The following is a 55997-nucleotide window of genomic DNA, read 5'->3' as shown; positions in this document are numbered from 1 at the left end:
GAGAAGATCTGCGAGTTGATGCCCACCACCTCGCCGCGGGTGTTCAGCAGCGGGCCGCCGGAGTTGCCCTGGTTGATCGCCACGTCGGTCTGGATGAAAGGCACGTAGCGCTGGTCGGCGTAGGGATTGGCGCGGCCGGTGGCGCTGACGATGCCGGCGGTGACGGAGTGGTCCAGGCCGAACGGCGAACCGATCGCCACCACCCACTGGCCGGGCTTGAGCGTGTTGGAATCGCCGATGCGCACGGTCGGCAGGTTGCTCGCATTGACCTTCAGCAGCGCCACGTCGTACTGCTCGTCGCTCCCGACCACCTTGGCCTTCAGCTCGCGGCCGTCGGACAGCTTGACCGTGACATCGCTGGCGCCGTCCACCACGTGGTGGTTCGTCAGCACGTAGCCGTCCGGCGAGATGATGAAGCCCGAGCCCATCGCGCGGCCGACGATGTCGCCGTCGTTGCCGCCGCCACCGCGGCGCGGGCCCTGGCCCGGCCCCGGCATGCCGGGCATGTCGAAGAAGCGGCGGAAGAATTCGGGAATCTGGTCATCGTCCGGCATCTGCTGCGCGTCGCGGCCGGAGCGCTTCATCATGTCCGCGCGGGTGACCTTGGTGTCGATGTTCACCACGCCCTGGCCGACCTGCTCGACCAGGTGGGTGAAGTCCGGCAAGCCGGCCACCAGCTGCGGCGCGGGCGTGGCGCTGCGGGTGGCGATCGGGGCGCTGTCCTGCGCCGCCGGGGCGGCGGGCTGCTGGGCGCAAGCGGCCAGCGGCAGCGACAGGGCCAACAGGCCGAACATCTGGTAGCGGATACGGGGATTCATCTGGAACACGCTCCTGAAGAACAAGGTGGGTGCAGGTCGGGCAAAGCAGCGCCGGCCCGCCCGCGGAACGGGCGGCTGGCGGCAACACTACGAAAGCGGGGATGACGGCTCAGTGGCTGGGCAAGGGCGGCAGGCGCTCGGACTCTTCGGCCGGCAGCTGCGCCGGTTCGAACGGATAGAACGTCGCCGCCGGTTCGCTGCTGCCGAAGCTGGCGTTGAGCGCACTCTGGCTGCCAGCCAGCGCTGCGCGCGGCCAGGGCCTGGCCGCTACCGCCGCCTCGGGGTGTGCGAACGGATTGGCCACCGCCACCGCGGTGGCCGGCGCGTGCGCGGCCGGGGCGGCGTTGGCCACCTGCACCTGCGGGGCCGGGTCGCGACGCGCCGCGCTGGCCCGCGCGGCCTGCTGCACGCGCGTGGCAGAGGCCACGCTGCGGCCGCCGGCCTCGCGCCGCGCGGCGGCCAAGGCGGCGGCCGGTGCGGCGGCGGCCATGGTGCCGATGGCGTTGTCGCCGTCCGGATCGGCCGGCGTCGGCACCGGCGCGGCGGGAATCTGCGCGGTGCTGGCGAAGACCGGCGTGGGCGCCTCGGGCGCGGCCTGCGGCACGCGGTCGCGCGCCACGAACAAGGCCAGCGCGGCTACCGAGGCGGCGATGGCGCCACCGCCCCAACGCCAGGCGCGGGCGCGACCGGGCGCCGGTGCCGCCTGCGGCGCCGGCTCGGTGGCGACCGCCGCGCGCACGCGGGCGGCGAAATCGACCGGTGCCGGCGCGCTGGCCATGCCGCGCAGCACGTCGCCGCACAGCTGCCAGCGTTCCTGGCAGCCGGACAGCGCATCGTCATGCTGCAAGCGGCGCAGTACGAAACGCGCTTCGTCGGCCGGCAGCTCGCCGTCGATCAGCGCCGACAGCTGCTGCCGGTAGTGGACTTCGAACTTGTCGTGGGTAGGGGAAGACTGTGGGTTCATACACGATCACGCTGTCGATCACGGGTGGCGCTGTCGGTCTCCAGCAGAGGCCGCAGCTCGGCGTCGATGGCCTCGCGCGCCCGGAAGATGCGCGAGCGCACCGTTCCGATCGGGCAATCCATCTTCTGCGCGATTTCCTCGTAGCTCAGGCCCTCCACCTCGCGCAGGGTGATGGCCGCCCGGAGTTCTTCCGGCAAGGCTTGGACCGCCTTCATCACGGTTTGTTCCAGCTCCTGGCGCATCAGTTCACGCTCCGGGGTATCGGTGTCGCGCAGACGGGTGGCCCCGTCGAACTGCTCGGCATCGGCGACGTCGATGTCGTCGGTGGGCGGGCGGCGGTTGTGCGCGACCAGGTGGTTCTTGGCGGTGTTCACGGCGATGCGGTGCAACCAGGTATAGAACTGGGCGTCGCCGCGGAAGTTGCCCAGCGCGCGGTATGCGCGCAGGAACGTCTCCTGGGCCACGTCCTGGCATTCGCTCCAGTCGCTGATGTAGCGCCCGATCAGGGCGACGATGCGGTGCTGGTACTTGCGCACCAATACATCGAACGCCGCGCTCTCGCCGCGCTGCACGCGCCGGACCAGCTCCAGGTCCAGATCCTGTGGTGTTTCGACTTCGGCCATGTCGGGCCGCACTCCTGTCGCCCTTCATGTCCGGGCGTTATGACCAGCGCTGGTGGGAAAAGTTCAGGGGCGCCGCGCGACCGCCACGCCACAAGGTTAACGGGCGTTGCACTAGCCTGGCGACCACGGCCGGCCGGGCGAGCGTCACCCCATCCCCTGTCCTTGGGGATTTGACGTGAAGGAAACAACCTCTGGATGATAACGGCCCCTTCCATACACAAGCGGATGGTCCAACCCATGCTTTCAGGCTTCGATGGCCTCCGATTCAGTCACTGGCAGACCGAGATCCGCGATGACGGCATCGTGGTGCTCAGCCTCGACCGCGCCGACGCGCCGGTCAACGCCTTCTCGCAGGACGTGCTGCTGGAACTGGCCGACCTGATCGAGCGCATCGCGATCGATCCGCCGCGCGGGGTGGTGATCCGTTCGGCCAAGGCGAACGGCTTCATCGCCGGCGCCGACCTCAAGGAGTTCCAGGAATACGACCGCCGCGGCACGGTGAACGACGCGATCCGCCGCGGCCAGACCGTGTTCCAGAAGCTCGCCGAGCTGCCCTGCCCCACGGTGGCCGCGATCCACGGCTTCTGCATGGGCGGCGGCACCGAGATCGCGCTGGCCTGCCGCTACCGCGTGGCCTCCGACGATCCCTCCACCCGCATCGGCTTGCCGGAGACCAAGCTGGGCATCTTCCCCGGCTGGGGCGGCAGCGCGCGCCTGCCGCGGCTGATCGGCGCGCCGGCGGCGATGGACCTGATGCTCACCGGCCGCACCGTGTCGGCCAGCGCCGCTCGCGCGATGGGCCTGGTGGACAAGGTGGCCGCGCCGGCCGTGCTGGTGGATACCGCGGTCGGGCTGATCCTGTCCGGCACGGTGCGCCCGTTCAAGCAGCGCTTCACCGCCTGGGCGACCAACACCTGGCTCGCGCGCAAGCTGCTCGCCCCGCAGATGACCAAGCAGGTCGCGCGCAAGGCCCGCAAGGAGCACTACCCGGCGCCGTATGCGCTGATCAACGTGTGGCAGCGCGCCGGCGGCGCCGGCATCCAGGGCCGCCTGGACGCCGAGCGCAAGGCGGTGGTGAAGCTGGCCGGCACGCCGACCGCGCGCAACCTGATCCGCATCTTCTTCCTCACCGAACGGCTGAAGGGGCTGGGCGGGAAGGATCACGGCATCCGGCACGTGCACGTCGTCGGCGCGGGCGTGATGGGCGGCGACATTGCCGCCTGGTCGGCCTACAAGGGCTTCGAGGTCACCTTGCAGGACCGCGAGCAGCGCTTCATCGACGGCGCGCTGGCGCGCGGCAACGAGCTGTTCAACAAGCGGGTCAAGGACGCGGCCAAGCGCCCGGCGGTGGCCGCGCGGCTGAAGAGCGACCTGGCCGGCCACGGCGTGGCCCAGGCGGACCTGGTGATCGAGGCCATCATCGAGAAGCCGGAAGCCAAGCGCGAGCTCTACCAGCAGGTCGAGCCGCAGATGAAGGCCGACGCGCTGCTGACCACCAACACGTCTTCCATCCCGCTCACCGAGCTGCGCGAGCACATCCAGCGCCCGGCGCAGTTCGCCGGCCTGCACTACTTCAACCCGGTGGCGATGATGCCGCTGGTGGAGATCGTGCAGCACGACGCGATGGCCGAGGCAACGCGCAAGCGCCTGGCCGCTTTCTGCAAGGCGCTGGACAAGCTGCCCGTGCCGGTCGCCGGCACGCCGGGCTTCCTGGTCAACCGCGTGCTGTTCCCGTACATGCTCGAGGCGGCGACCGCGTATGCCGAGGGCATTCCGGGGCCGGTGATCGACAAGGCGGCGGTGAAGTTCGGCATGCCGATGGGGCCGATCGAGCTGATCGACACCGTGGGGCTGGACGTCGCCGCCGGCGTGGGCGAGGAACTGGCCCCGTTCCTGGGCCTGCCGATCCCCGCGGCGCTGAAGACCGTCGAGCCGGGCAAGCGCGGCAAGAAGGACGGCCAGGGCCTGTACAAGTGGGAGAACGGCAAGGCGGTGAAGCCGGAGGTGCCGAAGGACTACGAGGCGCCGGCGGACCTGGAGGATCGGCTGATCCTGCCGCTGCTCAACGAAGCGGTGGCGTGCCTGCACGACGGCGTGGTGAGCGATGCCGACCTGCTCGATGCCGGCGTGATCTTCGGCACCGGTTTCGCGCCGTTCCGCGGCGGCCCGATCCAGCACGTGCGCGCCACCGGCGCCGATGCGCTGGTGGAGCGCCTGAAGACGCTGCAATCGCGCTACGGCGACCGCTTCGCGCCGCGTCCGGGCTGGGACATGCCCGCGCTGCGCGAGCCGATGGTGTAAGCCTCGCCACCGCCAACATGAGAACGCCGCCTCCGGGCGGCGTTTTCTTTTGGGGCCGGCCACCGCCTTTCATCCGCCCACGCCCCGCTCAAGGATGCGGATGCCCGTGGTGCCCCTGCGCATCGGCGCCGTGCCGGTGCCCATCGTCGTGCGCATGTGCCGCAGGATCGTGCCCCGCATGCGCCGCATGCGCCTTGCCCGCGGCCGGATGCACCGCGCAGGCATCGCCGCAGTGATCGGCCTCGACCTGCAGGGTCACGTGGTCGATGTCGAACTTCGCGTGCAGCACCGCCGCCAGCGTGCGCCGCAGGCCGTCGCCGTCCACGCCGTCGGCCGCCACCACGTGCGCGGTCAAGGCCGGCGTGCTCGACGCCAATGCCCACACGTGCAGGTCGTGCACATCCACCACGCCGGGCTGGGCGCACAACGCCGCGCGCACCGCCGTCAGGTCCACGCCCTTGGGCACGCCTTCCAGCAGCACGTTGAACGCCTCGCGCAGCAACAGCCACGTGCGCGGCAGCACCCACAGGCCGATCAGCACCGCCAGCACCGGGTCGATCCATTGCCAGCCGGTAAAGCGGATCGCCAGCGCGCCGATGATCACCGCCACCGAGCCGAGCATGTCGCTCCACACTTCCAGGTACGCGCCCTTGACGTTGAGGCTCTCGCCCGCGCCCGCACGCAGCAGGCGCATCGCGATCAGGTTGACCACCAGCCCGAGCGCGGCGATCACCAGCATGCCGGTGTCGCCCACCGCCTGCGGTGCGCGGAAGCGCTGCACGGCCTCCCACAGGATGTAGGCGCCCACGCCGAACAGCAGCGCGCCATTGGCCAGCGCGCCGAGCGCTTCCAGGCGGGCGTAGCCGTAGGTGCGCTTAACATCGGGCGGGCGGCGGCTCAGGCGTACCGCGACCAGCGCGATCATCAGGCCCAGCGTGTCGGTCGCCATGTGCGCCGCGTCGGAAAGCAGCGCCAGGCTGCCGGTGACGAACGCACCGGCGATTTCGGCGACGAGGAAGCCGCCGGTCAGGGCGAGCGCCCACCACAGCGGCTTTTCGTGGCGGATCTCGCTGGGGGCGTGGTTGTGGTCGTGTCCCATCGCGCAGGTTCCTTGGACTGGCCGCCACGATAGGCGGCCAGTGCACGCGGAGACTATTACACGCAGGCGACGGGGGCATGCTTGAGGCTGCACGCATGCAAAGGGGTGCGGCACGGGCCGCGACGGAACGCAACGGCCTACCCTGTAGGAGCGGCTTCAGCCGCGACCCATCGCATCAGGCGGTCGCGGCTGAAGCCGCTCCTGCAAAACAGCATGCAGTCCGTCGGTGCCGCGGCGGGCCGCGCGGCACCGACGCGCCCGCGCCTCAGTTCTTCGAGACCAGCTTCACCACCGAGGAAAAATCCAGCTTGCCGTTGCCGGCGCGGCTGTTCATCGCATAGAGGTTGCGCGCCAGTTCGCCGAGCGGGATCGAGGCGCCCACGCCCATCGCCGCCTCCACCGCCAGCCCGAGGTCCTTGAGCATCAGGTCGTTGCCGAAACCACCAGTGTAGCCGCGCGACGCCGGCGCATTCTCCAGCACGCCCGGCCACGGGTTGCACACTTCGGTGGCCCAGCTGCGGCCGGTGCTCACCGCCATCATCTGCGACAGCACCTTGGCGTCCAGCCCATGCGCGGTGCCCAGGGCGATCGCCTCGCCCGTCACCGCCATGATCACGCCCAGCGCCATGTTGTTGCACAGCTTGGCGACCTGCCCGGCGCCGCTTTCGCCGACGTGGAAGATGTTCTTGCCCATCGCCTGCAGGAACGGGCGCGCGCGTTCCAGCGCCTCGGCGCCGCCGCCGACGATGAAGGTCAGCGTGCCGGCGGCCGCGCCGGCGGTGCCGCCGGAAACCGGTGCGTCCAGCATCTGCAAGCCGCGCGCGGCGGCGGCCTCGGCCACCTTGCGCGCGCTGGCCGGCGCAATCGTGCTGCAGTCGATCACCAGCGCACCGGCGGGGATCTTCTCCAGGATGCCGTGCTCGCCCAGGTACAGCCCTTCGACGTGACGGCTGGCCGGCAGCATCGAGATGACGACTTCGGCGTCGGCCAGCGTGTCGGCGGCGGAACTGGCGGCGTGGGCGCCGGCGGCGACGGCGGCCTCCAGCGCGGCGGGCACCAGGTCGAACACGCGCAGCGCGTGGCCGGCCTTGGCGAGGTTGGCGGCCATCGGCCCGCCCATGTTGCCCAGTCCGATGAAAGCGATCCGGCTCATTGCAATGTCTCCGTCAGGCGTGGCCCAGGTCGGCCAGCGGGTGCGCCGCGGCCGGCCAGGGGGATTGGAAGAAGGTTTCGGCCCAGCTCGCATCGGCATGTGCCAGCAGCGCCGGGTTCCAGTGCGGCTGGCGATCCTTGTCGATCAACAGCGCGCGGATGCCCTCGGCGAAATCGCCATGCGCGGCGGCATGCAGCGCCACCCCGTATTCGGTACGGAACGTATCGGCCAGCGTGCGGGTGCCGTCGTCGTGCTGCAGCGCCCAGGCCAATCGCGCCGAGCCGGGCGAACCGGCGGCCAGGGTGGCGCGCGCGGCCTGCAACCACGGATCCTCGCTCGACAACGCCTCGATCGCCCCGACCACGCGCTCCAGCGAGCCGGCGCTGACCAGGTGTTCGATCAACTCGGCGTGCATCTGCAACGGACCGGGCGACAACGGCTGGGCCAACCCCGCCAGGAACTCGCCCAGGCGCGCGCGATCCTGCGTCGCATCGCCCTGCCACGCGTGCGCAGCGAGCGCGTCGATCACCGCGTCGTACTGGGCATGCTCCAACTGGTAATCGGCCAATCCGGCGTAGATCGCGTCGCTGGCATTCAAGGGCGCGCCGGTCAGCGCGAGGAAGATGCCCGCCCCACCCGGCACGCGCCGCATCAGCCAGCTGCCGCCCACGTCCGGGAACAGCCCGACGGTAATTTCCGGCATGGCCAGCTTCGAGCGTTCGGTCACCACCCGGTGGCTGGCACCGGACATCAACCCGATGCCGCCGCCCATCACGATGCCGTGGCCCCAGCACAGGATCGGCTTGGGATAGGTGTGGATGAAGTAGTCGAGGCGGTATTCCTCCTCGAAGAACTGCGCGGCGTAGCGGTTGGCGGTGATGTCCGTCGCGCCGGACTGGCGGTACTCGACCATGCTGCGGTACAGGCCGTGCAGGTCGCCGCCGGCGCAGAACGCCTTGTCGCCGGCGCCGCGCAGCACCACGCAGGCCACCGCTTCGTCGGCGGCCCACGCGCGCAGCTGCGCGTCGAGCAGCCGCGTCATCTCCAGCGACAGGCCGTTGAGCGTCTTGGGTGCGTTGAGCGTGGCGATGCCGATGCGGTGGCCGCCCTGCCCTTCGCGGGTCTCGAAGAGAACCGGCGCTTGCGCGTTGTCGGCGATGTTCATGCGTTCTTCCACTGCGCCGCGCGCTTTTCCAGGAAGGCGTTGACGCCTTCGGCCTGGTCGGCGGTATCGAACAGGTCCACAAAGGCCTCGCGCTCGGCCACCAGCGCGGCGGCGTGGCTGCCATGGCGGGTGGACTGCACGAGTGCCTTGCACGCGGCCACGCTGCCCGGGCTCTGCTTGCCGGCCTGGTGCGCCCATTCCAGCGCGCGCGCCTTTGCTTCGCCCTTGGCCACCACTTCTTCGACCAGGCCGATGCGCAGCGCGGTATCGGCGTCCACGCGCTCTCCCAGCAGGATCATCCGCTTCGCCCAGCCTTCGCCCACCAGGCGCGGCAGGTTCTGCGTACCGCCGGCGCACGGCAGCAGGCCCACGGCGGCCTCGGGCAACGCCATCTGCGCCTGCGCCTCGGCGATGCGCAGGTCGCAGGCCAGCGCGCATTCCAGCCCGCCGCCCATCGCATAGCCGTTGATCGCCGCGATCGACACGCCGCGGAAGGCGCTCAGCGCCTCGAACGCCTCGCCAAAACGGCGCGCGGCCTCGCGTGCGGCGGCCTTGTCGCCGGAGGCGAACTGCTTGAGATCGGCGCCGGCGGAAAAGAACTTCTCGCCCTCGCCGGTGATCACCAGCGCATAGATGCCGCGGTCGGCGTCCAGCGCCTTCACCAGGTCGCGCAACGCGGCCAGGCTGTGCACGGTCCAGGTATTGGCCGGCGGGTTACTCAGGGTCACGACGGCGACATGGCCGTCGCGCTCGACCTTCAGGCCGGTGTGTTCGCGCTGCAGCCAGTCGCTCATCGCAGCTCCTCCTCGGTGCTCAGCAGGTGGCGGGCGATGATCATGCGCATCACCTCGTTGGTGCCTTCCAGGATGCGGTGCACGCGGCTGTCGCGCAGCAGGCGCTCGATCGGGTACTCGCGGATGTAGCCGTAGCCGCCGTGGATCTGCAGCGCCTCGTCGCAGATGGCAAAGCCCGCGTCGGTGGCGAAACGCTTGGCCATCGCGCACCACACGGTGGCATCGCGCGCGCCGGCATCGAGCTTGCGCGCGGCGGTGTGCACCATCTGGCGCGCGGCCACCAGTTGGGTCGCCATGTCGGCGAGCTTGAACTGCAGCGCCTGGAAATCGGCCAGTTTCTTGCCGAACTGGCGGCGCTCGCCCATGTAGCGGCGCGCCGCGTCCAACGCGCCCTGCGCGGCACCCAGCGAGCAGGCGGCGATGTTGATGCGGCCGCCGTCCAGCGCCTTCATCGCCAGCTTGAAGCCCTCGCCTTCCTTGCCGAGCAGGTGGCCGGCCGGAATGCGCACGCTCTCGAAGGTGATGCCGCGCGTGGGCTGGCTGTTCCAGCCCATCTTGTCCTCCTTGCGGCCGTAGCTGATGCCCTTCGCATCGGCCGGCACGGCGAAGGCGCTGATGCCGCGCGCGCCCTCCTCGCCGGTACGCGCCATCACCACCAGCACGTCGGTGGCACCGGCGCCGGAGATGAAGGCCTTGCTGCCGTCCAGCACGTAGTCGTCGCCGTCGCGCACGGCGCGGGTCTTCAGGTTGGCGGCGTCGGACCCGGCGCCCGGCTCGGTGAGGCAGTAGGAGGCCAGCTTCTCGCCGCTGGCCAGCAGCGGGCCCCAGTGCTGGCGCACCGGCTCCTGCGCGAAGCTGGCGATCAGCCAGGTCGCCATGTTGTGGATGGAGAAGAACGCCGAGGTCGAAGGATCGACCACCGCCATCTCCTCGAACACGATGGCTGAATCCAGGCGCTTCAGGCCCAGGCCGCCGCAGGCTTCGTCGGTATACAGGCCGCAGAAGCCCAGCTCGCCGCCCTTGGCCAGCGCCTCGCGTGGGAAGTGCCCCTCTTCGTCCCACTGGGCGGCATGCGGGGCCAGCTCCTTCAGCGCGAAATCGCGCGCGGCCTGGCGGAACGCTTCCTGCTCTTCGTTGAGGTCGGCCGTGTCGAACGGCATATTCATCGCGGCATTCATGGCGGTCACTTCAGGTTGATGGTGGTGTTGACGCCATGGCCGAGCGTGCTGTCGTCGAACCAGCGCGCGGTCACGGTCTTGGTCTGGGTGTAGAACATCACGACCTGCTTGCCGTAAGGGCCCAGGTCACCCAGCTTGGAGGCGCGCGAACCGGTGAAGGAGAACAGCGGCACCGGCACCGGGATCGGCACGTTGATGCCGACCTGGCCGACGTCGATCTCTTCCTGGAACTTGCGCGCGGCCGCGCCGGACTGCGTGAACACCGCCGTGCCGTTGCCGTTCGGATTGGCGTTGACCAGCGCGATGGCGTCGTCGAGCGTCTCCGCTTCCAGGATCACCAGCACCGGCCCGAAGATTTCCTCGTCGTAGATGCGCATGCCCGGCTTGACGCCGGAGAAGATCGTCGGGCCGACGAAGTTGCCCTTCTCGTAGCCGGCGACGTTCGGGTTGCGGCCGTCCAGTTCGAGCTTGGCACCCTGCTCGACGCCCGAGGCGATCAGGCCTTCGACGCGCTCGCGCGCCGCGCAGGAAATCAGCGGGCCGACATCGGTGCCGCTTTCCGTGCCACCGTTGACCTTCAGCGTTTTCGCCTTGGCCACCAGTTCGGGAATCCAGCTGCGCGCCTCGCCCACCAGCACCAGCGTGGAGGCGGCCATGCAGCGCTGGCCGGCGGCGCCGAACGCCGCGCCCGCCATCGCGTTGAGGGTCTGCTCCTTGTTCGCGTCCGGCAGCACGACGGCGTGGTTCTTGGCGCCCATCATGCACTGCACGCGCTTGCCGGCCAGCGAGGCGCGGTGGTAGACGTGCGTGCCGACCTTGGTCGAGCCCACGAACGAGACCGCCTTGATGTCCGGGTGGTCGCAGATCGCGTTGACCACGTCCGGCCCGCCATGCACGACGTTGAGCACGCCCTTCGGAATGCCAGCTTCCAGCGCCAGTTCCACCAGGCGCATGGTCACCATCGGGTCCTGCTCGGAGGGCTTGAGCACGAACGTGTTGCCGGTGGCGATGGCCATCGGGAACATCCACAGCGGAATCATCGCCGGGAAATTGAACGGGGTGATGCCGGCGCACACGCCCAGCGGCTGCATCAGCGTGTAGGTGTCCACGCCGGTGGCCACGTTGTTGGCCAGCTCGCCGAGCTGCAGGTTGCCGATGGCCGCGGCGTGCTCCACCACCTCCAGGCCACGGAACACGTCGCCCTCGGCGTCGGGCAGGGTCTTGCCCTGCTCGGCGGTGAGCAGCGCGGCCAACTCGCCCATGTTTTCGCGGATCAACTGCTGGTACTTCAGGAAGATGCGCGCGCGGGTGCCGATCGGGGTCTTGCGCCAGGTCTTGAAGGCCTCCTTGGCGGCCGCCACGGCGGCATCCACCTCGGCGCTGGTGCAGAACGGCACCTTCGCCAGCACGGCCTGGGTGGCGGGGTTGACCACGTCCTTCCACTCGGAAGAGGCCGACTCGACGAACTCACCGTCGATCAGCAGGCGGACGCGGGAAATGGACTCGCTCATGGGGCTCACACGGGCAGCGGAAGAATGCTTCGCATTGTTCGCAAAGCCGGGCGTGGATTCAGCCCATCCGGCGGTTAATCGCGCTAAGCTGCCGCCCGAATCTTGCGAATCCTGCGAATATGCCTGTCTCCCAACGCCAGCTGGGCCTGCGCCTGCAGCGCCTGCGCCAGCGCCACGGCCTGACCCAGGCCGAGCTGGCCAGGCGGCTCGGCTTGTCGCCGAGCTACCTGAACCAGATCGAGCGCAACCAGCGCCCGCTGACCCTGGCGGTGCAGCAGCGGCTGAAGGACGCGCTGGGCGAGCTGGCCGGGCTGTTCGACCGCGACGACCCCGCCGCGCTGGTCGACCCGCTGGAGGACACCATGCGCGCGCTCGGCCATACCGCCGTCAGCCCGGCCGAGCTGCGCGCCCTGGCCGGCAACCTGCCGCAGGTCGCCCATGCCCTGCTCGACCTGCACCGCGAGCACCGCCACCTGCAGGAGCGTGCCGCCGCACTGGAAATGCAGCTGGGCAGCGGCCATGGCGCCGCGCCGTTGCTCTCGCCGGGCGACCACGTGCGCGACCACTTCAACCGCGAGCGCAACTACATCCCCGAACTGGACGAGCGCGCCGAAGCGCTCTACGCCGAACACGGACTCACGCCGGACACCCTCGCCCCGCGCCTGCGCCAGCTGCTCGCCGACCGCCACGGGCTGCGCGTGCGGCTGGACGGCCAGGCCGGCGACAAGCGCCTGTACGACATGGCCACCCGCACGCTGTGGCTGCCGGGGTGGCTCAAGCCGGGGCAGCAGGCGTTCCAGATGGCTGCGCAGCTGGCGCTGCTGGAACACGGCACGCTGATCGACCTGCTGATCGCCCAGGCCGGCTTCGACGATGCCGAGCGCATGGCGCTGGCGCGCATCGGCTTCTCCAACTACTACGCCGGCGCGCTGGTCATGCCCTACGGCGAGTTCCTGCGCAGCGCCGAGGACAGCCACTACGACATCGAATGGCTGGCGCAGCGCTTCGCGGTCGGCTTCGAGGCGGTGTGCCATCGCCTGAGCACGCTGCAGCGGCGCAACGCGCCGGGGCTGCCGGTGTTCTTCATGCGCGTGGACCGCGCGGGCAATGTCTCCAAGCGGCATTCCTCCACCGATTTCCACTTCTCGCAGGTCGGCGGCACCTGCCCCTTGTGGATCGTGTACGAGGCGTTCAACCAGCCCGGGCGCATTCTCACCCAGGTCGCGCGCATGCCCGACGGGCGGCAGCATTTCTGGCTGGCGCGGCAGGTCAGCAGCGGGCCGCCGGGCTTCGGCCAGCCGCGCAAGACCTTCGCGCTGGCGCTGGGCTGCGACCTGCGCCACGCCGACCGGCTGGTGTACTCGCGCGGCCTGGACCTGCAGGGCGGCAGCGCGGTGCCGATCGGCCCGGGTTGCCTGACCTGCGAGCGCATGGATTGCCTACAGCGCGCCTTCCCGCCACTGCGCCGTTTGGGCCGCGGCTGAGACCGTCGCGGCGGGTCGGCAGGGGGCGCATCCACTACACTTGCCTGCTCGCTGGCCGCGCGCCGCGCCGTTCCCCGCAGCAGGTTCCATGAAGTCGGAAAAAGCCCAAGAACACACCCCGCTGATGAAGCAGTACTTCGCGGCCAAGGTCGACCATCCCGACCTGCTGCTGTTCTTCCGCATGGGCGACTTCTACGAGCTGTTCTACGACGACGCGCGCAAGGCCGCGCGGCTGCTGGACATCACCCTCACCCAGCGCGGCAGCTCGGGCGGCGCGCCGATCCCGATGGCCGGCGTTCCGGTGCACGCCTACGAGGGCTACCTGGCGAGGCTGGTGGCACTGGGCGAATCGGTCGCCATCTGCGAGCAGATCGGCGACCCGGCGCTGGCCAAGGGCCTGGTCGAACGCAAGGTGGTGCGCATCGTCACCCCGGGCACGGTCACCGACGAGGCGCTGCTGGACGAGCGCCGCGACACCCTGCTGATGGCGCTGGCGCGCAGCAAGGCCGGCTATGGCTTGGCCTGGGCAGACCTGGCCGGCGGCCGCTTCCTGGTCAACGAGGTGGACAGCGACGACGCGCTGGAAGCCGAACTCGCCCGCCTGGAACCGGCCGAGCTGCTGATCCCCGACGAGGAAGGCTGGCCGGAATTCCTGCGCCAGCGCACCGGCTTGCGCCGCCGTGCGCCGTGGCTGTTCGACAGCGACAGCGGCCGCCGCCAGCTGCTGGGCTTCTTCAAGCTGCACGACCTCACCGGCTTCGGCATCGAGGAGCGCCCGCGCGCCATTGCCGCCGCCGGCGCGTTGCTCGGCTACGTGGAGGAAACCCAAAAGCAGCGCCTGCCGCACCTGACCGCCATCGCGATGGAGAACGCCGGCGAGGCGATCGCGATGAACGCGGCCACGCGCCGCCACCTGGAACTGGACACGCGCGTGGATGGCGACACCCGCCACACGCTGCTCGGCGTACTGGACAGCACCGTCTCGCCGATGGGCGGACGCCTGCTGCGGCGCTGGCTGCACCGTCCGCTGCGGCTGCGCGAGGTGCTGGTGCAGCGCCACCACGCGGTGGGCACCTTGATCGACCGCGGCACCGATGCCGACCTGCGCGAACGCTTCCGCGCGCTCGGTGATATCGAGCGCATCCTTACCCGCGTGGCGCTGCGCTCGGCGCGCCCGCGCGACCTGTCCACGCTGCGCGACGGCCTGGGCATGCTGCCGGACATCGCCGCGCTGCTCTCGCCGCTGGATTCGCCCCGCCTGCAGGCGCTGGCCGCCGAACTGGGCGAACACGCGCAGGTCGCCCACCTGCTCGCCAGTGCGGTGGCGCCGCAGCCGCCGCTCAAGCTCAGCGACGGCGGCGTGATCGCCAGCGACTACGACGCCGAGCTGGACGAACTGCGCCGGCTGTCGACGAATGCCGACCAGTTCCTGATCGACCTGGAGCTGCGCGAGCGCGAGACCAGCGGCATCCCGACGCTGAAGGTCGGCTACAACCGCGTGCACGGCTATTACATCGAGGTCAGCAAGGGCCAGGCCGACAAGGCGCCGCTGCACTACAGCCGCCGCCAGACCCTGGCCAACGCCGAGCGCTACATCACCGAGGAACTGAAGTCCTTCGAGGACAAGGTGCTCTCGGCGCGCGAGCGCTCGCTCTCGCGCGAGAAGCTGTTGTACGAGGGCCTGCTCGATGCGCTGGGCGAGCACCTGGAACCGCTCAAGCGCTGCGCCGCCGCGCTGAGCGAGCTGGACGTGCTGGCCGCCTTCGCCGAGCGCGCGCAGGCGCTGGACTGGGCGCAGCCCGAGCTGGAGACCGCGCCGTGCCTGCGCATCGAGCGCGGCCGCCACCCGGTGGTGGAAGCGGTGCGCGAACAACCCTTCGAGCCCAACGACCTGGACCTGCATCCGGATCGCCGCATGCTGGTGATCACCGGCCCGAACATGGGCGGTAAATCGACCTACATGCGGCAGAACGCGCTGATCGTGCTGCTGGCGCACATCGGCAGCTACGTGCCGGCGCGCCGCGCGGTGATCGGGCCGATCGACCGCATCCTCACCCGCATCGGCGCTGGCGACGACCTCGCCAAGGGCCAGTCCACCTTCATGGTGGAAATGGCCGAGACCAGCTACATCCTGCACCATGCCACCGCGCAGTCGCTGGTGCTGATGGACGAGATCGGCCGCGGCACGTCCACCTACGATGGCCTGGCGCTGGCCGATGCGGTGGCGCGCCACCTGGCGCACCGCAACCGCTGCTACACGCTGTTCGCCACCCACTACTTCGAACTGACCGCGCTGGCGGACGAAAGCGTGGAAGGCGGGCCGAGCGGCATCGCCAACGTCCACCTGGACGCGGTGGAGCACGGCGACTCGCTGGTGTTCATGCACGCGGTGAAGGAAGGCCCGGCCAACCGCAGCTTCGGCCTGCAGGTGGCCGCGCTGGCCGGCCTGCCGCGCGATACCGTGGCGCAGGCGCGGCGGCGGCTGGCCGAACTGGAACAACGCGGCGGCGAGACGCACGCGGCACAGATGGCGCCGCAGTCGCTGGACGCGCCGCAACAGTTCGGCCTGTTCACGCCCACCTCCGCCGCGCTCGACGCGCTGCAGGCGCTGGACCCGGACGAGCTGACGCCCAAGCAGGCGATGGAAGCGCTGTACCGCCTCAAGGCGTTGCTCTGATCCGCGCGTAGGCCGCGCGCGGCGCGCGATGCCTGCGAAAGATCGTACCGATCCGTTTTTTCCATCGAAGTCATGCCGGGATTCGATTTCCCGGCCCCGCGCATCGCCGTAGCCTGCAGACTCTTTTCTGCAGGACACCCCGATGAGCAAGCCCGCTTCCGGCCACGCGGCCGCGCACTGCCCGCTGACCACGGCCTTCGGCGCACCGGTCGTCGACAACGAGAACAGCCTGACCGCGGGCCCGCGCGGCCCGCTGCTGATGCAGGACGTGTGGCTGATTGAGCGACTGGCCCACCTCAACCGCGAGGTCATCCCCGAGCGGCGCATGCACGCCAAGGGCTCGGGAGCGTTCGGGCATTTCACCGTCACCCGCGACCTGTCGGCGCATACCCGCGCCAAGCTGTTCTGCGAGGCAGGCAAGCGCACGGAGGTGTTCGTGCGCTTCTCCTCCGTGGCGGGCGAGCGCGGCGCGGCCGACGGCGAGCGCGACATCCACGGCTTCGCGGTGAAGTTCTACACCGAGGAAGGCAACTGGGACCTGGTGGGCAACAACACGCCGGTGTTCTTCGTGCGCGACCCGCGCAAGTTCGCCGACCTCAACAAGGCGGTCAAGCGCGATCCCCGCAGCCACCTGCGTTCGCCCGCGCACAACTGGGACTTCTGGACCCTGCTGCCCGAGGCGCTGCACCAGATCACCATCGTGATGAGCGAACGCGGCATTCCCGCCGGCTACCGCCACATGCATGGCTTCGGCTCGCATACCTACAGCCTGGTGGATGCCCACGGCGGGCGCTGCTGGGTGAAGTTCCACTGGCGCACGCAGCAGGGCATCCGCCACCTCAGCGACGCCGAGGCGGCGGCGGTGATCGGGCAAGACCGCGACAGCTTCCAGCGCGACCTGTTCGAGGCCATCGAGCGCGGCGAATTCCCGCGCTGGACGCTGTACGTGCAGCTCATGCCCGAAGCCGATGCGCAGACCGTGCCCTACCACCCGTTCGACCTGACCAAGGTGTGGCCGCACGCCGACTACCCGCTGGTCGAAGTGGGCGAGCTGGAACTGAACCGCAACCCGGACAACTACTTCGCCGATGTAGAGCAGTGCGCGATGGCGCCGAACAACCTGGTGCCGGGCATTGGCATCTCGCCGGACAAGATGCTGCAGGCACGGATGTTCGCCTATTCGGACGCGCAACGTTATCGGCTGGGCGTGAACCACCACCAGGTACCGGTGAACGCGGCGCGCTGCCCCGTGCACAGCAACCACCGCGACGGCGCGATGCGCGTGGACGGCAACTACGGCGGCCGCGTGCATTACACGCCCAACAGCGAGGGCGCCTGGCCGGACCAGCCGGCGTATCGCGAGCCGCCCATCGCCATCGACGCCGGCGGGGGCGACTACTGGGATTTCCGCCAGGACGACGACGACTGGTACACGCAGCCGGGCGACCTGTTCCGGCTGATGTCCGATGCGCAGCGGCAGGTCCTGTTCGACAACACCGCGCGGGCGCTGGGCGCCGCGCCCGAGTTCGTCCAGCGCCGCCATGTCGCCCACTGCGAGCGCGCCGACCCGGCGTATGGTGCCGGCGTGGCGCGGGCGCTCGGCCTGCGCGCCCCGGCCAAGCACGCCACGGACGACGCAGTTTCGTAGACGCCGGGGTAATGTGCCTCTGCTAGCCTCGGTGGCCCGCCACCCCGCTTCGCCAGGACGCCGCCATGAGCACCACGCCGCTCGCCCACAACCTCCTCCAGCAACTGCAGGGAGGAGGTATCGAACAGATCGCTTCGCAGCTCGGTTTGCAGCCCGCGCAAGCCCAGTCCGCGGTGGCCACCGCCCTGCCGCTGCTGATGGGCGCGCTCGGCCGCAACGCGCAGCAGCCCGAAGGCGCCGATGCGTTGCTGGGCGCGCTGCAGCGTGACCACGCCCCGCCACAGGGCGGGCTCGACTTGGGCGGCCTGCTCGGCGCGGTGCTCGGCGGCGGCAGCGGCGGCGCGCAGACCGACGGCGCGGGCATCCTCGGCCACATCTTCGGCGGCAATACGCCCCAGGCCGCCCAGGGCCTCGGCCAGGCCACCGGACTGGACAGCGGCCGCTCCAGCCAGCTGCTGCAGATCCTGGCGCCGATCGTGCTGTCCTTCCTGGCCCAGCGCTTCCTCGGCGGCGGTGCCGGCAATGCCGCGCAGCTCAGCCAGGCGCTCGGCGACGAACACCGGCAAGCACGCGCCGAACCCGGCCTGTCCGGCCTGCTTGGCAGCGTGCTCGACCAGGATGGCGACGGCCAGCTCGGCGTCGGCGATCTGCTCAAGCTGGGCAGCGGCCTGTTCGGCAACTCGCGCTGACATCGCGCAGGGGCGATGCGTCCCTGTTGCCGCATCGCACCATAGCTGCCGGCTATCAGCGCGTTCGGATCGTTCGAATTCACCTGCGGATCGGTGCCGCTTATCGTCTCTCCCGACACGTGAGGAGGAGCGCTCGCTTCGGCCGAAACCTTCGGCATCCACGTCCAAGCCCCAGGTATCCGATCCGGGAACGATCGGATGATCTTCAGCGCGTAAGAACCAAGGTGGACATTCCATGACCCGCGAAGCCAAGTGCCCGTTCAACCATGCCGCCGGCGGCGGTACCCGTAACCAGGACTGGTGGCCGAACCAGTTGCGCGTGGACCTGCTGCACCAGCATTCGGCCAAATCCAACCCGCTCGGCGAGGCGTTCGACTATGCGCAGGCGTTCCAGCAGCTCGACTACGCCGCGCTCAAGGCCGACCTCAAGGCGCTGATGACCGACTCGCAGGACTGGTGGCCGGCCGACTTCGGGCACTATGGCCCCTTGTTCATCCGCATGGCCTGGCATAGCGCCGGCACCTACCGCATCGGCGATGGCCGCGGTGGCGGCGGCCGCGGGCAGCAGCGCTTCGCCCCGCTCAACAGCTGGCCGGACAACGTGAGCCTGGACAAGGCGCGCCGCCTGCTGTGGCCGATCAAGCAGAAGTACGGCCAGAACATTTCCTGGGCGGACCTGCTGATCCTCACCGGCAACGTCGCGCTGGAATCGATGGGCTTCAAGACTTTCGGCTTCGGCGGCGGCCGCCCCGATACCTGGGAGCCGGACCAGGACGTGTACTGGGGCAACGAGAAGACCTGGCTCGGCGGCGACATCCGCTACGCCAAGAGCGAGCCGGGCGACGCGGAAGGCCAACTGGTGGCCGACGCCGACCTGCACGGCCACGAGCACGACCGCACCGACGACAAGGGCCGCAACCTGGAAAATCCGCTGGCCGCGGTGCAGATGGGCCTGATCTACGTGAATCCCGAAGGCCCGGACGGCAACCCGGACCCCATCGCCGCCGCGCACGACATCCGCACCACCTTCGGGCGCATGGCGATGAACGATGAGGAGACCGTGGCGCTGATCGCCGGCGGCCACACGTTCGGCAAGACCCACGGCGCCGGCCCGGCCGACAACGTGGGCCGCGAGCCGGAGGCCGGCGACCTCGAACTGCAGGGCCTGGGTTGGCACAACAGCTTCGGCAGCGGCAAGGGCGCCGATACCATCACCAGTGGCCTGGAAGTCACCTGGACCAGCACGCCGACGAAGTGGAGCAACAACTTCTTCTGGAACCTGTTCGGCTTCGAGTGGGAGCTGACCCGCAGCCCGGCCGGCGCGCACCAGTGGACGCCAAAGGGCGGCATGGGCGCCGGCACCGTGCCGCACGCGCACGACAAGGACAAGCGCATCGCGCCGTCGATGCTCACCACCGACCTGTCGCTGCGCTTCGACCCGGCCTACGAGAAGATCGCGCGCCGCTTCATGGAGAACCCGGACGAGTTCGCCGACGCGTTCGCCCGTGCGTGGTTCAAGCTCACCCATCGCGACATGGGGCCGCGCGTGCGCTACCTCGGCCCGGAAGTGCCGGCCGAGGCGCTCATCTGGCAGGACCCGCTGCCCGAGGCCACGCATCCGCCGCTGGGCGATGCCGACATCGCGGCGTTGAAGGAAAAGATCGCCGCGGCCGGCCTGAGCGTGGCCGAGCTGGTGTCCACCGCGTGGGCGTCGGCCTCCACCTTCCGCGGCTCGGACAAGCGCGGCGGTGCCAACGGGGCGCGCGTGCGCCTGGCACCGCAGCGGCACTGGGCGGTCAACAACCCGCCGGTGCTGGACAAGGTGCTGCAGGCGCTGGAAGGCATCCAGGCCGGCTTCGGCAAGGGCGTCTCGCTGGCCGACCTGATCGTGCTGGCCGGCAACGTGGGCATCGAACACGCGGCGCGGCAGGCCGGTGTCGAGATCACGGTGCCGTTCGCGCCGGGGCGTGTCGATGCCAGCCAGGACCAGACCGACGTGGAATCGTTCGCGCCGCTGGAGCCGGTGGCCGATGGTTTCCGCAACTACGCCAAGGCGAGTTTCGCGGTGCCGGCCGAACACCTGCTGATCGACCGCGCGCAGTTGCTCACGCTGACCGCACCCGAGCTGACCGTGCTCATCGGCGGCCTGCGCGTGTTGGGCGCCAATGCCGACGGCAGCGCCACCGGCGTGTTCACCGACAAGCCCGGCACGCTGAGCAACGACTTCTTCGTCAACCTGCTCGACATGGGCACCGAGTGGAAGGCCACCTCCCAGCACGCCGAGACCTTCGAAGGCCGCGACCGCCGCAGCGGCGAGCTGAAGTGGACCGGCTCGCGGGTGGACCTGGTGTTCGGCTCGAACTCGATCCTGCGGGCGATCGCCGAGGTGTACGCGAGTGCGGACGGCAAGCAGAAGTTCGTGCAGGACTTCGTCGCCGCCTGGACCAAGGTGATGAACCTGGACCGCTTCGACCTGGCCTGAGCCTCCGCCCGTTGCAAACGCGAACGCCCCGGCCAGGCCGGGGCGTTCGCGTATCAGGCGATCACAGCGCGTCGATATCGCCCAGCGCGCGGATCAACCGCCGCGCGCGCTTGTCCGGGCGGTGTTCCGGCGCCTGGTAGCCATCGCGGCGCGCCAGCCACTGGGCACGTTGTTCGGCGCGTCGCTGCCGCGAGGCCTCGCTCTCGGCATACAGCGCCTGCGCGACCGGGGCCGGGCCACGCTGCTCGCTCAGCCCCAGCACCTGCACCTCGAACACTTCCTCGCCGCGCGCCACGCGCAGCCACTGCCCGGGACGCACGCTGCGCGAAGGCTTCGGCCGCTGCCCGTCGACATCGACCTTGCCCGTATCCACCGCCTGCTTGGCCAGGCTGCGGGTCTTGTAGAACCGCGCCGCCCACAGCCAGATGTCCAGGCGCACGCCTTCGAGGGGAACTGCCGTTTCAGTCATTCTTCTTGCCGAAATCCACCTTCATGGAATCCTTGCCGTTCTGTTCGGTCGACCAGCGCAGGCTGCGGTCGGTGCCGCAGTCGCGGTCGCGGGCGCTGCTGCCGGCGTCGCGCGCCGTAGCCACCGGGTCGCCGCCCACCAGGCACTCGGGACGACGCGCGCCGATCGAGTCGCCCTGCAAGCCATTGTCGCTGGCGCAACCCGCCAGCAGCAGGCCTGCCGCCATCGCACTCCACATCCAACCCTTGCGCATCTGCTACCTCCTCGTCCGATGGGCCGCGCGTGCGGCGTCGGGCCGATCTTAGGGCGCGCCCCGCGGCAGGCCACAGTGCCTGCGGTCATGCTTCCAGGCTGGCCTACAGTGTAAGTCCCCGCCGTGTGTTGCCCTAGTGCCATCGGCCACCCTGCGCGCGGCGGCGGGCCGATGGTAGTGTGCGCCGTTTCCCACGGCATCCCGCGCGCATGGCCAAGCCCACCCAGCTCACCGAAGGCCCCATCGGGCGCAACCTGCTGCTGTTCGCGCTGCCGATCCTCGCCGGCAACATGGCACAGTCGCTGAATGGTTCGGTCAACGCGGTATGGATCGGCCGATTCCTCGGCGAATCGGCGCTGACCGCCGCGGCGAACGCCAACAACATCATGTTCTTCCTGATCGGCTCGGTGTTCGGGATCGGCATGGCCGCCACGATCCTCATCGCGCAGGCCATCGGCGCCGGTGATACGCACCAGGCGCGGCGGGTGATGGGCACCAGCGCGACGTTCTTCTTCGGGCTGTCGGTGCTGATCGCCGCGGTCGGCTGGTGGCTGTCCGGCCGCATGCTGCAGGCGATGGGCACGCCGGCCGATGCGCTGCCGCTCGCCGAGGCATACCTGCGGGTGATCTTCCTGGCGATGCCGCTGCTGTACATGTTCGCCTTCCTGTCGGCGGCGCTGCGCGGCGCGGGCGATTCGCGCACCCCGTTCCGCTTCCTGCTGCTGTCGGTGCTGCTCGACATCGCGCTCAACCCGGTGCTGATCTTCGGCCTGGGCCCGGCGCCGAAGCTGGGCATCGCCGGCGCGGCCTGGGCCACGCTGTGCGCGCAGGCCATCGCGCTGAGCGGCCTGCTGCTGTACATGCGCCACAAGCGCCACGTGCTGTGGCTGGGCCGGCACGACATGGCGATGTTCCGCATCGAGGGCGACATCCTGCGCGCGCTCATCGTCAAGGGCGTGCCGATGGGCCTGCAGATGGTGCTGATCTCGCTGGCGATGATCGCGATGATGACCATGGTCAACGGCTTCGGCACCGACACCGCGGCCGCCTACGGCGCGGCGATGCAGCTGTGGACCTACGTGCAGATGCCGGCGATGGCGATCGGCGCGGCGTGCTCGTCGATGGCCGCGCAGAACGTGGGCGCCGGGCGCTGGGATCGCGTGGATGCCACGGCGCGCAACGGCGTGGCGATCAACTTCCTGATGACCGGCGTGCTGATCGTGCCGCTGATCCTGCTCGACCGCTGGACGCTGGCGCTGTTCCTGCCGGCTGATGGCGCGGCGCTGGAGATCGCGCGGCACCTGAACCACCTGTCGATCTGGTCGTTCCTGCTGTTTGGCGTGACCTTCGTGGTTTCCGGCGTGGTGCGTTCGACTGGCGCGGTGATTCCGCCGCTGGTGATCCTGGGCCTGTCGCTGTGGGGCATCCGCGTGCCGTTCGCCAAGCTGCTGATGCCCACGCTCGGGGCCGACGCGATCTGGTGGAGTTTCCCGATCAGCGCCGCCTGCGCGATGGCGATGTCGCTGGCCTATTACCGCTGGGGCGGCTGGCGCAAGGCCCACATGCTGAGCCCGCACGCCAAGCCGCATCCGGAGGAAGTAGCGGTGCCGGCCGAAGTGCCGGCGCAGCCGCCGTCGCCGGTCGCCGACAGCGCGCCGTAACGGAACGCAGAAGCGAGGGCGCCTGCTGCTCCCTGCGGCGCCCGCCGGTGTTGGGAGGCGATGTGCCGTGCCACGCCGGGCATGGGCTTGCCGCCGTGACCGTGCACGGTCGCGGCTGAGGCCGCTCGCGCCGTTAGCGCGAGCACTGCGCGTATACGTGGCCACACAAAGCGGCCAAACAAAAAGCCGCCCCGGAGGGCGGCTTTCTGTTCGACGCGGCGGGCGAACCCGCGATCGGAATTACTCGGCCTTGGCAGCCAGGCGGGCGGCCTTGGCCTGCGCGGCGGCGGCCAGGTCTTCCTTGATGCGGGCAGCCTTGCCTTCCAGGCCACGCAGGTAGTACAGCTTGCCGGCGCGAACCTTGCCGCGGCGCTTCACTTCGACCGAGTCGATGGTGGCGCTGTGGGTCTGGAACACGCGCTCGACGCCGTAGCCGTGCGAGATCTTGCGGACGGTGAACGAGGAGTTCAGGCCGGCGTTCTTCGTGCCGATGACCACGCCTTCATAGGCCTGGACGCGCTCACGGTTGCCTTCCTTCACCTTCACGTTCACCACGACGGTGTCGCCCTGGCTGAACTTCGGCAGTTCACGGGTGATCTGGGCGGATTCGAATTCCGCGACGATGGACTTGTTCAGCTTGCTCATGGGACACCGATATCTTGTTCGGGTGGTCGTGTCGTAATCGACAACTTGGGCTCATGCGGTCGCAGGATTGCGCCGCACGTTTGTTATGAGTGGGTCTTGCGGGGGTCTTGCCATTCCGCCATCCAGGCCGAAGCCGGCCGATGGGAACGCGGCATCATAGCCGAACCGCCCCCGCCGCGCTAGGGGCTGGAGCCTTCCTCGCCCTCCGGCCGGCCCTGCTGGCGGAACGCCTCCAGCAGCTTGCGGTCGGCCTTGTCCAGGCTCGCTTCGTCGAACAGGTCCGGCCGCCGCAACCAGGTGCGGCCCAGCGACTGCTGGCGGCGCCAGCGCGCGATGGCGGCATGGTTGCCCGAGCGCAGCACCTCCGGCACGTCGCCCCATTCGTGGCTGGCCGGGTGGGTGTAGTGCGGGCAATCGAGCAGGCCGTGCGTGCCTTCGAAACTGTCCTGCGCCGCGGATTCGGCATCGTTCAGCGCGCCGTCCTGCAGCCGGGTCACCACGTCAATCAGCACCGCCGCGCCCAGCTCGCCGCCGGAGAGCACGTAGTCGCCGATGGAGATCTCCTCGTCCACCTCGTGGTCCAGGAAGCGCTCGTCCACGCCCTCGTAGCGGCCGCACAGCAGGATCAGGCGCGGCAAGCTCGCCAGTTCGCGCGCGCGCGGCTGGGTGAGCGGGCGCCCTTGCGGGCTCAGGTAGACCACCGGCGCCGGGCGCTCGTCGGCCGCGCGCGCGGCGGCCAGGCAGTCACGCAGCGGCTCGATCATCATCACCATCCCCGGCCCACCGCCGAACGGACGGTCATCCACGCGGCGATAGTTGCCGCTGGCGTAATCGCGCGGGTTCCAGCCCTGCAGTTCCAGCAGCCCGCGCTCCTGCGCCCGGCCGACCACGCCGAACGCGGCGCATTGCGCGATGAATTCGGGAAACAGGCTGAGGACGTCGATGCGCATGGGCGGGTCGATCCGTGGGGATGCCGGCGCGAACCGGCGGGAAGATCAGAACTCCGGGTCCCAGTCGACCACGATCCGGTTGGCCTCGAAGTCCACCGACTGCACGAAGTCCGGCTGCACGAACGGGATCAGCCGCTCGCGGTCGCCGCGCACGGCCATGACGTCGTTGGCGCCGGTGGAGAACAAGTGCGACACCGTACCCAGCTCGACCCCGTCGACCGTGGACACGGCCAGGCCTTCCAGGTCGACCCAGTAGTACTCGTCCGGCTTGGGCGGCGGCAAGGCGCTGCGCGCGACGTAAATCTCGGTGCCGCGCATGGCCTCGACCACGTCGCGGTCGGTCACGCCCGGCAGCTGGGCGGTCAGGTGCTTGCCCGACTCGCGGCCCCGCGCCCCGGTCATTTCCCGCTCGTCCCCGTTGGGGGCGCGCAGAATCCAGGGCTGGTAGCGGAAGATGGACAGTCGCGGCTCGGTCCAGGACTCGAGCTTGGCCTCGCCACGAATGCCGAAAGCGCCGACGATCCTGCCCAGCAGGATGCGGCGCTCGGTGTCTTTCATCATGCGGCTGATGGGGCCGCGCGGGGCGGCCCCTCCAGGATCAGGCCGCGACGGCCTGGGCCTTGGTCGCTTCCTTCACCAGGTTGCGAACCTTGTCGGTCAGCTGGGCGCCGTTCTTGACCCAATGGTCAACGCGGGCCAGGTCCAGCACGACGCGCTGCTCGGCGCCCTGCGCCACCGGGTTGTAGTAACCCAGGCGCTCGATGTTGCGGCCGTCGCGCGCGGCGCGCACGTCGGACACGATGATGTGGTAGAACGGACGCTTCTTGGCGCCGCCACGGGTCAGGCGAATCTTGACCATTTCTGTAGTTCCTGTGTTGCCCAGTCGCCAGGATGGCGAGGTAAGCCGGCGATTATAGCGGCCGACCCGGCCGAAGCCAACCCGCCCGCCCCGCGGCTACAAGGGCTGCCAGGGACAGGCCGCCAGGGCCTGCGCCAGCCAGGGCTGCCCGCCGGCCCCGTCGGTGAAGCGGTGCCCCTCCACCGCCCCGACGGCCCGGATACCCCGCGCATTGCAGGCGAACGCGCCGGCGAAGCCCGCCAGTTCATCGAGCCCGACCGGGCGGATCCGTTGCGGCACGCCCAGCGCCTCCAGCCCTCGCTGCAGCAGGCGCTCCTGCGTCCCGCGCAGGGCCGGGCCGACCGGCCAGGTCACGCCCTGCCCGTCCCACAGGCCCAGATTCCAGGTCGTCCCCTCGATGAGCTGCCGGGCGTCGTCGACGAACAGTGCGTCGTCCCAGCCTGCCGCCATGGCCTGCCGGCGCAGGTCGAACAGGGCGAAGGTGCCGACATGCTTGATCTCCGGGCGATGCCGACGGAATACGACGGCGTGCAGCCGCAACGGCGCGCCCGTCCATTCCGATGCCGGCCCGACCGAGACCAGCAGGTCCGGCGCCACCGGCGCGAGCGGCGCGCGGAAATCGAACGCGCGCGAGAACACCGTCAGCCGCAGCCAGGCATCGCGATGGCCGGCCGCATCGAAGGCCAGGCGCGCTTGCCGGCGCACGTGATCCAGGTCCAGGTCGGTCGAAAACAGCGCGCGCGTGGCGTGCTGCAGCCGCGCCAGATGCAGGTCCAGCCCGCGCACCGCGCCGTCGAGGCAGCGCATCGAGGTGAAGTGGCCATAGTTGACCAGTGCGACGGCCGCCAGGACATCGGCGTCCGCGGGCTGTCCGTTGCACCACGCCGCGGTCATGGCAGCAGCGCCTGCGCGTGTGCCCACCAGCTACGCAGCAGTTCCGCGGCCGGCTGCGCCGGCGCCATCCAAGCCGATTGCCCCGCCCAGGCCTGCAGGGCGTCCAGCCGGTTCTCGCGCACCGCCGCCGCACGCATCGGCGCGGTCAAGCCACGCTGCACCGGGTACGGCAACGGCGCGACGCCGGAAGCGGCGAGCGCCCGCACGTAAGGCGTTGCCAGCCCGCGACCCAGCCGGCCACTGAAGCCGCGCGTCGGCACGCTGTCCTCCGGCTCGGCGGCGGCCAGGGCATCGGCCCAGGCCGATGGCAGCCCCGCTTCGGGCGTGCGCAGGAACGCGGTGCCGATCTGCACCGCGCTGGCACCCAGCGTGAGCGCGGCGGCGATGCCACGCCCGTCGGCGATGCCGCCGGCCGCGATGACCGGGATGGAAAGTTGATCCGCCAACCGCGGCACCAGCGAGAACAGCCCGACCATCTGGCGCTCGGCCGCGTCGGGGTCGAACGCGCCGCGATGCCCGCCGGCCTCGGCCCCTTGCGCGACCACCGCGTCGGCGCCCGCGGCTTGCGCGTGGCGCGCTTCCTCCAGCGTGGTGGCGCACGCGAACCAGGCGATGCCGGCTTCCCGCAGTCGCGTCACCTGTGCGGGCGACAGTACGCCCATGATGGTGGAAGCCACCGCCGGGCGCGCGGCGATCAAGGCATCGAATTGCGCGTGGAAATCGGCTGGCGTCGCATCGCCGGCCTGGGCCGGCACTTCCGGGCCCCACTGGGCGAGAAAGGCGCGCATCGCCGCTTCGGCGGCCGCATCGCGGCGCGGCGGCGCATCGGGCACCCACAGGTTCACTTGCGCGGGGCCGTCGCTCGCCTCGCGGAAGCCCGCCATCCAGTCGACGATGTCATCGGGGCTGGACAGCACGGCGCCCATCGCGCCCATGCTGCCGGCATTGGCCAGCGCGGCCGACAGCGGCACCGGGCAGGCGCCGGCCATCGGCGCCAGCAGCACGGGCATCGCCAGCCCGAAGCGCTGCGCGAACGCCGCCGCCCGCTGGCGCGCCGGCGCGTCCATCAACGGAACGGCAACCCGCCGCGGCCACCCAGGCCGCCCATGCCCCCCATCATGCCGCGCATGCTGCGCATCATGCCCTTCATGCCGCCGCCCGCCAGCTTGCTCATCATCTTTTCCATCTGCTGGTACTGCTTCATCAGCTTGTTGACGTCCGAAGGCTGCATGCCCGAGCCGCGCGCGATGCGGGCGCGGCGCGAACCGTTGAGCAGGGCCGGGTTGCGGCGTTCCTTCTTGGTCATCGAGTTGATGATGGCGATCATCCGCGGCACTTCCTTGCCGGTGACCTGGTCCTTGACGTTGTCCGGGATCTTGCCGATGCCCGGCAGCTTGTCCATCAGGCCGCCAATGCCGCCCATGTTCTGCATCTGCTCGAGCTGTTCCTTCATGTCGTTGAGGTCGAACTTCTTGCCCTTGGCGACCTTGGCGGCCAGCTTGGCGGCCTTCTCCTGGTCCACGCTCTGCTCGACCTGCTCCACCAGCGACAGCACGTCGCCCATGTCCAGGATGCGGCTGGCGACGCGATCCGGGTGGAACACGTCCAGGCCATCGACCTTCTCGCCGGTGCCGACGAACTTGATCGGCTTGCCGGTGATGTAGCGCACGGAGAGCGCCGCACCACCGCGCGCGTCGCCGTCGGTCTTGGTGAGCACCACGCCGGTCAGCGGCAGCGCCTCGCCGAAGGCCTTGGCGGTGTTGGCCGCGTCCTGGCCGGTCATCGAGTCGACCACGAACAGCGTCTCGGCCGGGTTCACCGCCGCATGCAGCGCCTTGATCTCGGCCATCATCGCCTCGTCGATGGCGAGGCGGCCGGCGGTATCGACCAGCAGTACGTCGACGAAGGACTTCTTCGCATCGTCGATGGCCGCGCGGACGATGGCCTCCGGCTTCTGCTCGGCGGTGGACGGGAAGAACAGCACGCCGACCTGGTCGGCCAGCGTCTTGAGCTGCTCGATGGCGGCCGGCCGGTACACGTCGGCGCTGACCACCATCACCTTCTTCTTGCGCTTTTCCTTCAGGTGCTTGGCGAGCTTGCCCACGGTGGTGGTCTTGCCCGCGCCCTGCAGGCCGGCCATCAGGATCACCGCCGGCGCCGGCACGTTGAGGTTGAGGTCGCTGGCGGCCGCGCCCATCACCGCGGTCAGCTCGTCGCGCACGACCTTGATCAGCGCCTGGCCCGGGGTGAGCGACTTGAGCACTTCCTGGCCGACCGCGCGCACCTTGATGCGCTCCACCAGCGCCTGCACCACCGGCAATGCCACGTCGGCCTCGAGCAGGGCGATGCGCACCTCGCGGGTGGCCTCGCGGATGTTTTCCTCGGTCAGGCGGCCCCGGCCGCGCAGGCGCTCGATGGTGCCGGAAAGACGTTGGGTGAGGGACTCGAACATGCGCGCTGTGCCAGGGGGAAACGGAGTCCGATTATAGCGGCAGCGCCGCGCCCGGCCGGCACCGCCGCCGGGCGCGGCATCCGGGTCCTGCGGCGGCGGCCCGCGGTGTGCGAAACTGCCGCGATGACCGCCACCGTATTCATCGCCGCCCTGCTCTACCTGGCCGCCGCCGGGCTGCTCGTGGGCAGCGTGGCGCGCGAAGGCCGCACCCCGCAGGCCTGGCGGGTGCCGGCAGTGCTGGCGGTGGTGCTGCACGCGGGCTACCACGTGCTGGTCGCCACGCGCACCGCCGGCGGCCCGGACATGCACTTCTTCGCCGCGCTGTCGCTGGTCGGCCTGGGCATGGCGGCGTTGACCACGCTGGTCGGCACGCGCGGGCGCATGGCCGCGCTGGGCGTGGTGGTGTTCCCGCTGGCCGCGCTGTTGCTGCTGGCCTACCACGGGCATGGCCACGAACCCAGCCCGGCACTGGGTTGGCGGCTGGAAGTGCACGCCTGGCTCGCCCTGCTCGCCTACGCCACCCTCGCCATCGCCGCCCTGCTGGCGATCATGCTGTGGCTGCAGGAACGCGCGCTGCGGCGGCGCGATTTCCACCGCTGGCTGCGCGCGCTGCCGCCGCTGACCGAGCTGGAGACGCTGCTGTTCCGCACGATCGCCGTCGGCTTCGTGCTGCTCAGCCTCACGCTGCTGACCGGCCTGCTGTTCGTGGAGGATTTCCTCGCCCAGCGCCTGCTCCACAAGACCGTGCTCAGCGTGCTGTCCTGGCTGGTGTTCGGCGCGCTGCTGGTGGGCCGCTGGCGCTACGGCTGGCGCGGCGGCAAGGCGGTGCACTGGACGCTCACCGCGATGGCGCTGCTGCTGCTGGCCTTCTTCGGCAGCAAGTTCGTGCTGGAACTGATCCTGGGCATCCAGCCGGGCTAAGCCACTCAGCTGCCCGTGCGGCCGCCGTGCAGCGTGCTGCCTTCGCGCAGGAAGGTCATGCGGTTGACCCGTTCGACGAAGCGGCGGACCTCGCCGACCAACGCGCGCTGCGGCGCCTGGGCCAGGAACACCTGCACCTCGGCGCCTTCGATGCGAGGCGGCTCGCGCAGCAGGCTGTCGGGCAGCTCCTCCACGCACAACTGGAACACCGCGCGCCACGCCTCGCGTGGCACGCGGTCGAGCATCACCAGCATCGGCTCGCGCAGGAAGGCATCGCCGACCGGCACCTGGAAACCAACCACGTGGACGAAGTGGCGCAAGGGCATGCGGCGATCATAGCCACGCCCCGCGCCACCGGCTAGCGGTTGACCCGCAACTGCATCGGCGGCACGCCCTCCTTGTTCTCGGCCGTGCTGTGCACGAAGCGCTTGCGTTCGGCCACCAGTTCGCTGGCCACATCGACGCGGCGGCCCACCACCATCTCGGTCAACCAGTCGATCAGGTAGCGCGTATAGGCCTGCTGGTGCTCCTTGACCGTCAGCGCGTGGTCGGCACCGCGCAGCAGGCGCGAGGTCACCGAGCGCGCGCGGGCAAAGGCGTTGGCGTAATTGCGGATCACCTGGTGCGGCACGATGGTGTCGCATTCGGCCTCCACCAGCAGCACATCGCCCTCGTACTCGGCGCACGCGGCCAGGGCGAGGTTCTCGCCGGGGCCCACTTCGCTGCGGCGGTAGTCCATCAGGTCCGGCTCGCGATTGAGCGCGACCTTGGGGGCCTCCCAATGGTCGTCGCGGTACAACGCCGGCGAGCGCAGCGCCAGCCACGCCACCGGCCGCTCGCGGGTCAGCAGCGCAGAGAGGTAGCCGCCGTAACTGAGCCCGACCACGGCGATGGCGCCCGAGTCCACGTACGGCAGCGAGGCGAGATGGTCATAGGCGGCGATGATGTCGGCCAGGTTCTGCGGGCGGGTGACGGTATCGCGCATCGACACCCAGCCTTCGTGGCCGCGCAGGTCGAAGGTCAGGCACACGCAGCCCAGGCCCACCGCTTCGCGCGCGCGCACCAGGTTGTGCTGCTGCTTGCCGCCCCAGCCGTGCACGAACAGGATGCCGGGGATGCCGGTGGGGGTCAGCAGCGTGGCACCGACCTCGGCGTCCTCGACGGGAATCTGCAGGGTGGAGAGCTTGACTTCCACGGGTCCTCCTTACACGTTCGAAACCGTTACGTATTTCACCAGCGGCCCGAGCTGCGGGTCGTCGGCCTGGTAATACACCTCCGCGCCGGGCGGCGCGGATTCGCCATGCCGCTCGTGCGTGGCCGCGCGCACGCATTGCCGCGCGGGATCCTCGGCAAAGGCGGCCATCGCCGCCAGTTCGGCGGGCGTGGCGCCGCCGATGCGCCAGGACTGTTCGAGCACGCCGCAACGCGCGTGGCCGTGCGCGTCCTCGCCACACGCGACATCGTAATTGCGCCGCGACAGGTGCAGGCCGGGCCAGGCCTCGCGCAGTGCACGGTCGAACGCGTGCGCGGCCCTCACCGCCTCGCGCTGCAATGGCTCCAGCGGCGTGGCCAGCAGCGTCTCCAGCGTCCCCCGGACGACCTCCAGCGCCGAGCCGCCGTAGACCGCGTGACCATCGCGCGCCCGGGTGGTGGATTGCGTGCCGTGATAGGCGATGGATTGCCCGCCGAACTCGACCTCGCCCACGCTGAAGGTGATCAGCCGCACCAGGTGCATCTCCAGCACGACGCCATGGCGCGCGAGATAGCCTGGCGGCAACTGCGCCAGCACGGCATCGAGCATCGCGGCGTCCTGCAGCAGCCACTGCCCGCGCCCGCCGATGCCGGTGGGAAGCTTGAGCCTCACCTCGCCGGCGGGCGCCAGCAAGGCATAGGCGCGCCGTGCATCCACGGCCGAGAAAGCGGTATAGCCCGGCAAGGCGTGCGCGGCCAGTGCGTGCGACAGCGCGTGGTTCCAGCCCGCGATGCAGGTGGCCGCCGTGTCGACCAGCGTGTGCGCGACGACCTTCGTCGCCAGGAATGCATGCGGTACGACGCCGCCGAGCAGATCGTCGCGCGAGGCGATGCCGAGCCGCGACGCGGCGTCGGCATCGAGCGTGTCGTCGGGCACGAAGTACGCGCCCGGCGCGATGCGCGATGCCGCGTCGGCGCTGCCCGCGTAAGGCCGGCCCAGCAGGCGCGCCACCCGCCTGGCCACCCATTCATGCGTCACGCGCTCGTGCCCGCCTTCGGCGGTGTCGCGCGTGGCGACGGCATGCACCCGCGCATGCGGCTGCCGCTGCGCGCTGCTCAATGCCACAGCCACCACGCCAACGCCAGCACGAGCGCGACCAGCACGCACCATGCGCCAGGATGCAGGGACTGCCACCATGCATGCGCCACGCCTGTGCCGGCGCTTTCGCGCGCGGCGCGCGCATTTGTCTGCGAGGAATGACGTGGGCGCATGGCGCACTCCACCGGGTGGGAACCACAGCGTCCAATCGCGGCGGTGAGCGTAGCGTGCAGCGCGCGCCGTCATGCGGCGCGATTTGACATGCCGCACGCGAAACTGAGCTGTTCATCGCGCACCGCATCTGGGCGCCTGCAATGATCGAGCGTTGACATACCACGCGTTAGGGTGGTGTCACTCCTTCATCCACATGGTGCGACTGAATCCAATGAGTAGGGATCCTTCCGTCATCGATGTGCAGGCCGAAATCGCGCACTGGCAACAGCGCCACGCGCACGAGCAGCTGGGCATCAGCAAGTTCAGCGTGCTCTCGCCGGTGGTGAAGCTGGCCTGCGACATCTACCTTCAAGCGCCGCGTTCTTCGCTGGAGCAGCGAATGGACATGTTCCGTGATCGTCTGCAGACCCATTTCCTCCCGCCCGGGTCGCAGCCGCACCTGGAACGCCTGGCCACCGACTGCTGGCGCCGCCTCGGCGCTTCCTCGTAACGGAGAACCGCATGAAGACCCCCTATGAAGTACAGCAGGAAATCGCCCGCATCGAGCGGCTCATTCCCCACCTGATCAGCGACCAGGGCGAGCGCGCCGAGGAAATCCTCGGCTTCCACGTCGCCAGCCTGTATGCCCACGCGCCGCAGAGCGAGCACGGCCTGATCCGCGAACGCGTGCGCCACATGCAGGGCCGTTGCCGCGAAGCGGCGAACGCCTCGGACATCGGCACGCTGCCGCAGCTGGCGGCGCACGCCCAGTGGGCCTGAGCCGGATGCGCGCACGGATCATCGCCACGCTCGGCGTGGCTGCCTTGCTGGCCGGTTGTGGCGGTCCGGGCAGCGAGACCTCGCGGACCGCGCCCGAAGTGGCGCCCGCGCCACGTCCGGCGCCGATTTCCGGCGCCAGCGGACTCGGCGAGCCGCTGCGCAGCGATGCGCAGATCCTCGGGGTGCTGGCGGCGTTCGAGCAGAACGAGATCGATCTGGCACGCCAGGCCATTGCGCGCGGCGTGGGCGGACGTTCGGAAGACTTCGCGCGCGGCATGCTGCGCGACCACGAACGTGCGCTGGCCGAGACACAGCAGCGTGGCGCCGAGGAGAGCGAGCAATCGCGGGCCTTCCGCGCGCGGGGCCAGGCCACGACCGCCTCGACGGGCATGGAAGACGATGCCAACAGCTATCGCAATGCATTCCTGAAGGCGGCGGTGGCCGACTACGCGGATGTCCTGAAGACCATGGACGCGCAGTGGCTGCCCGCCGCGCAGAGCGAGGAGACGCGCACCTACCTCACCGCTACGCGCCGGCGCCTGGCCGACGCGTTCGAGCGTGCGCAGGCGGCGGTCTCCACCCGTTGAACCCGGCCTATCCGCGGAGGATCACATGACGACCCAGCAAGACGACCGCCGGCCGAAGGACATGGCCAACGTCAACATCAACGAGGAATGGGAACTGCGCTGGTGGGCGCGGGAACTGAGCCTGAGCCAGGACCAGCTGAAGCAGGCGGTGCGTGAAGTGGGCACCGCGACCACCAAGCTGCGCGATTACAAGCCGCCGAATCCATAACGAGCAAGACGGCACGAGCGCCAAAGGGGCGGCCAGGGGCCGCCCTTTCTCGTTGGCGTGGGGGTGGCGCCACTCCACCACCGCACCGGGCTCATGCGGCCTCGATCGCCTCGGCCAGCCGCTCCACCGCGATCACCTCCATCCCCTTGACCGCGCCGCTCTTGGGCGCGTTCGCCTTGGACACGATCGCGCGCTTGAAGCCATGCGTGGCGGCTTCGCGCAGGCGCTCCTCGCCGTTGGGCACCGGGCGGATCTCCCCGGACAAACCCACCTCGCCGAAGGCAATCGTCTTCTCGGCCAAGGGCTGGTCACGCAACGAGGACAGCACCGCCAGCAACACCGGCAGGTCGGCCGCCGTCTCCTGCACGCGAATGCCGCCCACTACGTTGACGAACACGTCCTGGTCGCCGACCAGCACGCCGCCATGCCGGTGCAGGACCGCGAGCAGCATCGCCAGGCGATTCTGTTCCAGGCCCACCGCCACGCGACGCGGGTTGGACAGCGGCGAGCTGTCGACCAGGGCCTGCACCTCCACCAGCAGCGGCCGGGTGCCCTCGCGCGTCACCATCACGCAGCTGCCCGGTTGGTGCGTGCTGCCGCCGGAGAGGAAGATCGCCGACGGGTTGGCCACTTCCTTCAGGCCCTTCTCGCCCATCGCGAACACGCCCAGCTCGTTGACCGCGCCGAAGCGGTTCTTGAACGCGCGCAGGATGCGGAAGCGGCTGCCGCCGTCGCCCTCGAAATACAGCACCGCGTCCACCATGTGTTCGAGCACGCGCGGGCCGGCGATGCCGCCTTCCTTGGTGACGTGGCCGACCAGGAACACGGCCGTGCCGGTTTCCTTGGCGTAGCGCACCAGCCGCGCCGCGCTCTCGCGTACCTGGCTGACCGAGCCGGGCGCTGCGGTGAGCGATTCGCTCCACAGCGTCTGCACCGAATCGGCGACGATCAGCCTGGGCCGCGCCACGCTGGCGTGCTGCAGGATTTGTTCGATGCCGGTTTCCGACAGCGCGTTGAGGCCCTCCAGCGGCAGGTCCAGGCGCACCGCGCGGCCGGCCACCTGGGCCAGCGATTCCTCGCCGGTGACGTAGAGCACCGGCAGCTGGGCCGCCATCTTGGCCAGTGCCTGCAACAGCAAGGTGGACTTGCCGATGCCCGGATCGCCGCCCACCAACACCACCGCGCCCTCGACCAGGCCACCGCCCAGCACGCGGTCGAACTCACCGATGCCGGTGGACACGCGCGCATGCTCGCTGTGCTGCACGTCCTTGAGCGCGGTGATCTTGGGTGGCTCGACCGCGCCGGCCCAACCGCTGCGCCGCGAAGGGGCGGCCGCCTTGGTCGACGCTGCGCTTTCGAGCACGATCTCGCTGAGCGTGTTCCAGGCGCCGCATTCGCCGCACTGGCCCTGCCACTTGGTGTATTCGGCACCACACTCGGTGCAGACGTAGGCGATCTTCGCCTTGGCCATGATGGGTATCCGCTGGGAAGGACGACAGGATAGCCGGGCACGTCTCAACAGGCGCGACGGCGCGGCGCGCGGCGCACCCGCTTGGCGCGCCTGCCCACACCGGCAGAGATGGCGTCAGCCGCGGCCCGACACGCCTTCGAGCCATGCACGGGCCTGGCCACGGGAGGCCAACCGATGCACCACCCACTGGTCGCGGCCTTGCGCGAGCAAACGCATCACCGCCGGTCGCGACCGGCTGCGGTATCGCCATGCAAAGACCAGGAAGGCCCGGTCCAGTTTTTCGGGGCACGCGGCGGCCATGTCCGCGCGCACCCTTCCGCGCTCGGTCCATGCCCGCCGCAATAGGCCCCACATGCATTGCCAGCGCGGCAGGTCGAGGAACACGACCGTGTCGCAGGCCGCCAGCCGCTGCGCCAGAGTGCGCGAGTAGTTGCCGTCCATGATCCAGGCCGGGCGCGCCAGCAATGCGGCCAGGCGCGACGCCCATTCGGCTGGCGTGGGTTCCACCCACCCGGCCGACCAGTAATGCGCATCCAGGTGGATCACCGGCAGCCCAAGCCGCTCGCCCAGCTGGCGCGCGAAGTGGCTCTTGCCGGCGCCGGGCGGGCCGATCACCAGGATGCGCTGCAAGGGGGCCGCCTTCATCGTCGCGCTGCCCGCCGGCGGGAAACGGAGGTGGCGATCAGCCACTGCGCGGCATAGTACGTCGCCAGCACGCCCGCTGTGGCCCCGGGCAGCGGACCGGCGAAACGATCCCAGGCCAGCAGCGAATCGCTCGCCACGAACAGCACCGCGCCGAGCGCCGCGCGCCGCGCCTGTGTGCCGTCTTCCGGGGGACGCCAGCCGCGGGCAAGCGCCAGCGCGGCCATCGCCGTCAGCACTGCCGTATACGCAATGACCGGCCCCTGCAGCGCCACCGGCAGGTGGGGCCGCAGCGCGGCGAGATTGGCCATTGCGTAGGCGACCAGTACGGGCGCGGTGAGTGCCAATGCCCTCGCCCGCACGCCACGGGCGAACGCCAGGATGTAGGCCAGATGCGCGAGCAGGAACGCCGCCAGACCGGCGACGAAGGCATCCACCGGCAACATCAGGCAGATGTCGCCGACCAGCGAGAACAGCAGGCCGACCCGCACCCATCGTCGATACGCGCCCGGCGCCGCCGCCGTGGCGCGCAGGAGGATCAGCACGGTCGCCGCGGGCTTGCACAGGTAGTGCAGCCAGCGCAGGCCCTCGACGCTGGCGCCGGCGATCGCGCCGGCCGCCAGCAATACCAGCAGCGGAACCCACCATGCCGCGACGCGATGGCGGGTTCCGGTCGACATCAGCGCGCCTTGTACAACTCGGCCAGGCGATCCGGCTTGCCGGCGATGCGCTCCAGGTTCGGATACAGCAAGCCGCCGTGGTAGTCGATATGTACGGTGTCGTAGCGGTCGGACTGCTTGACCAGCAGCTCGATCGGCGCCTTGTCCGTCTTCGCCGCCGTCACCGCGTCCTTCAGGCCATCGTTGCTGTACTCGCGCCCGTTGACGGCGACGATCGTCATGCCCGGCGCCAGGCCGGCGTTGAATGCCGGGCCATCCCACAGCACGTCGGCGAGCACGCCCTGCCCGTTCGTCGCCAGGCCCAGCGAGTAGGTCAGGTTGGCGCCCTTGCTGCGGGCCTCCAGGACCTTGAATGCATCGTTGGGCTTGTCGTTGTACACCAGCTTCCAGCCGGCGGCCTCGATGCCGCCCACCAGCGGCCCGTGGCCCTCGATGCGGGTCTTCAGGAAAGCCGCCCAGTCATACGGCGCGATGCCGTTGAGCGTGGCGACGATGTCCTCGACGGTATAGGGGTTGACCTTCCAATCGCCGTTGTTCATGCCGAAGAACGCGTGCGCGAAGTCGTCGATCGAACGCTTGTTGCCGCTGAGCTCGCGCAGCTTGTTGTCCACCTCCAGCCACACCATCTGGCCGCCGGAGTAGTAGTCCTCGCTCATCTGGTAGTTGCGGAACGCCAGCGGCCGGCGCTCGGCGATGGTGGGGTCGTTGGTGGTATCCAGGATCGTGCGCCAGGCCAGGCCGGGGCGGCCCCGGTCATAGGTGGCGGCGACGTTGGCGAGCATGTCGCGCGCCTGGTCCTGGGTCCACAGGCCCGAGCGCGCGGCCACGACCTGGCCGAAGAACTGGGTCTGGCCCTCATACAGCCACAGCAGGCTGTCGCCCATCGGCACGTTGAAGTTCGGCGTGGCCAGGTCGGCGCCACGGCGGTACTTGCCGTTCCAGGAATGGTTGAACTCGTGCGAGAGCAGGTCGCGCATCCACCAGCTCTTGTCCCAATCGGTGAAGTAGCCGACGGGGCCGCTGTTCTCGCTGGAGCGGTGGTGTTCCAGCCCGATGCCGCCGAGCTTGTCGGTGAGCGCCAGCAGGAACTCGTAGTGGTCGAAGTGGCGCGCGCCGTACAGCTTGTCCATCTGGGCGACGAGCTGCTGGTGGATCTTGACCTGCGCGGCGCTGGGCTTGAGGTACTTGGCATCGTCGGCGAAGACGTTCAACGCGACCGGCTGCTTGCCTTCGGCCAGCACGACGCGCTGGTAGTACTTGCCGGCGAACAGCGGGGAGTCGACGAGGTCGTCGTAGTCGATTGGCTTGAAAGTGACCTTGTCGCCGACGCGGCTTTCGGTTTCCAGCGCGGTGGCGAAATCCCAGCCCTTGGGCAGGGTGACGCTGGCCTGGGCCTTGATGTTGCGGGCGAAGTAACCGGCCGGGTACAGCGAATTGCTGTTCCACTGCAGGTTGAGCATCTCCGGGGTCATGACCACGCGGCCCTGGCCGGTGCCTTGCGAGGACAGGAACTGGAACTCGGCGCTGATCTGGGTGACGCCCTCGGGCACGTCCACCTGGAAGGCATAGACGTCGTACTTGTCGCGCGTCCAGGGCAGCACCCGGCCGTCGGCGGACTTCACCACCAGGCCGGCGAGCTTGTCGATGGTGCCGCTCGGGGAGTGGTGCCCGGGAATCCACTGCGGATACAGCAGCGTCATGCGGCCGGCGGTGGCGGGCATGGTGGTGCGCACGCGGAAGATGCGGCGTTCGATATCGGTCGCATCGACATCGATGCGCAGCAGGCCCTCATAGGGGATGTCGCGCGGCGGGGCGGTCTGGGCCAGCGCGTTGGCGGCGGGAAGGGACATCGCGGCCAACAGCGGCAACGACAGCACGGCGCGGATCTTCATGAGGCTCCTGGCGGGATAAGGGCGGTGGGGCGAACCGCCGATGCTACGCCTGGGGGTTGGGGGGCTTGTATGCCATTGGTCATGGCGGGGTTTTGCTGGGTTTGGTGGCGTGGGGTGTGTCGGGGGTGTGGGTGGCTTTGGGTTCTGGGGGCAGTGCTGGTTCGGCGGCCTTCGATGTGGGTCGGCTGTTCGGGGTGTCGTGCACGGCCCGCGGGACGGGAACCCTTTCGGGACACGCCGTGAATCCATCCATGGAGGCTCGTAGGCGACATCCATGTCGCCTACGGTCCCGAAAGGGTTCCCGTCCCGCAGGCCCGATAGATCCCCACGATCGGGCGGCAAAAGCCAGGGCGATGCGCGCGCCCACTGCGCTACTTGCTGCCGCGTACCGTTTCTTTTTTGCTGCTTCTGCTCCACCTGTAGGAGCCTCAGCCGCCAGCGGAGACGCGCGGCCATTCGAGGCATGAAGAAGGCAGGAGCCAGGCTTTGCTTTCTCCATCAAGCCTCGAAAAAAACAAAGGCCGCCCGAAGGCGGCCCCTGCAAGGGAAGGAAACCCCAACCCTCAAGGCATCATGTTGATGTTCATGTTATGCATCACCCACAACGAGCCCACCACTACGATGCCGATGATCAGCACCGAGAACAGGCCCACCTGCACGTTCGAACGCTGTTCCGGCGAACGGTCCATGTGCAGGAAGTAGACGATGTGCACCAGCATCTGCACCGCCGCCATGATCGAGATGATCGCCACCGTCACGCCGCGCGAGAAGGTGTGGTTCATCACGATCGCGAACGGGATCACGGTCAGCACGACCGCCATCACGAAGCCGATCAGGTAGGACTTCACCCCACCGCCATGGCTGGCGTGGGCGTCGGAGTGGTTGTCATGGCCGGCCATTACAGCGCTCCCAGCAGATAGACGATGGTGAAGACACCGATCCAGATGATGTCCAGGAAGTGCCAGAACAGGCTCAGGCACGCCAGGCGCGTGGTGTTGCGCGGGGTCAGGCCGTTCTTGGCGATCTGGATCACCAGCACCAGCATCCACAGCAGGCCGGACGTCACGTGCAAGCCGTGCGTGCCGACCAGGGTGAAGAACGCCGACAGGAACGCGCTGCGGCCCGGGCCGGCGCCTTCATGGATCAGGTGGTTGAACTCGTACAGCTCCATCGCCAGGAAGCCCAGGCCGAACAGCGCCGTGACCCCCAGCCAGGTGTACAGGCCGGTCATGTTGCGCTTGCCCGCCGAGATCATGGCGAAGCCGAACGTCAGGCTGCTGAACAACAGCAGGAAGGTCTCCACCAGCACGAAGCGCAGGTCGAACAGCTCCTTGGCCGTCGGGCCATCGACCGTTGCGCCAGCCAGCACCGCATAGGTGGCGAACAGGCCAGCGAAGATGAGGCAGTCGCTCATCAGGTACACCCAGAAGCCAAGCAGCGTGTTGCCGCCGGCGTCGTGGTGCCCGTGGTCGTGGTCGTGCTCGTGGCCGCCCGGATGGGCGGCGTGGTTGTCGAGGGTAGTAGCCGTGGACATGCTCAGACCGCCTTGTTTGCCTGCGCCCGGTCAAGCTGGGCGAAACGCTCGTTTTCGATGCGCTCCACTTCCGCTGCCGGCACGTAGTAGTCGATGTCGTTGTCGAAGGTGCGCGCAATGAAGCTGCCGATCATGCCGACCAGCCCCACCACCGCCAGCCACCAGATGTGCCAGGTCAGGGCGAAGCCCAGCACGATGCTGAAGGCGCCGATCCAGAAGCCGGCCGAGGTGTTGCGCGGCATGTGGATGTCTTCGTACTTGGTCGGACGCACCCAGCCCTTGCCCTGCTGCTTGTCTTCCCAGAACTGGTCGCGGTCATCGACATGCGGCAGGTGGGCGAAGTTGTAGAACGGCGGCGGCGAGGAGGTGGCCCATTCCAGCGTGCGGCCATCCCACGGGTCGCCGGTGTGGTCCATGTTCTCCTTGCGCTTCCACACGCTGTAGACCAGCTGCAGCAGGTTCAGCGCGATGCCGCAGGCGATGATCGCCGCACCGGCGGCGGCCACCAGCAGCCACGGGCCCCACTCGGGGTGGTTGTAGGTGTTCAGGCGACGGGTCATGCCCATGAAGCCCAGCACGTACAGCGGCATGAAGGCCACGAAGAAGCCGATGATCCAGCACCAGAACGAGGCCTTGCCGATCTTCTCGTTGAGCTTGAAGCCGAACGCCTTCGGGAACCAGTACGTCAGGCCCGCCAGGTAACCGAACACCACGCCGCCGATGATCACGTTGTGGAAGTGCGCGATCAGGAACAGGCTGTTGTGCAGCACGAAGTCCACCGCCGGGATGGCCAGCATCACGCCGGTCATGCCGCCGATCACGAAGGTGATGATGAAGCCCAGCATCCACAGGATCGGCGAGGTGACGTGCACGCGCCCGCGGAACATGGTGAACAGCCAGTTGAAGATCTTCACGCCCGTCGGGATCGAGATGATCATCGTCGTGATGCCGAAGAAGGCATTGACGTTGGCGCCCGAGCCCATCGTGAAGAAGTGGTGCAGCCACACGATGAAGGACAGCACGCCGATGCACGCGGTGGCGTAGACCATCGAGGTGTAGCCGAACAGCCGCTTGCGGCAGAACGTGGCCACGATCTCCGAGTAGATGCCGAACGCCGGCAGGATCAGGATGTAGACCTCCGGGTGGCCCCAGATCCAGATCAGATTGACGTACATCATGGCGTTGCCGCCACCGTCATTGGTGAAGAAGTGCGTGCCCAGGTAACGGTCCGCACCCAGCAGCGCGAGCGCCACGGTGAGGATCGGGAACGCGGCGATGATCAGGATGTTGGTGATCAGCGCGGTCCAGGTGAAGATCGGCATGCGCATCAGGGTCATGCCCGGCGCGCGCATGCGCATGATCGTCACGAAGAAGTTGATGCCGGTGAGCAATGTGCCCAGGCCGGATATCTGCAACGCCCAGATGTAGTAGTCCACGCCGACGCCTGGACTGTATTCCAGCCCCGACAGCGGCGGATAGGCCAGCCAGCCGGTCTGCGCGAACTCACCCACGCCCAGCGAGATGTTGATCAGCGCCACGCCCGCCACGAACAGCCAGAAGCTGAGCGAGTTGAGGAACGGGAACGCCACGTCGCGCGCGCCGATCTGCAGCGGCACCACGAGGTTGATCAGGCCGGTCATGAACGGCATGGCCATGAAGAAGATCATGATCACGCCGTGCGCGGTGAAGATCTGGTCGTAGTGGTGCGGGGGCAGCACGCCCTCGCCGCCGCCGGCGGCCAGCGCCTGCTGGGTGCGCATCATCGCCGCGTCGGCGAAGCCGCGCAGCAGCATGACCAGCGCCACGATGATGTACATCACGCCGATCTTCTTGTGGTCCACCGAGGTGAACCACTCGCGCCAGAGATAACCCCAGAGCTTGAACTTGGTGAGCGCGGCCACGATGACCAGGCCGAGCAGCGCGGCGCCACCCAGGGCGACCATGATGATCGGCTCGTGGTACGGAACCGCCTCGAGCGTAAGTTTGCCTAGCATCAGTTGTCTCCGGAGGTGCACATGGCGACCGGCTCGGCGCCAGTGGCCTGATGGTCATGGCCCTCGCCGTGACCACCCATCATGTGTTTGTCGAGCAGGGACTTGAACAGACCATCCTGCACCGACGCGAAGTAGGTGACCGGGTACTGCTCCTTGTCGTTGCGGTTGGCCGCCAGCGCCTGGAACGCGGCGTCGTCCATCTTCTGCGGCGCGGCCTTCACCTTCTGCAGCCAGGCTTCGTAGCCGGCGTTGTCGGTGGCGTGCACGGCGAAGCCCATCTTCGAGAAGCCGTGGCCGCTGTAGTTGGCCGAGATGCCGAAGTACTCGCCCGGCTCGTTGGCGATCAGGTGCACCTTGGTCTGCATGCCGGCCATCGCGTAGATCTGCGTGCCCAGGTGCGGGATGAAGAAGGAGTTCATCACCGTATCGGAGGTGATGCGGAAATTGAGCGGGGTATCCACCGGGACGGTGATCTCGTTGACCGTCGCCACGCCCTCTTCCGGATAGATGAACAGCCACTTCCAGTCCATCGAGACCGCCTCGATCACCACCGGCTTGACCTCCGACTGCAGCGGCCGGTACGGATCCAGCGCATGCGAGGAGCGCCAGGTCAGCACCGCCAGCACCAGGATGATCAGGCATGGGATGGACCACACCACCACCTCGATGGCGGTCGAGTGCGACCACTCCGGCTCGTAGCGGGCTTTGGTGTTGGAAGCGCGGTACTTCCAGGCGAAGGCGATCGTCATCACGATCACGGGGATCACGACCAGCAGCATCAGCACCACGGAGGTGATCAGCAGGGTCTTCTCGTCCTGGCCGATCTGACCCTTGGGGTCGAGAATGGCCGACTGGCAACCCGCCAGCAGCGCCATGGACAGCAGCGCCAGACTGGGCCGCAGCGCGCGCCCGAGGGTTTTCAACGGAATCATCGGTAGATCCAATTGCGAGGGGGCGCCAACCTTCGCCACCGCCCGAAGCATTGCGGGCCCGAACGCGGTGGACGCTTCGGACCTGAACAGGAGGGGGCGCAAGTTAGCCCCGCAATTTTAAGCCTAACGACGTGTTCACGAAAGGCGGCTGGGCAATGATCCGGCGCAAATCGGCGCGCACGCGTGTGCGACACGTTGTCGCACAGTGCGCGCACCCGATCGCACCACGCGGAATAGCTTGGTGTCGTGCCGGGACTGATTCGCCCTGGTGGTGGTCACTCGCCGGTAGTGGCCGCGGGTGCATGAGGAACGGTTGGAGGCCGGCACGACACGCGCGGAACCGCTTAAGCCTTCGGTCCGATGATCTTCGGTGCGGCGGGCCCCACCCCGCCGAAGCCAGTCCCAACCAAAACAAAAGCCCGCTTGCGGGGGCCTTTGGACGTGCTGGTGCCGGAAACCGGAGTCGAACCTGCGACCTACGCATTACGAACCCACCTGGGTACCCCAGCCCTGCCCCGGCAACGCCGGGCCAGCCCGGGCCACGCCGACGAGCGCCCGGAAGCGGGCAGGACCATGCCAAGCAGCGCGGTGTGCCGGGCGCAGACGAGCAACAACGCGACACCCATGCACCAGGCGAGACCAGCGGTGAAGTCGTGGCAGCGCAGGGGGAGGCCGAGGGCCGGGAGGTAGATGGCTGCGGCAAGGAGTGCGACGACGACGGCCAGACCGCGCAGCTGGTTGCTGCGCGAGAGAAATGCGGTCACTGCGGGGAGTCGCCTATGAAGCTTTACGTGCCCCTAGGCCGCAGATACACCCGTAAGACAGGCCCGGCAAGACACCACTATATTCCCTAGCCAGATAAAACTCAGCTCACCAATAATTCGATGAGATCTTGCCTAACTAAAATTAAAATCACGAAAACCCACAGCTATTCTCGTCGCTACGTAAAATTAGTCACACGCTCGACGCCACTTATCGACAAATTCAGATCACCCCTCTTCCATGCTCTACTTTTCGTAATAACAAAGTAAGGCCATCCGATCATGACTCATCTCAAGAAACCCGGGCGGAATCCTGATCGAGCCCAAAGAATCCGACAGCGCACCGCGATCGCCGGCAGATCAATCCTCGTTACTGCGGAGTGAAGTCTCCAGCGCCGATCACGCGTTCCACGCGCTCAGCTATTGCTTTGGGATCAATATCGCCCGCCCGGTTTACCAGCACCACCGTTGTGCGATGCCTTGGCGCATCATGACGCAGGTACGAGGTGAAGCCTGCAGTGCCTCCACCGTGGCCCACGATGCCTCGCGCGGCGTCAATGACTTCCCAGCCAGCACTCCAGCCGGCGGTCCCACCGCCTCGCAGCGGTGTATCTGCCCACATCGTGGACAGGCTTTGTGTAGGAAGGATTCGGCCACTTTGCAGACCCATCGCAAGACGCTCCATGTCGCGTAGGCTGGCCAGCAGACTGCCAGCCGCCCAAGCAGACCCCGCCCCTATTGGTTGCGGCCGCAGCCAGTGTCCATCCAAGAAAAGATGACCCTCAGCCAAAGCCCGTGCATCGAGTTCCGTGTGCGGTCCGGCGTCTTGCATACCCAGCGGTGACAAAAGCCGCCTGTCAAGACACTCCCAGTACGGCACACCAGTGACACTTTCGATGGCCAGCCCAATCAGGATGTAGTTAGTGTTGGAGTAAGCGTGTTGCGTCCCAGGCGCGAAGTTCAGCGGGCGATCCTTCACCATCGCCAGCAGCGTGCGCGGCTTCGGGCTCGTAGGCATTAAGCCGATGAAGTTTCCAGCATCCAAGTAATTCGCAATGCCTGAGGTATGGCTGAGCAGCTGGAGCAGCGTCACGGATTGCCATGTCAGCGGAAGATCACCTACGTAGCGTGAAATAGGTGCATCCAGCAAAAGTAGGCCTTCATCGCGAAGCTGGAAGACCAGCATCGCCGTGAGTGCCTTGGTGACCGAACCAAGTTCGAATACTGTTCTTTCGTCTACCGCCAGCCGACGTGCTGTATCGGCGTAGCCAGCTGCAGCACGGGCGATCACTACCTCACGCTCGACGACTACGGCGGCGATACCAGGTTGTCGTTCCGCCAGCAGAGCGTCCCTCAGTAACGCATTAGCGCCGACAACTTGCGCGGCCCAGACGGGGCGACTCATCAGTGGTGCGGCGCCCAGCGCTAGAAGGCCGGCCAAGCAACGCCGCCGGGAGAACCTATAGGGTGAGGTATTCGGCATCTGTTCTCGCTTCGATGTCTGAGGCCTAATTCGCGTCTGCCACTTCAACATAAAGAGTATCTAGTGCTACTCGGATCAAATGACATGTCTCGTGAGACAGCCAAGTTCGCCCAAGGCTCGAATTGGTCGTCAAGCAGCGTCTTGAGGAGCGTGCAGCTTTGGGGCTTCGACCTCGCGAGCGCCGGCAGGCCAGACTGAACATATTCAGCAACAGCCAGCTTGGCGTGTTCGCGGGCCTGCTCCAAGCTCACGCGGTCGACGACCCCAACGCCCTGCGCTTGCCATGCGCCCAGGTGACGATCCAAGCCTTGTGCCCTGAGGGCTGCACGCGCAGTAGTAGGCCACGCACCTGCGCGTCCCTGAGCTCATAGGGGCGATCCCTGGGTTCGCTGCTGGCGACGATGCGCTTAGTGAGGACGGTTGTCATTGGATTGGGGCTTAAGGTCGTAAGTGGCGTTGAAGCCAACTTAGGGCGGCCTGCAATCCAATGCCAAGCCAAGGATCATCCGCATCCAAATCGCGGGCTACGGAACCCCTTGAAAACAAAAGCCCGCTTGCGCGGGCCTTTGGACGTGCTGGTGCCGGAAACAGGAGTCGAACCTGCGACCTACGCATTACGAATGCGCCGCTCTACCAACTGAGCTATTCCGGCCGAGCCGTGAATTCTAGGGTTTGCCATAGCGTCCGGTCAATTCGCCAGCCGCGCGGACTTCGGGGCCCATCGCCGCGACGCATCCCCTCGCCCTCCACGCCAGCCCTGTCGATTCCCCGCCTGCCCCATCGTCGCTTTCCCGAGCCGCCAGATCCGCGGCACCCCCGGGAGAAACCGCATGCGCGTCATGGTGTTCGCCAAAGCGATCGAAAATCTCGACATGAGCACGCCGGCCGCGGCGGAAGCATTCGCCGCCATGGACCGGTTCACTGAGGAACTCGTCCAGGCCGGGGTCCTGGTGGCGGCCGCCGGCCTCAAGAACGGCCCGCTCGCCAAGCGCATCACCTTCGAGGGCGGGCGATGCACCGTCATCGACGGCCCGTTCGCCGAGACCCGCGAGCTAATCGCCGGGTTTTCGATCTGGCAGGTGAAGGACATCGACGAGGCCCTGGCCTGGGCGCGGCGTTCGCCCCAGCCCCTGCCCGGCGCGAGCGAGCTGGAAATCCGCCCGTTCTTCGAGGCCGAGGACCTGGCCGGTTTCCTCACCCCCGAGGAGCTGGCCGCACCGCCCCATGAAGGGCTGCGCGGCCAGCTCGGCGTGGCCTGACCTCTCAGGGCGAAGGCCGGATGCTCAGCGCCACGGCCTCGGTGTAGGAGATGCGCAGCAGGTCGCCCCGGCTCACGCCAGGCAGCTTCGCGCGCAGGTCCTCGCGCTCCACCGCGATGATCTGGGTATTGCCGCGCGGGCCCTTGAGCGCGATGGTGTGCGCCACCGGGTCCACCGCGACGACCTCGGTCACCACGCTGACCGTGCGGGCCATCGAGCCACCCGGCCGGCTGCCGGGCGCGGCCATCGAAGCGCCTTGCGAGGCGCTCACGCCCACCGGCGCGCTGCCGGCCGGCTGCAGCTCCAATGCCACGGCTTCCTCGTAATCCAGCGCCACCCGGTCGCCGACCCGCAGCTGGTCGAAATTGCGCACCGCATCGCTGGCCACCACATCCAGCACGGCGCCGTCGCGCCCGGTGATGGTGACGGTCCGGCTGGCCTTGTCGACCGCCGCGACCGTGCCCTCCAGCGTCACGCTGGCCACCCCGGCGGTGTAGGGGCCGGGGTTCGCTGCCTTCGGCGCCGCCCGCGACGCCGAAGGCGAGCTGGCGCAGCCCGCCACCGCCAATGCGACCGCCACGGCCAGGAAGGATGAGGACAAACGGAATGCGCGCATGGTGGTCTCCTGAACCCGGAAAGGGATACAGGCGTATTGCAACAGCACGGGCGCCACCGCGCGCCCGTGCAACTACTGGGAAGTCCCCAGAAAATCTACTGGCGCGCGCGGGGCGAAGGTCAGTCGCCGGCTTCGCGCAGGAAACGCGCAAGCGCCGCGCGCACCCGGGGGGTCATCCGCACCCCGTGGCCATTCATGCCCTTGCGCACCTCGTGCAGCAGTTCGGCCTCGTCCTGGGTGAGCCGCTCGCAGGCATACATTTGGTCGCAGATCCGCAGCAGCTCGGGCATGTACTCGCCCATCGCCAGCCGGAAGAACTCGACCTCGTCCACCTCCAGCGCGCGCGCCATCTGCGGGATGCGCGCCAGCGGCATCTTGGTCTGCCCTTGCTTGATCATGGACAGCACGCTGGACCGGGGAAAACCGGCCTCGGCGGAAATTTCCAGCTGGGTCTTGCCGCTTCTTTCGATGGCGGCCGCGATGAACGCCGCAACCTTGCTCGTGCCGATTTCGGACATCAAATCCCCGCATACAGCGCCCTGGAAAACTATACCATCGACGTTCATCACAACACGCGCCACGGGCCTTGCCGCCTCCCTGGCGGTGATGCAACATGCCACGGCACTGTTGTTAGCGCTCCCAAGCTCATGGCACTCCCTGATTCCCCGTCTCCCAACATCCTGGGCACGTTCGCCCGCGCGCATGGCTTCACCCACGGGGAGGAAGTCAGCTGGCTGGCCGCCGCCACGTTACTGGAGCACCTGCGCATCGACCGCCACGTGGATCTGGGCGAGCGCGAATCGTACCTGGGCACGCACCCGCAGCTGGGCAGCATCGCGTTGCTGATGTCCAGCATCACCGCGTGCTGGGTCTTCGCCTACGAGGAACTCGGCGCCCGGCTGCGGCCGTATCGGGAAGCAGCCGGGGAGTGCCTTAAGTCGTGATGGATTAATCAGTCAGTGCTGAATAAACTTTCAGTCACCACTGACATTTCGGTTTTCGATGAAGCGCACCTGTGAGTTGTGCCGCAACTTCTGTTCCCGACTCCTGGAATTGCGTCTTCGCGAAGATGGTCCCCTGCTCGGCATGATCGGCCCGTGCTGCCTGCAAAGGGCCGCCGATCGCCTGAAGGTCCTTGGCGAGCGACATCCGGATCGACTGCAAGGCACGATGTGCATGGCCGAATTCCGCGAACTCACCCGCCCGATGCGCCCGCGCTCGCAGCGGCCGTTCGGCAGGCCGCGGCGCGAGGAATCCTGAGCGCGACGCGTTCGGCGATGGGCGAGGCCCGAACGAAAACGCCCCGGTCTCGGCCGGGGCGTGCGCAAGCGGGACAGGCAATGGCCCGGATCAGCTGACCAGCTGCAGCCGAAGTTCCTTGGGCAGCGCGAACACCATCGACTCCGGCTCGCCCGCCAGTTCGGACACGTTGCCCGCGCCCAGCTCGCGCAGCCGCGCGATCACGCCGTCCACCAGCACCTGCGGCGCGGACGCACCGGCGCTCAGGCCGATGCGCTGCTTGCCGGCGACCCACGCCGGGTCGATCTCGTCGGCGTCGTCGATAAGGTAGGACTCCACGCCCTCGCGCCGCGCCAGTTCGCTGAGGCGGTTGGAATTGGAGCTGTTCGGCGAACCGACCACCAGCACCAGGTCGCACTCGCGCGCGAGGTCGCGCACGGCATCCTGGCGGTTCTGCGTGGCGTAGCAGATGTCGTCGTTCTTCGGGCCCTGCATCGCCGGATAGCGATGCCGCAGCGCCTCGATGATGCCGCGGGTGTCGTCCACCGACAGCGTGGTCTGGGTGGTGTAAGCCAGGTTCTCGGGCTGGGCGATGTCCAGCTTCGCCACGTCGTCGATGTCCTCGACGAGATAGATGCGTCCCTGCCCCGCCTCGCGGTTCCACTGGCCCATCGTGCCCTCGACCTCGGGGTGGCCGGCATGGCCGATCAGCACGACATCGCGGCCGGCACGGCAATGCCGCGCCACTTCCAGGTGGACCTTGGTCACCAGCGGGCAGGTGGCGTCGAACACCTTCAGCGCGCGGCGCTCGGCTTCGCGGCGCACTGCCTGCGACACGCCATGGGCGCTGAAAATCACCGTGGCGCCGTCCGGCACCTCGTCCAGTTCCTCGACGAAGATCGCGCCGCGCTGCTTGAGGTCGTCGACCACGAAGCGGTTGTGCACGACCTCGTGGCGCACGTAGATCGGCGCGCCCAGCGTCTCGATGGCGCGCTTGACGATCTCGATCGCGCGGTCGACGCCGGCACAGAAACCGCGGGGATTGGCGAGCAGGACTTCCATGCGTCGATTATCCCGCTTTTTGCTTCGACTTGCCGTCCAGGATCCCGAACAGGGCAATGCCGACCGCCCCCACGACGATCGCCGAGTCGGCCACGTTGAAGGCCGGCCAGATGTGGTCGCCGACGTACCACAGGATGAAATCGACCACGTGGCCATGGATCTGGCGGTCGATCACGTTGCCGATGGCCCCGCCGATCACCAGCGCGAACGGCAGCGCCGAGCGCCAGTCCGCGCGCGCGGTGCGCGAAAGCCAGAACGCCATCAGCGCGCTGATGCCCACCGCCAGCGCGGTGAACAGCCAGATCTGCCAGCCGCCGGCGTCGCTGAGGAAGCTGAACGCCGCGCCGGTGTTGTAGGTGCGGCACCAGTCCCAGAAACCTGGAATGACCGGGATGCGCACGCAGCGACCGGTTACCGCATCGACATCGGGCAGGCTGTTCAGCACCCAGGCCTTGCTGAGCTGGTCCAGGCCGATCACCACTGCCGAGAGCAGCAGCCAGATCAACGCGTTGGGTTTGGGACGAGGGGTCATTCGGTGTGCTCTACGGAGGCGGAGACGGTGCCCCGGCGCGAGGCACCGGGGCGGCGGGGCACGGCGGCCCTTCCAGGGATCAGAACCAGCGGCGGTCTTCGCCCGGGCCCTCGACATTGCTGGCGCAGCGACCGCACAGCTCGGGGTGGCGCGAATCCACGCCGACATCGGCACGGTGGTGCCAGCAGCGCACGCACTTGGTCTTGGTGGTCGGCGCGGCACTGACATAGATGTCGTCGGTGCTGGCCGGGGTCACGCTGACGTCGCCGCTGATGAAGAAAAAGCGCAGTTCGTCAGCCAGCGGTTGCCAGCGCGCGGCACTGACCGCATCGGCCGCCACGGTGATCTCCGCTTCCAGCGCCGCGCCGATAGCACCGTTCGCGCGCATCGGCTCGAGCACCTTGGCGACCTGCTCGCGCAGCGCCAGCAGCTTGTCGAAGTCGGCCGCGTTGAGCGGCGCGTCCACCGGCAACGGCGCCAGGCCGTCGTACCAGGTCGCGAACAGCACATTCGCTTCGCGCTGGCCCGGCAGGTAGCCCCACAACTCGTCGGCGGTGAAGCTGAGCACCGGCGCGATCCAGCGCACGAACGCCTCGGCGATATGGAACATCGCCGTCTGCGCCGAACGCCGGCCGCGCGAATCCTCGCCCATCGTGTACAGGCGGTCCTTGGTGACGTCCAGGTACAGCGAGCCGAGGTCGACGCTGCAGAAGTTCAGCAGCGCCTGCACGATGGCGGCGAAGTCGTAGCGCTCGTAGGCGGCCTTGATCTGCTCCTGCAGCTCGTGGGCGCGGTGCACGATCCAGCGGTCCAGCGCGACCATCTCCGCCAGCGGCACCGTGTGCGCCGCGGGATCGAAACCGTGCAGGTTGCCGAGCAGGAAGCGCGCGGTGTTGCGCAGGCGACGGTACGCGTCGGCATTGCGCTTGAGGATCTCCTGCGACAGCGACATCTCGTTGCTGTAGTCGGCCGAGGCGATCCACAGGCGCAGGATGTCGGCGCCCAGCGTCTTCATGATGTCCTGCGGCTCGATGCCGTTGCCCAGCGACTTGGACATCTTACGGCCGTGCTCGTCCACGGTGAACCCGTGGGTCAGGCACTGCCGGTAGGGCGCGGTGCGCTCCAGCGCCACGCCGGTGAGCAGCGAGGACTGGAACCAGCCGCGGTGCTGGTCCGAGCCTTCCAGGTACAGGTCGGCCGGCCACGGCAGGCCGCGCTCGCGCAGCACCGCCTCGTGGGTAACGCCCGAATCGAACCACACGTCGAGGATGTCGGTGATCTTGTCGTACTGCGCGGCTTCCTCGCCGAGCAGCTCGGCGGCGTCCAGCGAGTACCACACGTCCACGCCGCCCTGCTCCACGCGGTCGGCCACCTGGCGCATCAGCTCGGTGCTGCGCGGATGCGGCTCGCCGGTTTCGCGGTGCACGAACAGGGCGATCGGCACGCCCCAGGTGCGCTGGCGCGAGATCGTCCAGTCCGGGCGGCCCTCGACCATGCCGGCGATGCGCGCCTGGCCCCAGCCGGGATACCAGGTCACCTGCTCGATCGCCTTGAGCGCGTCCGCGCGCAGGTTCGCCTGGTCCATCGAGATGAACCACTGCGGCGTGGCGCGGAAGGCGATGGGCGTCTTGTGGCGCCAGCAGTGCGGGTAGCTGTGGGTGAGCTTGAAGGTCGCCAGCAGCGTGCCGTTGGCGCGCAGCGCCTCGACGATCACGTCGTTGGCCTTCCAGATATGCAGGCCGGCCAGCACGATGTCGCCGAACGGCGGCGTCGAGGGCAGGTAGACGCCGCGGCCATCGACCGGGTTGATCTGCGCGGCGCTGTAGCGGTCCAGCAGGCCGTACTGCTTGGAGACCTGATAGTCCTCCTGGCCGTGGCCCGGTGCGGTGTGCACGGCGCCGGTGCCGTCCTCGGCCGAGACGTGGTCGCCCAGCAGCAGCGGGATATCGCGCTCGGCATAGAACGGATGCGCCAGCAGCAGCCCTTCCAGCGCCTGGCCCGCCACGCGGCCGTGCACCACCGGCTCGCCGGCCACGCCGTAGCGCGCCAGCGCCTTGCCGACCAGCGCATCGGCCAACACCAGCCAGCGCGGCTGGCCGTCGTGCGCCGGGCCTTCGACCAGCGCGTACTCCAGCGCCGGCCCGATGCTCACCGCCAGCGACGCCGGCAGCGTCCACGGGGTGGTGGTCCAGATCGGCACGGCGACCTCGACGCCTTCCGGCAGCTGCACGCCGAAGCGCGCGGCCAGCGCCTGTGCGTCGCGCGCGGCATAGGCCACGTCCACCGACGGCGATTCCTTGTCGGCGTATTCGATTTCCGCTTCGGCCAGCGCCGAGCCGCAATCGAAGCACCAGTGCACCGGCTTCACGCCGCGACTGAGGTGGCCGTTGTCGACGATCTTGGCCAGCGCGCGGATTTCGTTCGCCTCGAAGTGGAAATCCAGCGTCTTGTACGGGTTGTCCCAGTCGCCGATCACGCCCAGGCGCTTGAAGTCGCGGCGCTGCAGGTCGATCTGCTCGCGCGCGTATTCGCGGCACTTCTGCCGGAACTCGACCGCGTCCAGCTTCACCCCGACCTTGCCAAACTTCTTTTCGATGGCGATTTCGATCGGCAGGCCATGGCAATCCCAGCCCGGGATGTACGGCGCATCGAAGCCGGCCAGGTGCTTGGACTTGACGATGATGTCCTTGAGGATCTTGTTGACCGCATGGCCGAGGTGGATCTGGCCGTTCGCGTAGGGCGGGCCGTCATGCAGCACGAAGGTCGGGCGGCCGGCGGCCTGTGCGCGCAGCTGGGCGTACAGGCCCTCCTCCTCCCAGCGCGCCAGGATCCCCGGCTCGCGCTTGGGCAGGTCGCCGCGCATCGGGAATTCCGTCGCCGGCAGTTGGAGGGTGGCTTTGTAATCCTGGCTCACGCGGTGGCTCGCAGTCGTTGTTCGGAAAGGATGCGACGGGCCTGCTCGGCGTCGCGGTGCATTTGCGCGGTGAGCGCGGGCAGGCCGTCGAACTTCTCTTCGTCGCGCAGCTTGGCGACGAACTCGACCTCGATGTGGCGGCCGTACAGATCGCCGTGGTAATCGAACAGGTGCGCTTCCAGCAGCGGCTCCACACCGGCCACCGTGGGCCGGGTGCCGAAGCTGGACACCGACGGCCATGGCTGCTCGAACACCCCGTGCACCCACGTGGCATAAATGCCCGACAGCGCCGGCGTATGCGGGAAGCGCAGGTTGGCGGTGGGAAAGCCGAGCGTGCGGCCCAGCTGCTTGCCGCGCACTACGCGGCCGTCGATGGCGTACGGGCGGCCCAGCAGCTCGCCGGCATGTTCGAAGTTGCCGGCGCGCAGCAGCTCGCGGATGCGGGTGCTGGAGATGCGCTCGCCATGCAGGTCGACCGGCGCGATTTCACCGGCCACGAAACCCCGCTCGGCGCCCAACCGTTGCAGCAGGCCGATATCGCCGCCGCGCTTGTGGCCGAAGCGGAATTCCGGGCCGATCCACACTTCGCGCGCACGCAGGCGCTCGACCAGGCAGCGCTGCACGAAATCCTCCGCGCTGAGCGCGGACAGGCGGCCGTCGAAGCGGATCAGGCCCACGCCTTGCGCGCCGAGTGCACGCAGGCCTTCGACCTTGGTGCGCGCCAGCGTCAGGCGCGGCGGCGGCGCGCTGGCCGCGAAGAACTCGCGCGGCAACGGCTCGAAGCTCACCGCCACCGCCGGCACGCCACGCGCCTGCGCGCGGGCCACGGCATGGCGCACCAGCGCCCGGTGACCCAGATGCAGGCCATCGAAGGCGCCGATGCAGACCACGCTTCCGTCCGGGTACAGCGTCCCGCCTTCGACGTCTCTGAATAGCCTGCTCATTCCGTTCGCGAATCCGGCCCGCGCGGGGCCGCCAATGTCTTCATGGGGATAGAGAAGTATAGCCGGGCCGCGCCATCTCAATGCTCGCGCAGGTCCCGCGGGCGAAAGCCCAGGGCGAGCAGCACGGCCAGGTAGGTGGCGCCGCCCCCGCACACCAGGCAGGCCAGCCAGCCGGCGCGATGCCACTTGTCCATGTCCACGAAGGACGGCAGCCACCACAGCAGGGCCAGCAGCACGGCGATCATCGCCACGCACGCCACGGACAGCCGGGCCACGTAGGCGCCCCACCCCGGCTTGCGCTGGTAGACACCGCTACGCTGCAGCCAGTACCAGAGCAGCCCGAGGTTGAGGTAGCTCGACAGCGCGCTGGCGATGCCCAGCGCCAGGTGCAGGCCCGGCTGGCGGCCCACGGCTTCCATCACGCCCAGCGCGCGCAACTCGGCCGGCACCATGACCTGGTACAGCACGGCCAGGAAGACGAAGTTCAGCACCATGTTGGCGACCAGCGCGGCGATGCCCGCGCGCACCGGGGTACGGGTGTCCTGGCGGGCGTAGAAGGCCGGCAGCACCACCTTGAGCAGGGCGAAGGCCGGCAAGCCGAAGCTCAGGCCGTAGACCGACAGGGCGGTCATGCGGGTGTCGAAGGCCGAGAATTCGCGGTACTGGAACAAGGTCGCGATCAACGGCTCGGCCAGCAGCACCAGGCCGAGCATGGCGGGCACGGCGATCAGCAATGTCGTGCGCAGGCCCCAGTCCAGCGCGCCGGAAAAGCCCTCGCTGTCGGTCTTGACGTGGTGGCGGGCCAGCGCCGGCAAGATCACCGTGCCCAGCGCCACGCCGAACACGCCCAGCGGCAGTTCCAGGAAGCGGTCGGCCAGCGAGAGCCAGGACTGCGAGCCGTCGCTCAGGCGCGAGGCGATCACCGTATCCAGCAGCAGGTTGATCTGCGCCACCGAGGAGCCGAACAGCGTCGGCACCATCAGGGTCAGCACCTTGCGCACGCCCGGATGGCGCCAGCCCCAGCTGGGCAGGGTCAGCAGGTCGATGCCACGCAGCGCCGGCAGCTGGAACAGCAACTGCAGCACGCCCGCCGCCAGCACCGCCCAGCCCAGCGCCAGGATCTGCCGCTCCGGCTGGTCGCCCAGCCGCGGCGCCAGCCACACCGCGCCGGCGATCATGCACAGGTTGAGGATCACCGGCGTCAGTGCCGGCATCGCGAAACGCTGGAAGCTGTTGAGCGCGCCGCCGGCCAGGGCGGTGAGCGAGACGAACAGCAGGAAGGGGAACGTGAGCCGGAACAGGTCCACCAGCAGGCCCTGCTTGGCCGGGTCGGTGCCGGCGCCGCTGCCGAACAGCCAGGCCAGCTGCGGGGCGAACAACAGGCCCAGCGCCGTGACCACCAGCAGCGCGCCGCCCAGGGTGCCGGCCACGCGGGCCATCAGCTCGCGCAGGTCGGCGTGCGGGCGGGTCTCCTTGACCTCGGTGAAGACCGGGACGAAGGCCGTGGCGAACGAGCCCTCGGCGAACAGCCGGCGCAGGAAGTTGGGCACGCGGAACGCGACCCAGAAGGCGTCGGTGACGGCATTGGCGCCGAAGTGGGTGGAGATCACCTGGTCGCGGACCAGGCCCAGCACCCGCGAGACCATGGTCATGCTGCTGAACGACAGCAGGCCCTTCCACATGCGGGGCTTGCTCACCGGGCATCCCCCTTGACAACTGACTTGACGTAGATGTTTGAGACGATCATAATTTCGCGCTTGCTTTTTCCACTACACCGATTTTTCAGGAAACCACCACCGTGGCCAATATCAAGTCCGCCAAGAAGCGCGCCAAGCAGACCGTTGTGCGCAACGCGCGCAATACGGCTCAGCGTTCGATGCTGCGCACCGCCGTCAAGAAGGTGATCAAGGCCCTTGACGCCAACGATGCCGCCGGCGCCGAAGCCGCTTTCGCCGTCGCCCAGCCGATCCTCGACCGCTTCAGCTCGCGCGGTCTGATCCACAAGAACAAGGCCGCTCGCCACAAGAGCCGCCTGACCGCCCGCATCAAGGCCCTCAAGGCCGCCTGATCCGGCGATCTCGCCGGGGGCCACGCCCTCGGCGGCATGCAAAAACCCGGCCTTGGCCGGGTTTTTTGTTGCCCGCGCGCGGGCGGCGATATCGCGCCGGGCGGCCATGCGCCGCCGGCCCGCGCGCCGAGGCGCACGGACAAATGAGGCCCCGGCTTCGCCGCGCCCCGCCTCAGGACGCATGGGCAGCCTGCTCGGCGGCCTCCTCGCGCTGGCGGTCGAAGAAGGTCATCACGTCCTTCATGATCGGCCAGGTGCCCTCGCGG

General features: G+C 68.7%; 55 protein-coding genes and 1 tRNA gene (2 of these 56 running past the window's edge). 16 read left to right on the top strand and 40 right to left on the bottom strand.

The annotated features are described in order from the left end of the window. The 3 genes from P6166_RS06575 to rpoE form a co-directional block, all read right to left on the bottom strand. Positions 1-818, bottom strand: partial view of a DegQ family serine endoprotease gene (locus tag P6166_RS06575; protein ID WP_277763672.1) — the 5' portion only. The gene continues 733 nt to the left of window position 1, outside the view; only the first 818 of its 1551 coding nucleotides appear in the window; its start codon is at positions 816-818; the stop codon falls past the left edge of the window. A gap of 109 nt (positions 819-927) precedes the next feature. Then, a complete protein-coding gene (locus tag P6166_RS06570; protein WP_277763671.1) occupies positions 928-1782 on the bottom strand; it encodes a sigma-E factor negative regulatory protein in 855 nt (284 codons plus the stop codon). Further along, complete coding sequence (rpoE, locus tag P6166_RS06565; protein ID WP_277763670.1) at positions 1779-2405, bottom strand: RNA polymerase sigma factor RpoE; 627 nt, start codon at positions 2403-2405, stop codon at positions 1779-1781. The genes P6166_RS06570 and rpoE overlap by 4 nt, the downstream gene beginning before the upstream one ends. A 237-nt stretch (positions 2406-2642) precedes the next feature. Between rpoE and P6166_RS06560 the strand changes: the two genes are divergently transcribed. Continuing rightward, positions 2643-4706, top strand: a complete 2064-nt coding sequence (locus P6166_RS06560) for a 3-hydroxyacyl-CoA dehydrogenase NAD-binding domain-containing protein (protein ID WP_277763669.1) — start codon at positions 2643-2645, stop codon at positions 4704-4706. A gap of 88 nt (positions 4707-4794) precedes the next feature. On the opposite strand, the gene P6166_RS06555 is transcribed toward P6166_RS06560, so the two are convergent. From P6166_RS06555 to P6166_RS06530, 6 genes are all read right to left on the bottom strand, one after another. Continuing rightward, positions 4795-5805 carry a cation diffusion facilitator family transporter gene (locus P6166_RS06555; protein WP_277763668.1) on the bottom strand — a complete coding sequence of 337 codons (1011 nt, stop codon included), beginning with the start codon at positions 5803-5805 and terminating at the stop codon, positions 4795-4797. Positions 5806-6070: 265 nt separating this feature from the next. Further along, a complete protein-coding gene (gene mmsB / locus P6166_RS06550; protein ID WP_277763667.1) occupies positions 6071-6958 on the bottom strand; it encodes a 3-hydroxyisobutyrate dehydrogenase in 888 nt (295 codons plus the stop codon). A 13-nt stretch (positions 6959-6971) separates the two neighbouring features. Then, a complete protein-coding gene (locus P6166_RS06545; RefSeq protein WP_277763666.1) occupies positions 6972-8123 on the bottom strand; it encodes an enoyl-CoA hydratase/isomerase family protein in 1152 nt (383 codons plus the stop codon). Then, positions 8120-8917, bottom strand: coding sequence for an enoyl-CoA hydratase (locus tag P6166_RS06540; RefSeq protein WP_277763665.1), 798 nt, complete (start codon positions 8915-8917; stop codon positions 8120-8122). Before P6166_RS06540 ends, P6166_RS06545 begins: the two co-directional genes overlap by 4 nt. Beyond that, positions 8914-10095: an acyl-CoA dehydrogenase family protein gene (locus P6166_RS06535; protein ID WP_277763664.1), complete on the bottom strand. Its 1182-nt coding sequence runs from the start codon at positions 10093-10095 to the stop codon at positions 8914-8916. Before P6166_RS06535 ends, P6166_RS06540 begins: the two co-directional genes overlap by 4 nt. Positions 10096-10100: 5 nt before the next feature. Beyond that, complete coding sequence (locus tag P6166_RS06530; protein ID WP_277763663.1) at positions 10101-11606, bottom strand: CoA-acylating methylmalonate-semialdehyde dehydrogenase; 1506 nt, start codon at positions 11604-11606, stop codon at positions 10101-10103. Between the two features lie 119 nt (positions 11607-11725). Between P6166_RS06530 and P6166_RS06525 the strand changes: the two genes are divergently transcribed. The 5 genes from P6166_RS06525 (at position 11726) to katG (ending at position 20586) form a co-directional block, all read left to right on the top strand. Next, entirely contained in the window at positions 11726-13090 is a 1365-nt protein-coding gene (locus P6166_RS06525) for a short-chain fatty acyl-CoA regulator family protein (protein WP_277763662.1), read from the top strand. An 88-nt stretch (positions 13091-13178) separates the two neighbouring features. Further along, positions 13179-15767, top strand: coding sequence for a DNA mismatch repair protein MutS (mutS, locus tag P6166_RS06520; protein ID WP_277763661.1), 2589 nt, complete (start codon positions 13179-13181; stop codon positions 15765-15767). A gap of 142 nt (positions 15768-15909) precedes the next feature. Next, positions 15910-17415: a catalase gene (locus P6166_RS06515; RefSeq protein ID WP_277763660.1), complete on the top strand. Its 1506-nt coding sequence runs from the start codon at positions 15910-15912 to the stop codon at positions 17413-17415. 65 nt (positions 17416-17480) lie between these two features. Next, positions 17481-18104 carry a DUF937 domain-containing protein gene (locus tag P6166_RS06510; protein ID WP_277763659.1) on the top strand — a complete coding sequence of 208 codons (624 nt, stop codon included), beginning with the start codon at positions 17481-17483 and terminating at the stop codon, positions 18102-18104. Positions 18105-18339: 235 nt separating this feature from the next. Further along, positions 18340-20586: a catalase/peroxidase HPI gene (katG, locus tag P6166_RS06505; protein ID WP_277763658.1), complete on the top strand. Its 2247-nt coding sequence runs from the start codon at positions 18340-18342 to the stop codon at positions 20584-20586. A gap of 61 nt (positions 20587-20647) precedes the next feature. Here the strand turns inward: katG and P6166_RS06500 are convergent, their stop codons facing one another. Together P6166_RS06500 and P6166_RS06495 are read right to left on the bottom strand one after the other, a co-directional pair. Next, positions 20648-21055: a S4 domain-containing protein gene (locus tag P6166_RS06500; RefSeq protein ID WP_277763657.1), complete on the bottom strand. Its 408-nt coding sequence runs from the start codon at positions 21053-21055 to the stop codon at positions 20648-20650. Continuing rightward, positions 21048-21308, bottom strand: a complete 261-nt coding sequence (locus P6166_RS06495) for a hypothetical protein (RefSeq protein WP_277763656.1) — start codon at positions 21306-21308, stop codon at positions 21048-21050. Before P6166_RS06495 ends, P6166_RS06500 begins: the two co-directional genes overlap by 8 nt. 209 nt (positions 21309-21517) lie before the next feature. Between P6166_RS06495 and P6166_RS06490 the strand changes: the two genes are divergently transcribed. Continuing rightward, complete coding sequence (locus P6166_RS06490) at positions 21518-22969, top strand: MATE family efflux transporter (protein WP_277763655.1); 1452 nt, start codon at positions 21518-21520, stop codon at positions 22967-22969. A 240-nt stretch (positions 22970-23209) separates the two neighbouring features. Here P6166_RS06490 and rplS read toward each other — a convergent pair whose 3' ends face one another. The 7 genes from rplS to ffh form a co-directional block, all read right to left on the bottom strand. Then, positions 23210-23614: a 50S ribosomal protein L19 gene (gene rplS, locus P6166_RS06485; RefSeq protein WP_277763654.1), complete on the bottom strand. Its 405-nt coding sequence runs from the start codon at positions 23612-23614 to the stop codon at positions 23210-23212. 179 nt (positions 23615-23793) lie between these two features. After that, positions 23794-24564, bottom strand: coding sequence for a tRNA (guanosine(37)-N1)-methyltransferase TrmD (gene trmD / locus P6166_RS06480; protein WP_277763653.1), 771 nt, complete (start codon positions 24562-24564; stop codon positions 23794-23796). 45 nt (positions 24565-24609) lie between these two features. Beyond that, positions 24610-25122, bottom strand: coding sequence for a ribosome maturation factor RimM (gene rimM / locus P6166_RS06475; protein WP_277763652.1), 513 nt, complete (start codon positions 25120-25122; stop codon positions 24610-24612). A 40-nt stretch (positions 25123-25162) separates the two neighbouring features. Next, positions 25163-25423 carry a 30S ribosomal protein S16 gene (rpsP, locus tag P6166_RS06470; protein WP_057644269.1) on the bottom strand — a complete coding sequence of 87 codons (261 nt, stop codon included), beginning with the start codon at positions 25421-25423 and terminating at the stop codon, positions 25163-25165. Between the two features lie 96 nt (positions 25424-25519). Further along, a complete protein-coding gene (locus P6166_RS06465) occupies positions 25520-26317 on the bottom strand; it encodes an aminotransferase class IV (protein WP_277763651.1) in 798 nt (265 codons plus the stop codon). Further along, the gene (locus P6166_RS06460; protein WP_277763650.1) at positions 26314-27384 is read right to left on the bottom strand and encodes a nitronate monooxygenase; all 1071 of its coding nucleotides are present in this window, start codon (positions 27382-27384) and stop codon (positions 26314-26316) included. Before P6166_RS06460 ends, P6166_RS06465 begins: the two co-directional genes overlap by 4 nt. After that, positions 27384-28769: a signal recognition particle protein gene (ffh, locus tag P6166_RS06455; RefSeq protein ID WP_277763649.1), complete on the bottom strand. Its 1386-nt coding sequence runs from the start codon at positions 28767-28769 to the stop codon at positions 27384-27386. Before ffh ends, P6166_RS06460 begins: the two co-directional genes overlap by 1 nt. A gap of 123 nt (positions 28770-28892) precedes the next feature. Between ffh and ccsA the strand changes: the two genes are divergently transcribed. After that, a complete protein-coding gene (gene ccsA / locus P6166_RS06450; RefSeq protein ID WP_277763648.1) occupies positions 28893-29690 on the top strand; it encodes a cytochrome c biogenesis protein CcsA in 798 nt (265 codons plus the stop codon). A 5-nt stretch (positions 29691-29695) separates the two neighbouring features. Here ccsA and P6166_RS06445 read toward each other — a convergent pair whose 3' ends face one another. Genes P6166_RS06445 through P6166_RS06430 form a run of 4 tightly spaced genes read right to left on the bottom strand, consistent with a single transcriptional unit; the run spans position 29696 to position 32153 of the window. Then, positions 29696-30016 (bottom strand): hypothetical protein, encoded by a 321-nt coding sequence (locus P6166_RS06445; protein ID WP_277763647.1) that lies wholly within the window; start codon positions 30014-30016, stop codon positions 29696-29698. A 32-nt stretch (positions 30017-30048) separates the two neighbouring features. Then, the gene (locus P6166_RS06440) at positions 30049-30885 is read right to left on the bottom strand and encodes an alpha/beta fold hydrolase (protein ID WP_345781856.1); all 837 of its coding nucleotides are present in this window, start codon (positions 30883-30885) and stop codon (positions 30049-30051) included. A gap of 9 nt (positions 30886-30894) precedes the next feature. Next, positions 30895-31968, bottom strand: coding sequence for a DUF3182 family protein (locus P6166_RS06435; RefSeq protein ID WP_277763709.1), 1074 nt, complete (start codon positions 31966-31968; stop codon positions 30895-30897). Positions 31969-31997: 29 nt separating this feature from the next. Beyond that, on the bottom strand, positions 31998-32153 hold the full coding sequence (locus tag P6166_RS06430) for a hypothetical protein (RefSeq protein ID WP_277763646.1): 156 nt from the start codon (positions 32151-32153) through the stop codon (positions 31998-32000). Between the two features lie 212 nt (positions 32154-32365). On the opposite strand from P6166_RS06430, the gene P6166_RS06425 reads away from it, so the two are divergent. From P6166_RS06425 to P6166_RS06410, 4 genes are read left to right on the top strand one after another with little or no spacing between them, the layout of a single operon-like run. Continuing rightward, positions 32366-32644: a hypothetical protein gene (locus P6166_RS06425; protein WP_130317822.1), complete on the top strand. Its 279-nt coding sequence runs from the start codon at positions 32366-32368 to the stop codon at positions 32642-32644. Positions 32645-32655: 11 nt separating this feature from the next. After that, positions 32656-32913, top strand: a complete 258-nt coding sequence (locus P6166_RS06420; RefSeq protein ID WP_277763712.1) for a hypothetical protein — start codon at positions 32656-32658, stop codon at positions 32911-32913. Positions 32914-32918: 5 nt separating this feature from the next. Then, complete coding sequence (locus P6166_RS06415) at positions 32919-33500, top strand: DUF4142 domain-containing protein (RefSeq protein ID WP_277763645.1); 582 nt, start codon at positions 32919-32921, stop codon at positions 33498-33500. A 25-nt stretch (positions 33501-33525) separates the two neighbouring features. Next, entirely contained in the window at positions 33526-33708 is a 183-nt protein-coding gene (locus P6166_RS06410) for a DUF3606 domain-containing protein (RefSeq protein ID WP_277763644.1), read from the top strand. 91 nt (positions 33709-33799) lie between these two features. On the opposite strand, the gene radA is transcribed toward P6166_RS06410, so the two are convergent. The 10 genes from radA to P6166_RS06360 all read right to left on the bottom strand — a co-directional run bounded on the left by radA (position 33800) and on the right by P6166_RS06360 (position 45749). Further along, the gene (radA, locus tag P6166_RS06405) at positions 33800-35179 is read right to left on the bottom strand and encodes a DNA repair protein RadA (RefSeq protein WP_277763643.1); all 1380 of its coding nucleotides are present in this window, start codon (positions 35177-35179) and stop codon (positions 33800-33802) included. Between the two features lie 114 nt (positions 35180-35293). After that, complete coding sequence (locus tag P6166_RS06400; protein ID WP_277763642.1) at positions 35294-35824, bottom strand: AAA family ATPase; 531 nt, start codon at positions 35822-35824, stop codon at positions 35294-35296. Beyond that, on the bottom strand, positions 35821-36501 hold the full coding sequence (locus P6166_RS06395; RefSeq protein ID WP_277763641.1) for a lysoplasmalogenase: 681 nt from the start codon (positions 36499-36501) through the stop codon (positions 35821-35823). Before P6166_RS06395 ends, P6166_RS06400 begins: the two co-directional genes overlap by 4 nt. After that, a complete protein-coding gene (locus tag P6166_RS06390) occupies positions 36501-38393 on the bottom strand; it encodes a peptidase M61 (RefSeq protein WP_277763640.1) in 1893 nt (630 codons plus the stop codon). Before P6166_RS06390 ends, P6166_RS06395 begins: the two co-directional genes overlap by 1 nt. Before the next feature lie 563 nt (positions 38394-38956). Then, the gene (gene cyoD, locus P6166_RS06385; RefSeq protein WP_057644209.1) at positions 38957-39292 is read right to left on the bottom strand and encodes a cytochrome o ubiquinol oxidase subunit IV; all 336 of its coding nucleotides are present in this window, start codon (positions 39290-39292) and stop codon (positions 38957-38959) included. Then, entirely contained in the window at positions 39292-39933 is a 642-nt protein-coding gene (gene cyoC / locus P6166_RS06380; protein WP_207221008.1) for a cytochrome o ubiquinol oxidase subunit III, read from the bottom strand. The genes cyoD and cyoC overlap by 1 nt, the downstream gene beginning before the upstream one ends. Then, positions 39930-41921, bottom strand: a complete 1992-nt coding sequence (gene cyoB / locus P6166_RS06375; RefSeq protein WP_277763639.1) for a cytochrome o ubiquinol oxidase subunit I — start codon at positions 41919-41921, stop codon at positions 39930-39932. The genes cyoC and cyoB overlap by 4 nt, the downstream gene beginning before the upstream one ends. Further along, positions 41921-42853 carry a ubiquinol oxidase subunit II gene (gene cyoA / locus P6166_RS06370; RefSeq protein WP_277763638.1) on the bottom strand — a complete coding sequence of 311 codons (933 nt, stop codon included), beginning with the start codon at positions 42851-42853 and terminating at the stop codon, positions 41921-41923. The genes cyoB and cyoA overlap by 1 nt, the downstream gene beginning before the upstream one ends. A 1131-nt stretch (positions 42854-43984) precedes the next feature. Next, complete coding sequence (locus tag P6166_RS06365) at positions 43985-45019, bottom strand: serine hydrolase domain-containing protein (RefSeq protein WP_277763637.1); 1035 nt, start codon at positions 45017-45019, stop codon at positions 43985-43987. Between the two features lie 654 nt (positions 45020-45673). Further along, a tRNA-Thr gene (locus tag P6166_RS06360) sits at positions 45674-45749 on the bottom strand. Positions 45750-45927: 178 nt separating this feature from the next. On the opposite strand from P6166_RS06360, the gene P6166_RS06355 reads away from it, so the two are divergent. After that, on the top strand, positions 45928-46356 hold the full coding sequence (locus tag P6166_RS06355) for a YciI family protein (RefSeq protein ID WP_277763636.1): 429 nt from the start codon (positions 45928-45930) through the stop codon (positions 46354-46356). 4 nt (positions 46357-46360) lie between these two features. Here P6166_RS06355 and P6166_RS06350 read toward each other — a convergent pair whose 3' ends face one another. Beyond that, positions 46361-46972, bottom strand: a complete 612-nt coding sequence (locus P6166_RS06350) for a hypothetical protein (protein ID WP_277763635.1) — start codon at positions 46970-46972, stop codon at positions 46361-46363. A 119-nt stretch (positions 46973-47091) separates the two neighbouring features. Further along, a complete protein-coding gene (locus P6166_RS06345) occupies positions 47092-47490 on the bottom strand; it encodes a helix-turn-helix transcriptional regulator (protein ID WP_277763634.1) in 399 nt (132 codons plus the stop codon). Between the two features lie 129 nt (positions 47491-47619). Between P6166_RS06345 and P6166_RS06340 the strand changes: the two genes are divergently transcribed. After that, the gene (locus P6166_RS06340; RefSeq protein ID WP_277763633.1) at positions 47620-47916 is read left to right on the top strand and encodes a hypothetical protein; all 297 of its coding nucleotides are present in this window, start codon (positions 47620-47622) and stop codon (positions 47914-47916) included. Between the two features lie 58 nt (positions 47917-47974). Then, the gene (locus P6166_RS06335) at positions 47975-48232 is read left to right on the top strand and encodes a hypothetical protein (protein ID WP_277763632.1); all 258 of its coding nucleotides are present in this window, start codon (positions 47975-47977) and stop codon (positions 48230-48232) included. Positions 48233-48322: 90 nt separating this feature from the next. On the opposite strand, the gene ispH is transcribed toward P6166_RS06335, so the two are convergent. The 5 genes from ispH to murJ form a co-directional block, all read right to left on the bottom strand. Further along, on the bottom strand, positions 48323-49273 hold the full coding sequence (gene ispH / locus P6166_RS06330; protein WP_277763631.1) for a 4-hydroxy-3-methylbut-2-enyl diphosphate reductase: 951 nt from the start codon (positions 49271-49273) through the stop codon (positions 48323-48325). A gap of 7 nt (positions 49274-49280) precedes the next feature. Then, positions 49281-49805 carry a signal peptidase II gene (gene lspA, locus P6166_RS06325; RefSeq protein WP_277763630.1) on the bottom strand — a complete coding sequence of 175 codons (525 nt, stop codon included), beginning with the start codon at positions 49803-49805 and terminating at the stop codon, positions 49281-49283. A 79-nt stretch (positions 49806-49884) separates the two neighbouring features. Continuing rightward, entirely contained in the window at positions 49885-52719 is a 2835-nt protein-coding gene (gene ileS, locus P6166_RS06320) for an isoleucine--tRNA ligase (RefSeq protein ID WP_277763629.1), read from the bottom strand. Continuing rightward, complete coding sequence (locus P6166_RS06315; RefSeq protein ID WP_277763628.1) at positions 52716-53663, bottom strand: bifunctional riboflavin kinase/FAD synthetase; 948 nt, start codon at positions 53661-53663, stop codon at positions 52716-52718. Before P6166_RS06315 ends, ileS begins: the two co-directional genes overlap by 4 nt. Positions 53664-53740: 77 nt before the next feature. Further along, positions 53741-55345, bottom strand: a complete 1605-nt coding sequence (gene murJ, locus P6166_RS06310) for a murein biosynthesis integral membrane protein MurJ (protein ID WP_277763708.1) — start codon at positions 55343-55345, stop codon at positions 53741-53743. Between the two features lie 116 nt (positions 55346-55461). Between murJ and rpsT the strand changes: the two genes are divergently transcribed. Then, positions 55462-55731 (top strand): 30S ribosomal protein S20, encoded by a 270-nt coding sequence (gene rpsT / locus P6166_RS06305; RefSeq protein ID WP_017354922.1) that lies wholly within the window; start codon positions 55462-55464, stop codon positions 55729-55731. A 172-nt stretch (positions 55732-55903) separates the two neighbouring features. On the opposite strand, the gene obgE is transcribed toward rpsT, so the two are convergent. Further along, on the bottom strand, positions 55904-55997 hold the final stretch of the coding sequence (obgE, locus tag P6166_RS06300) for a GTPase ObgE (protein ID WP_277763627.1). 962 nt of this gene lie beyond the right edge of the window; only the last 94 of its 1056 coding nucleotides appear in the window; its start codon lies beyond the right edge, outside the window; the stop codon is at positions 55904-55906.

Origin of the sequence: Stenotrophomonas sp. HITSZ_GD (genome assembly GCF_029543105.1) — a bacterium.
Classification (GTDB): Bacteria; Pseudomonadota; Gammaproteobacteria; order Xanthomonadales; family Xanthomonadaceae; genus Stenotrophomonas_A.
Note: the sequence above shows the minus strand (reverse complement) of the source record. Positions and strands in the feature narration are given on the sequence as shown.

What these genes read in the sequence shown, in the direction of transcription:
- mutS (WP_277763661.1), top strand. Translation starts at nt 13,179, where the DNA reads ATGAAGTCGGAAAAAGCCCAAGAACACACCCCGCTGATGAAGCAGTAC.
- P6166_RS06535 (WP_277763664.1), bottom strand. Translation starts at nt 10,095, where the DNA reads ATGAATGCCGCGATGAATATGCCGTTCGACACGGCCGACCTCAACGAA.
- P6166_RS06525 (WP_277763662.1), top strand. Translation starts at nt 11,726, where the DNA reads ATGCCTGTCTCCCAACGCCAGCTGGGCCTGCGCCTGCAGCGCCTGCGC.
- P6166_RS06355 (WP_277763636.1), top strand. Translation starts at nt 45,928, where the DNA reads ATGCGCGTCATGGTGTTCGCCAAAGCGATCGAAAATCTCGACATGAGC.
- P6166_RS06555 (WP_277763668.1), bottom strand. Translation starts at nt 5,805, where the DNA reads ATGGGACACGACCACAACCACGCCCCCAGCGAGATCCGCCACGAAAAG.
- cyoA (WP_277763638.1), bottom strand. Translation starts at nt 42,853, where the DNA reads ATGATTCCGTTGAAAACCCTCGGGCGCGCGCTGCGGCCCAGTCTGGCG.
- P6166_RS06560 (WP_277763669.1), top strand. Translation starts at nt 2,643, where the DNA reads ATGCTTTCAGGCTTCGATGGCCTCCGATTCAGTCACTGGCAGACCGAG.
- ispH (WP_277763631.1), bottom strand. Translation starts at nt 49,273, where the DNA reads ATGGAAGTCCTGCTCGCCAATCCCCGCGGTTTCTGTGCCGGCGTCGAC.
- P6166_RS06540 (WP_277763665.1), bottom strand. Translation starts at nt 8,917, where the DNA reads ATGAGCGACTGGCTGCAGCGCGAACACACCGGCCTGAAGGTCGAGCGC.
- P6166_RS06445 (WP_277763647.1), bottom strand. Translation starts at nt 30,016, where the DNA reads ATGCCCTTGCGCCACTTCGTCCACGTGGTTGGTTTCCAGGTGCCGGTC.
- P6166_RS06465 (WP_277763651.1), bottom strand. Translation starts at nt 26,317, where the DNA reads ATGACCGCGGCGTGGTGCAACGGACAGCCCGCGGACGCCGATGTCCTG.
- P6166_RS06430 (WP_277763646.1), bottom strand. Translation starts at nt 32,153, where the DNA reads ATGCGCCCACGTCATTCCTCGCAGACAAATGCGCGCGCCGCGCGCGAA.
- P6166_RS06425 (WP_130317822.1), top strand. Translation starts at nt 32,366, where the DNA reads ATGAGTAGGGATCCTTCCGTCATCGATGTGCAGGCCGAAATCGCGCAC.
- ffh (WP_277763649.1), bottom strand. Translation starts at nt 28,769, where the DNA reads ATGTTCGAGTCCCTCACCCAACGTCTTTCCGGCACCATCGAGCGCCTG.
- P6166_RS06350 (WP_277763635.1), bottom strand. Translation starts at nt 46,972, where the DNA reads ATGCGCGCATTCCGTTTGTCCTCATCCTTCCTGGCCGTGGCGGTCGCA.
- rplS (WP_277763654.1), bottom strand. Translation starts at nt 23,614, where the DNA reads ATGAGCAAGCTGAACAAGTCCATCGTCGCGGAATTCGAATCCGCCCAG.
- ccsA (WP_277763648.1), top strand. Translation starts at nt 28,893, where the DNA reads ATGACCGCCACCGTATTCATCGCCGCCCTGCTCTACCTGGCCGCCGCC.
- P6166_RS06490 (WP_277763655.1), top strand. Translation starts at nt 21,518, where the DNA reads ATGGCCAAGCCCACCCAGCTCACCGAAGGCCCCATCGGGCGCAACCTG.
- P6166_RS06340 (WP_277763633.1), top strand. Translation starts at nt 47,620, where the DNA reads ATGGCACTCCCTGATTCCCCGTCTCCCAACATCCTGGGCACGTTCGCC.
- P6166_RS06545 (WP_277763666.1), bottom strand. Translation starts at nt 8,123, where the DNA reads ATGAACATCGCCGACAACGCGCAAGCGCCGGTTCTCTTCGAGACCCGC.
- P6166_RS06400 (WP_277763642.1), bottom strand. Translation starts at nt 35,824, where the DNA reads ATGAAGGCGGCCCCCTTGCAGCGCATCCTGGTGATCGGCCCGCCCGGC.
- cyoB (WP_277763639.1), bottom strand. Translation starts at nt 41,921, where the DNA reads ATGCTAGGCAAACTTACGCTCGAGGCGGTTCCGTACCACGAGCCGATC.
- P6166_RS06345 (WP_277763634.1), bottom strand. Translation starts at nt 47,490, where the DNA reads ATGTCCGAAATCGGCACGAGCAAGGTTGCGGCGTTCATCGCGGCCGCC.
- P6166_RS06530 (WP_277763663.1), bottom strand. Translation starts at nt 11,606, where the DNA reads ATGAGCGAGTCCATTTCCCGCGTCCGCCTGCTGATCGACGGTGAGTTC.
- trmD (WP_277763653.1), bottom strand. Translation starts at nt 24,564, where the DNA reads ATGCGCATCGACGTCCTCAGCCTGTTTCCCGAATTCATCGCGCAATGC.
- P6166_RS06395 (WP_277763641.1), bottom strand. Translation starts at nt 36,501, where the DNA reads ATGTCGACCGGAACCCGCCATCGCGTCGCGGCATGGTGGGTTCCGCTG.
- mmsB (WP_277763667.1), bottom strand. Translation starts at nt 6,958, where the DNA reads ATGAGCCGGATCGCTTTCATCGGACTGGGCAACATGGGCGGGCCGATG.
- P6166_RS06365 (WP_277763637.1), bottom strand. Translation starts at nt 45,019, where the DNA reads ATGAGTCGCCCCGTCTGGGCCGCGCAAGTTGTCGGCGCTAATGCGTTA.
- katG (WP_277763658.1), top strand. Translation starts at nt 18,340, where the DNA reads ATGACCCGCGAAGCCAAGTGCCCGTTCAACCATGCCGCCGGCGGCGGT.
- radA (WP_277763643.1), bottom strand. Translation starts at nt 35,179, where the DNA reads ATGGCCAAGGCGAAGATCGCCTACGTCTGCACCGAGTGTGGTGCCGAA.
- rpoE (WP_277763670.1), bottom strand. Translation starts at nt 2,405, where the DNA reads ATGGCCGAAGTCGAAACACCACAGGATCTGGACCTGGAGCTGGTCCGG.
- P6166_RS06510 (WP_277763659.1), top strand. Translation starts at nt 17,481, where the DNA reads ATGAGCACCACGCCGCTCGCCCACAACCTCCTCCAGCAACTGCAGGGA.
- rimM (WP_277763652.1), bottom strand. Translation starts at nt 25,122, where the DNA reads ATGAAAGACACCGAGCGCCGCATCCTGCTGGGCAGGATCGTCGGCGCT.
- P6166_RS06570 (WP_277763671.1), bottom strand. Translation starts at nt 1,782, where the DNA reads ATGAACCCACAGTCTTCCCCTACCCACGACAAGTTCGAAGTCCACTAC.
- P6166_RS06460 (WP_277763650.1), bottom strand. Translation starts at nt 27,384, where the DNA reads ATGGACGCGCCGGCGCGCCAGCGGGCGGCGGCGTTCGCGCAGCGCTTC.
- rpsP (WP_057644269.1), bottom strand. Translation starts at nt 25,423, where the DNA reads ATGGTCAAGATTCGCCTGACCCGTGGCGGCGCCAAGAAGCGTCCGTTC.
- P6166_RS06420 (WP_277763712.1), top strand. Translation starts at nt 32,656, where the DNA reads ATGAAGACCCCCTATGAAGTACAGCAGGAAATCGCCCGCATCGAGCGG.
- murJ (WP_277763708.1), bottom strand. Translation starts at nt 55,345, where the DNA reads ATGTGGAAGGGCCTGCTGTCGTTCAGCAGCATGACCATGGTCTCGCGG.
- P6166_RS06415 (WP_277763645.1), top strand. Translation starts at nt 32,919, where the DNA reads ATGCGCGCACGGATCATCGCCACGCTCGGCGTGGCTGCCTTGCTGGCC.
- P6166_RS06515 (WP_277763660.1), top strand. Translation starts at nt 15,910, where the DNA reads ATGAGCAAGCCCGCTTCCGGCCACGCGGCCGCGCACTGCCCGCTGACC.
- P6166_RS06500 (WP_277763657.1), bottom strand. Translation starts at nt 21,055, where the DNA reads ATGACTGAAACGGCAGTTCCCCTCGAAGGCGTGCGCCTGGACATCTGG.
- P6166_RS06390 (WP_277763640.1), bottom strand. Translation starts at nt 38,393, where the DNA reads ATGAAGATCCGCGCCGTGCTGTCGTTGCCGCTGTTGGCCGCGATGTCC.
- cyoD (WP_057644209.1), bottom strand. Translation starts at nt 39,292, where the DNA reads ATGGCCGGCCATGACAACCACTCCGACGCCCACGCCAGCCATGGCGGT.
- lspA (WP_277763630.1), bottom strand. Translation starts at nt 49,805, where the DNA reads ATGACCCCTCGTCCCAAACCCAACGCGTTGATCTGGCTGCTGCTCTCG.
- P6166_RS06315 (WP_277763628.1), bottom strand. Translation starts at nt 53,663, where the DNA reads ATGAGCAGGCTATTCAGAGACGTCGAAGGCGGGACGCTGTACCCGGAC.
- P6166_RS06410 (WP_277763644.1), top strand. Translation starts at nt 33,526, where the DNA reads ATGACGACCCAGCAAGACGACCGCCGGCCGAAGGACATGGCCAACGTC.
- P6166_RS06495 (WP_277763656.1), bottom strand. Translation starts at nt 21,308, where the DNA reads ATGCGCAAGGGTTGGATGTGGAGTGCGATGGCGGCAGGCCTGCTGCTG.
- P6166_RS06335 (WP_277763632.1), top strand. Translation starts at nt 47,975, where the DNA reads ATGAAGCGCACCTGTGAGTTGTGCCGCAACTTCTGTTCCCGACTCCTG.